This is a genomic window from Pseudomonas sp. T8 (genome assembly GCF_024610635.1).
Lineage (GTDB): Bacteria > Pseudomonadota > Gammaproteobacteria > Pseudomonadales > Pseudomonadaceae > Aquipseudomonas > Aquipseudomonas chlororaphis_I.
In genome coordinates, this window is the sequence record NZ_CP102374.1 from 679,768 (window position 1) to 737,438 (window position 57,671).

General features: G+C 57.5%; 49 protein-coding genes and 1 pseudogene (2 of these 50 only partly in view). 31 read left to right on the forward strand and 19 right to left on the reverse strand.

From position 1 onward, the window contains the following. The 8 genes from NRG23_RS02990 to NRG23_RS03025 all read right to left on the reverse strand — a co-directional run. Positions 1 to 645: the 5' end (the start) of a site-specific integrase gene (locus NRG23_RS02990; protein ID WP_257373712.1), read on the reverse strand. Its footprint begins 762 nt before the window's first position; only the first 645 of its 1,407 coding nucleotides appear in the window; the start codon lies at positions 643 to 645; the stop codon falls past the left edge of the window. Between the two features lie 92 nt (positions 646 to 737). Further along, a complete protein-coding gene (locus NRG23_RS02995) occupies positions 738 to 1,256 on the reverse strand; it encodes a hypothetical protein (RefSeq protein ID WP_257373713.1) in 519 nt (172 codons plus the stop codon). Continuing rightward, positions 1,253 to 3,517, reverse strand: coding sequence for a hypothetical protein (locus tag NRG23_RS03000; RefSeq protein WP_257373714.1), 2,265 nt, complete (start codon positions 3,515 to 3,517; stop codon positions 1,253 to 1,255). Before NRG23_RS03000 ends, NRG23_RS02995 begins: the two co-directional genes overlap by 4 nt. Next, positions 3,510 to 5,792: a hypothetical protein gene (locus NRG23_RS03005; RefSeq protein WP_257373715.1), complete on the reverse strand. Its 2,283-nt coding sequence runs from the start codon at positions 5,790 to 5,792 to the stop codon at positions 3,510 to 3,512. Before NRG23_RS03005 ends, NRG23_RS03000 begins: the two co-directional genes overlap by 8 nt. A 371-nt stretch (positions 5,793 to 6,163) precedes the next feature. Then, positions 6,164 to 7,198, reverse strand: coding sequence for a histidine kinase dimerization/phospho-acceptor domain-containing protein (locus tag NRG23_RS03010; RefSeq protein ID WP_373922246.1), 1,035 nt, complete (start codon positions 7,196 to 7,198; stop codon positions 6,164 to 6,166). A 68-nt stretch (positions 7,199 to 7,266) separates the two neighbouring features. Then, positions 7,267 to 7,869 (reverse strand): transporter substrate-binding domain-containing protein, encoded by a 603-nt coding sequence (locus NRG23_RS03015; protein WP_257373716.1) that lies wholly within the window; start codon positions 7,867 to 7,869, stop codon positions 7,267 to 7,269. A 42-nt stretch (positions 7,870 to 7,911) separates the two neighbouring features. Further along, positions 7,912 to 8,541 (reverse strand): transporter substrate-binding domain-containing protein, encoded by a 630-nt coding sequence (locus tag NRG23_RS03020; protein WP_257373717.1) that lies wholly within the window; start codon positions 8,539 to 8,541, stop codon positions 7,912 to 7,914. A 231-nt stretch (positions 8,542 to 8,772) separates the two neighbouring features. Further along, a complete protein-coding gene (locus NRG23_RS03025) occupies positions 8,773 to 9,966 on the reverse strand; it encodes an EAL domain-containing protein (RefSeq protein ID WP_257373718.1) in 1,194 nt (397 codons plus the stop codon). Between the two features lie 233 nt (positions 9,967 to 10,199). On the opposite strand from NRG23_RS03025, the gene NRG23_RS03030 reads away from it, so the two are divergent. Next, the gene (locus NRG23_RS03030) at positions 10,200 to 13,460 is read left to right on the forward strand and encodes a hybrid sensor histidine kinase/response regulator (RefSeq protein WP_257373719.1); all 3,261 of its coding nucleotides are present in this window, start codon (positions 10,200 to 10,202) and stop codon (positions 13,458 to 13,460) included. A gap of 969 nt (positions 13,461 to 14,429) precedes the next feature. Then, positions 14,430 to 15,467 (forward strand): annotated as a pseudogene (locus NRG23_RS03035) (linear amide C-N hydrolase). On the opposite strand, the gene NRG23_RS03040 reads toward NRG23_RS03035, so the two are convergent. Next, positions 15,445 to 15,813, reverse strand: coding sequence for a hypothetical protein (locus NRG23_RS03040; protein ID WP_124315285.1), 369 nt, complete (start codon positions 15,811 to 15,813; stop codon positions 15,445 to 15,447). The pseudogene NRG23_RS03035 and the gene NRG23_RS03040 overlap by 23 nt on opposite strands. Positions 15,814 to 16,406: 593 nt before the next feature. Here NRG23_RS03040 and NRG23_RS32755 point away from each other — a divergent pair. From NRG23_RS32755 to NRG23_RS03060, 4 genes are all read left to right on the forward strand, one after another. Continuing rightward, positions 16,407 to 16,592, forward strand: coding sequence for a hypothetical protein (locus tag NRG23_RS32755; protein ID WP_371923056.1), 186 nt, complete (start codon positions 16,407 to 16,409; stop codon positions 16,590 to 16,592). Between the two features lie 273 nt (positions 16,593 to 16,865). Beyond that, positions 16,866 to 22,388 (forward strand): Ig-like domain-containing protein, encoded by a 5,523-nt coding sequence (locus tag NRG23_RS03050; protein ID WP_257373720.1) that lies wholly within the window; start codon positions 16,866 to 16,868, stop codon positions 22,386 to 22,388. A gap of 294 nt (positions 22,389 to 22,682) precedes the next feature. Beyond that, a complete protein-coding gene (locus NRG23_RS03055) occupies positions 22,683 to 22,985 on the forward strand; it encodes a hypothetical protein (RefSeq protein WP_124315283.1) in 303 nt (100 codons plus the stop codon). 164 nt (positions 22,986 to 23,149) lie between these two features. Continuing rightward, on the forward strand, positions 23,150 to 23,323 hold the full coding sequence (locus NRG23_RS03060) for a hypothetical protein (protein ID WP_155296127.1): 174 nt from the start codon (positions 23,150 to 23,152) through the stop codon (positions 23,321 to 23,323). A 1,339-nt stretch (positions 23,324 to 24,662) separates the two neighbouring features. On the opposite strand, the gene NRG23_RS03065 is transcribed toward NRG23_RS03060, so the two are convergent. The 7 genes from NRG23_RS03065 to NRG23_RS03095 all read right to left on the reverse strand — a co-directional run bounded on the left by NRG23_RS03065 (position 24,663) and on the right by NRG23_RS03095 (position 31,991). Next, positions 24,663 to 25,139: a MarR family winged helix-turn-helix transcriptional regulator gene (locus tag NRG23_RS03065; RefSeq protein ID WP_023965213.1), complete on the reverse strand. Its 477-nt coding sequence runs from the start codon at positions 25,137 to 25,139 to the stop codon at positions 24,663 to 24,665. A gap of 222 nt (positions 25,140 to 25,361) precedes the next feature. Then, complete coding sequence (locus tag NRG23_RS03070) at positions 25,362 to 26,126, reverse strand: class II aldolase/adducin family protein (RefSeq protein ID WP_110176523.1); 765 nt, start codon at positions 26,124 to 26,126, stop codon at positions 25,362 to 25,364. 11 nt (positions 26,127 to 26,137) lie between these two features. Continuing rightward, positions 26,138 to 27,067, reverse strand: a complete 930-nt coding sequence (locus NRG23_RS03075; RefSeq protein ID WP_321576115.1) for a 2-dehydropantoate 2-reductase — start codon at positions 27,065 to 27,067, stop codon at positions 26,138 to 26,140. 70 nt (positions 27,068 to 27,137) lie between these two features. Beyond that, complete coding sequence (locus tag NRG23_RS03080) at positions 27,138 to 27,902, reverse strand: ABC transporter ATP-binding protein (RefSeq protein WP_081361005.1); 765 nt, start codon at positions 27,900 to 27,902, stop codon at positions 27,138 to 27,140. A gap of 5 nt (positions 27,903 to 27,907) precedes the next feature. Further along, on the reverse strand, positions 27,908 to 29,710 hold the full coding sequence (locus NRG23_RS03085; RefSeq protein ID WP_081361007.1) for an ATP-binding cassette domain-containing protein: 1,803 nt from the start codon (positions 29,708 to 29,710) through the stop codon (positions 27,908 to 27,910). Continuing rightward, positions 29,707 to 30,744 carry a branched-chain amino acid ABC transporter permease gene (locus NRG23_RS03090; protein ID WP_081361008.1) on the reverse strand — a complete coding sequence of 346 codons (1,038 nt, stop codon included), beginning with the start codon at positions 30,742 to 30,744 and terminating at the stop codon, positions 29,707 to 29,709. The genes NRG23_RS03085 and NRG23_RS03090 overlap by 4 nt, the downstream gene beginning before the upstream one ends. A gap of 86 nt (positions 30,745 to 30,830) precedes the next feature. Beyond that, on the reverse strand, positions 30,831 to 31,991 hold the full coding sequence (locus NRG23_RS03095) for an ABC transporter substrate-binding protein (protein ID WP_081361010.1): 1,161 nt from the start codon (positions 31,989 to 31,991) through the stop codon (positions 30,831 to 30,833). A 576-nt stretch (positions 31,992 to 32,567) separates the two neighbouring features. Here NRG23_RS03095 and NRG23_RS03100 point away from each other — a divergent pair. The 13 genes from NRG23_RS03100 to NRG23_RS03160 all read left to right on the forward strand — a co-directional run bounded on the left by NRG23_RS03100 (position 32,568) and on the right by NRG23_RS03160 (position 43,642). After that, positions 32,568 to 33,689 (forward strand): amidase, encoded by a 1,122-nt coding sequence (locus NRG23_RS03100; RefSeq protein WP_257373721.1) that lies wholly within the window; start codon positions 32,568 to 32,570, stop codon positions 33,687 to 33,689. Positions 33,690 to 33,703: 14 nt separating this feature from the next. Beyond that, the gene (gene iacA / locus NRG23_RS03105) at positions 33,704 to 34,876 is read left to right on the forward strand and encodes an indole-3-acetate monooxygenase (protein WP_257373722.1); all 1,173 of its coding nucleotides are present in this window, start codon (positions 33,704 to 33,706) and stop codon (positions 34,874 to 34,876) included. Positions 34,877 to 34,894: 18 nt separating this feature from the next. Beyond that, positions 34,895 to 35,254, forward strand: coding sequence for an IacB protein (locus NRG23_RS03110; RefSeq protein WP_081361015.1), 360 nt, complete (start codon positions 34,895 to 34,897; stop codon positions 35,252 to 35,254). Positions 35,255 to 35,265: 11 nt separating this feature from the next. Beyond that, the gene (locus tag NRG23_RS03115) at positions 35,266 to 35,796 is read left to right on the forward strand and encodes a nuclear transport factor 2 family protein (RefSeq protein ID WP_257373723.1); all 531 of its coding nucleotides are present in this window, start codon (positions 35,266 to 35,268) and stop codon (positions 35,794 to 35,796) included. A gap of 37 nt (positions 35,797 to 35,833) precedes the next feature. Continuing rightward, positions 35,834 to 37,120, forward strand: a complete 1,287-nt coding sequence (locus NRG23_RS03120) for a Rieske 2Fe-2S domain-containing protein (protein WP_081361018.1) — start codon at positions 35,834 to 35,836, stop codon at positions 37,118 to 37,120. 17 nt (positions 37,121 to 37,137) lie between these two features. Beyond that, the gene (locus NRG23_RS03125) at positions 37,138 to 37,614 is read left to right on the forward strand and encodes an aromatic-ring-hydroxylating dioxygenase subunit beta (protein WP_081361019.1); all 477 of its coding nucleotides are present in this window, start codon (positions 37,138 to 37,140) and stop codon (positions 37,612 to 37,614) included. A gap of 11 nt (positions 37,615 to 37,625) precedes the next feature. Then, positions 37,626 to 38,366 carry an SDR family NAD(P)-dependent oxidoreductase gene (locus NRG23_RS03130; RefSeq protein ID WP_081361021.1) on the forward strand — a complete coding sequence of 247 codons (741 nt, stop codon included), beginning with the start codon at positions 37,626 to 37,628 and terminating at the stop codon, positions 38,364 to 38,366. A 68-nt stretch (positions 38,367 to 38,434) separates the two neighbouring features. After that, positions 38,435 to 39,394, forward strand: a complete 960-nt coding sequence (locus tag NRG23_RS03135) for a PDR/VanB family oxidoreductase (RefSeq protein WP_210472081.1) — start codon at positions 38,435 to 38,437, stop codon at positions 39,392 to 39,394. Positions 39,395 to 39,405: 11 nt separating this feature from the next. Next, positions 39,406 to 39,906 (forward strand): flavin reductase, encoded by a 501-nt coding sequence (locus NRG23_RS03140; RefSeq protein WP_081361024.1) that lies wholly within the window; start codon positions 39,406 to 39,408, stop codon positions 39,904 to 39,906. Positions 39,907 to 40,086: 180 nt separating this feature from the next. Further along, positions 40,087 to 41,337, forward strand: a complete 1,251-nt coding sequence (locus NRG23_RS03145) for an OprD family porin (RefSeq protein WP_257373724.1) — start codon at positions 40,087 to 40,089, stop codon at positions 41,335 to 41,337. A 149-nt stretch (positions 41,338 to 41,486) separates the two neighbouring features. Beyond that, on the forward strand, positions 41,487 to 42,683 hold the full coding sequence (locus NRG23_RS03150; RefSeq protein WP_257373725.1) for an alpha-hydroxy acid oxidase: 1,197 nt from the start codon (positions 41,487 to 41,489) through the stop codon (positions 42,681 to 42,683). A gap of 4 nt (positions 42,684 to 42,687) precedes the next feature. Further along, positions 42,688 to 43,311 (forward strand): NIPSNAP family protein, encoded by a 624-nt coding sequence (locus tag NRG23_RS03155; RefSeq protein ID WP_257373726.1) that lies wholly within the window; start codon positions 42,688 to 42,690, stop codon positions 43,309 to 43,311. 61 nt (positions 43,312 to 43,372) lie between these two features. Further along, positions 43,373 to 43,642 (forward strand): LysR family transcriptional regulator, encoded by a 270-nt coding sequence (locus NRG23_RS03160; protein WP_257373727.1) that lies wholly within the window; start codon positions 43,373 to 43,375, stop codon positions 43,640 to 43,642. 186 nt (positions 43,643 to 43,828) lie between these two features. Here NRG23_RS03160 and NRG23_RS03165 read toward each other — a convergent pair whose 3' ends face one another. The 3 genes from NRG23_RS03165 to NRG23_RS03175 all read right to left on the reverse strand — a co-directional run bounded on the left by NRG23_RS03165 (position 43,829) and on the right by NRG23_RS03175 (position 47,987). After that, complete coding sequence (locus NRG23_RS03165; protein ID WP_257373728.1) at positions 43,829 to 45,160, reverse strand: OprD family porin; 1,332 nt, start codon at positions 45,158 to 45,160, stop codon at positions 43,829 to 43,831. 64 nt (positions 45,161 to 45,224) lie between these two features. Next, entirely contained in the window at positions 45,225 to 46,769 is a 1,545-nt protein-coding gene (locus NRG23_RS03170) for an MFS transporter (RefSeq protein WP_257373729.1), read from the reverse strand. Positions 46,770 to 46,778: 9 nt separating this feature from the next. Further along, complete coding sequence (locus tag NRG23_RS03175; RefSeq protein ID WP_257373730.1) at positions 46,779 to 47,987, reverse strand: aspartate transaminase; 1,209 nt, start codon at positions 47,985 to 47,987, stop codon at positions 46,779 to 46,781. Between the two features lie 310 nt (positions 47,988 to 48,297). Here NRG23_RS03175 and nac point away from each other — a divergent pair, with 310 nt between their 5' ends. The 12 genes from nac to NRG23_RS03235 form a co-directional block, all read left to right on the forward strand. Then, positions 48,298 to 49,203 carry a nitrogen assimilation transcriptional regulator NAC gene (gene nac, locus NRG23_RS03180; RefSeq protein WP_257373731.1) on the forward strand — a complete coding sequence of 302 codons (906 nt, stop codon included), beginning with the start codon at positions 48,298 to 48,300 and terminating at the stop codon, positions 49,201 to 49,203. Between the two features lie 114 nt (positions 49,204 to 49,317). Beyond that, entirely contained in the window at positions 49,318 to 49,755 is a 438-nt protein-coding gene (locus tag NRG23_RS03185) for an acetyl-CoA carboxylase biotin carboxyl carrier protein subunit (RefSeq protein ID WP_257373732.1), read from the forward strand. Positions 49,756 to 49,787: 32 nt separating this feature from the next. Then, a complete protein-coding gene (gene accC, locus NRG23_RS03190) occupies positions 49,788 to 51,140 on the forward strand; it encodes an acetyl-CoA carboxylase biotin carboxylase subunit (RefSeq protein ID WP_257373733.1) in 1,353 nt (450 codons plus the stop codon). After that, positions 51,137 to 51,802 carry a 5-oxoprolinase subunit PxpB gene (gene pxpB / locus NRG23_RS03195; protein ID WP_257373734.1) on the forward strand — a complete coding sequence of 222 codons (666 nt, stop codon included), beginning with the start codon at positions 51,137 to 51,139 and terminating at the stop codon, positions 51,800 to 51,802. The genes accC and pxpB overlap by 4 nt, the downstream gene beginning before the upstream one ends. Then, entirely contained in the window at positions 51,799 to 52,770 is a 972-nt protein-coding gene (locus NRG23_RS03200) for a biotin-dependent carboxyltransferase family protein (RefSeq protein WP_257373735.1), read from the forward strand. Before pxpB ends, NRG23_RS03200 begins: the two co-directional genes overlap by 4 nt. A gap of 12 nt (positions 52,771 to 52,782) precedes the next feature. After that, positions 52,783 to 53,187 (forward strand): biotin/lipoyl-containing protein, encoded by a 405-nt coding sequence (locus tag NRG23_RS03205; protein ID WP_257373736.1) that lies wholly within the window; start codon positions 52,783 to 52,785, stop codon positions 53,185 to 53,187. Positions 53,188 to 53,206: 19 nt separating this feature from the next. Continuing rightward, on the forward strand, positions 53,207 to 53,974 hold the full coding sequence (locus tag NRG23_RS03210; protein WP_257373737.1) for a LamB/YcsF family protein: 768 nt from the start codon (positions 53,207 to 53,209) through the stop codon (positions 53,972 to 53,974). Positions 53,975 to 54,134: 160 nt separating this feature from the next. Then, positions 54,135 to 54,887: an SDR family oxidoreductase gene (locus tag NRG23_RS03215; RefSeq protein WP_257373738.1), complete on the forward strand. Its 753-nt coding sequence runs from the start codon at positions 54,135 to 54,137 to the stop codon at positions 54,885 to 54,887. Between the two features lie 119 nt (positions 54,888 to 55,006). After that, positions 55,007 to 55,708, forward strand: a complete 702-nt coding sequence (locus tag NRG23_RS03220; protein WP_041988132.1) for an amino acid ABC transporter permease — start codon at positions 55,007 to 55,009, stop codon at positions 55,706 to 55,708. A 6-nt stretch (positions 55,709 to 55,714) separates the two neighbouring features. Beyond that, positions 55,715 to 56,458 carry an amino acid ABC transporter permease gene (locus tag NRG23_RS03225; protein WP_257373739.1) on the forward strand — a complete coding sequence of 248 codons (744 nt, stop codon included), beginning with the start codon at positions 55,715 to 55,717 and terminating at the stop codon, positions 56,456 to 56,458. A 23-nt stretch (positions 56,459 to 56,481) separates the two neighbouring features. Next, on the forward strand, positions 56,482 to 57,210 hold the full coding sequence (locus NRG23_RS03230; protein WP_257375124.1) for an amino acid ABC transporter ATP-binding protein: 729 nt from the start codon (positions 56,482 to 56,484) through the stop codon (positions 57,208 to 57,210). A gap of 59 nt (positions 57,211 to 57,269) precedes the next feature. Beyond that, positions 57,270 to 57,671, forward strand: the 5' portion of a protein-coding gene (locus tag NRG23_RS03235; protein ID WP_257373740.1) for an ABC transporter substrate-binding protein. 432 nt of this gene lie beyond the right edge of the window; 402 of the gene's 834 nt are visible here — the first part of the coding sequence; its start codon is at positions 57,270 to 57,272; the stop codon falls past the right edge of the window.

The window sequence follows — 57,671 nt, forward strand, 5'->3', positions numbered from 1 at the left end:
AAATGGGCATAACTTCGATGCTGCTTGAAATTTTAATGCATCGAGTGCATCGTCTCCGATAGGTTCGCCTCGTCCCTCTCTACCATCATCAATAGGAATGTGCAAATGAGTCCAACCCACTATCGTTGTTGGAGGTGCATTTGGATTTTTGTTTGGTCCCCTGACTTCTTTGATTACTTTAGTTCCCCTAAGCAAGCCATTTGGACTAACGTATAAATCATTGCCTATACTCACGCCTATAAAGCTCAAAAAATCTAAGGTTCGAGTCATAATTTTTATTACTTGTCTTGTGCCAGTTTTTCGTACTCCGTTTTTTTTCTTCGCTTCCAACCAATTTCGAAACTGCTTGAATCTTAAATCGCTTATTTCAAAAAGTGAAATTTTGTTATCGAAGGCAAACCGTATAATGTGGCTAATTTCGTAAGCATATTCGGAAACAGTACCTCCATCATTGATGAGTGAGAAATTCTCATTGTAGAGTCTAAGCACATACATATTCGCGAATGGACAACTGCGACCGTCTGGATAACTAATGAACGGTAGCTCTGGAGCCGCCCGCAATGTCAGTCTGCCGGCAAGGGTGACTGTGTCGGGAAGTCTCATGCTAGGCGAAAGTATGGTGACGACTTTGGGAGGCTTTTCCATTATGTCAGCCGCTTTGTGAGTATTGTGTACTATTAATTAATAATCTGATCGCCATTGATCCATTCAAACTCATTCGATCGTCCATCTTCTGATTAGTCCAGAATGTTCAGATCCAAGCCTGCTAGCGTTGCGTAGATTTCGCCAATATCCTGCTCATATCGAGCCCTTACTGACTCAGGCTTGATTGATGCGATGCTTAGGTATTTATTGCGTAATTCACATATCACATAGGTCAATTGCATCTGGCTCTCTTGTGCCATGAGCAATTGTTCCTCAAGATATTTAATTTTAAGGAGCAGCGACGCTCGGGTGTCAGACCGTTCTCTAGATTTTTTAGGAACCACCTTGCTCCGACGGAGCACCTCTTTTCGCAATGAATCCACAGTGTAAAAACCACCGTGAATTAAGATGTTCGATGCGCGTATGAATGCATTGAGGGTTAGCCTCGTTAGGCCTAAGTCTTCAGATCGGAAAGCTGCAAAATCTCCCTGCGACTCTAAAGATCCCAATACAGCAGGATTAATCGAGTTCAAATCGTCGCTTTTTTGCAATGCCTTCAATAGTGCATATTTAGACTCAATTGACGCCACTGTCCGTTCATGAATTTTCATTCGATATCCTTAACCATAAGCACAAGGTGTATCTTGCAGGCATGGTTGCCATTGATGTCGATGAAGTCCATGAACTCGGGTTCTAAAGTGATCCTGCCCTTGTCGAGAAAGTCTATGATATCGCCCTCGAATGAGTTAGATTTCATGTATTCTTCAAACGGGACGTTAGTCGTTACGAGGTTCATATCATTCAGCGGCTGGACGCTGCTAAAAACCTCGTCGTAAGTCTTCAAATGAACTTGTTTGGCATTGTAGGTTTCTCGAAGCATATCCTTGAGGAGATAGAGCCCTTCAATGTCATTAGCCCCTTTGTCGAGGCTGCCTTGAATCCTATTGGCCTTGGCCTCCCTAAGCACGCGACCACTCACCGACTCTGTTACATACCGGTAGAATTGCCGAGCGTCTGTGTGCCCTAACATATAACTCAATGTCTCAAGGTCGTGGTTGTCAGTACCCCAGAAAAATGCCAGTGCAAAAAAACGTCTGAGCTGGTGTTGGCGAATGTAGTAGCGCCTTACGCCTTTGTTTTTGATCGTGGTCGTCGCTAACTCGAAATAGTCGCATGCGATGTTAAAGTTGTTATAGTGCGATGTCCGCGACAGCGAGTTTACGGAGCCATCCAGTCTGCTGACGTTTTGAAATAATGTGCATCCAGACTTCAGAACGCCAATGCTGATCAGGCGCTCATTGAATGCACTGAGTTTTCTCAGGAAAATTGCTGCTTTTAACGGAATCGGGCGCTTCAAGATTTCACGTTCTCCCGCGGCCCCAGTTTTATTGCCAAAAAATACAAGATAGTAAGGAACTTTGGAGTTGACGGGTAAAGATGGATCACTCTGTGGGAAGATACATGTGGCACTATCTAAATCGACCATTTCGTCGCGACGCCTCGCCATTACCGCGCCGACGAAGATCTGAATGGAGCCTGTGAGTACTTGAAACATCTCCGCCAGCCCGTTGTTATTTCTTACCTTTTTATAAAACTCAGGATCCTGCCTCGATATTGACCAATGAGTAACGCCTAACTCGGCAGCTCTAGATGAAATGATGCCAGTTGTAAGTCCATTAGCATTGAAAATTGATCTTATTGTTTCTCCACCTTTCGACCTCATTTCTAAGGTGTTGAAAACTTCTTCAAGAATAATATCGCCGTACTTGATGGTAAATTCGATACTGCCTCTCAACGCATCGAGCACCACTTCTATGGGGGCTGTACGATAGCGTCCCTCAGGAGCAAGAATTCGTCCAGTCAACACTCTTCCTTTAGTCAAGCCTAGAATGGCTTTACGATCAATATCGCAATCGATCTCCGAAATGGCCGGTAAACGCTTCCATATTGCTATATATATGTTGAGTATGCGATAAGAAACGCCTTCACCTTTAGAAGATCGAATTTCAACTTGAGGATATTCTGTTTTGTCAAAAGCCTCTCCTACGTTCAATTCCTCGAATTGGAGTGGCTTTATCTTGCTGCCGTTTAGAGTGTTTTCATACAGGATCGCTATTATCGGGCTTGAACGAAGCACGTACGCGTTGCGCTCGTAATAATAAAAATTATGTTTGAAAAACCAAACTCTAGCTTTAATCAATTCGTCTTCGCTAAGAGACAGTTGCATGTCTTCTTTAGGTGGCAGATAATTAATTTCAGGATGTTTGCTGGTTTCTCGCTCAATGTCTTTATCTGTAATTTCGTTAATTTTTCCTTTTATCCAATCAGACATTTTTCCTGAATATTGGTAGATTGACTCACTCGTAGGCTTATCTAAGACGTCCCCAAGGAAAGTTATTAGGTTGTTCTCGTTTATCATTGCAAGCCCCCGCTCGCAAATTTCCAACCGTTCTCCATTGATGATTATCCAATCAATAGTCTGAAGAACCTTTGTTAACGTCGCGTGGGCATAGTCGGGGTCGTAGATTTTCCCACCTGTGAATCTAGGATGTACTTGGTAGGCGATCCAGTAACGAAATGTATCCAGTAATTGTTTGTTTTGTGAATCCGTCAACATGCTACCGTTATAGAGCTGGATTTCGAAATCTATCGTTCGAGTAATTACCCTACCAACGTCCGTTACGATATATTCTTTCCAGATTTTGCCATCAAACGTCGTATCGTAAGAAAACCAATATGGGCGAGTGATAGCGCAACCCGCAGGCATTGTAGAGAAAACGAAATTCCGCAGAGCTGTCGCATCAGCAAAAGAGTTTTCTTCACTGATGGTAAAGGAAGAAAGAGTTTCGGCGTTAAGTAGAGCTTCATTCATAAACCAGACTTTCCATTTTTTTGGCCAGGACGATATCGGGAGCAGTGTGTTTCAGAAGCTCTCTGACACTATGAGAACAAATATCTGTTAGGTTCCCTTCCTTTTGCAGATTAGCTGCTTGAGTAAGCAGTTGAGCGATGGGGTACCACCTCATTGCTCCAGACGTTATCTTGGATTTGGAGTTCATCGCTTCAGATATCACTAGGTAGAGGGATAGCAGCACAATAAGCTTCTGCTTATTGAGAGCAATGTAGGCACGGTCATACGTACCGGGAATCTCTCCATCCTTGTCACTCAGGTAGCTATCAGAGAAACATTTCTCGACTTCAGGCCTAATTCGATAGTGTGGTTTGTGGTTCAATAGGAATTCGTCGAGTTCTTCCTGAGTGTTGAAGTCCAGCGACTCAAGTAGATAAGGGCTGTCTTTCATTGCTTCATATATGATTGCGTTCTGGAATAACCTTATCCATCGTTCCATTACGAATTCGCGTACAGCAGCCGGCAGATAATCATTCATTAAAGCTCTACTGTGCTCGCTATGCCTTAACTCGCGTACAACAGCATCTTGACTAAGTGTCTCCAGATAGATCTGTATGACTCGGCTAGCGCGCATGGCTCGAAGAGACAAACTACCGCAGAGGCTTTCTCGTTTTTCTTCCGCGATGTAGTCATTCGATCTAAGATTTATGTAAAGTGGAATTGTTTTAATCGTACGAGTAGTATATTTAGTCAGGTTTGTAATTCTGCTCGGCGTAGTGAATCCTAACCCACCACTCAATAGCAGATATCGCCAATTGGGATCGCCGATCGATCTCAGATAAGCACGGGCCTCACTTGTTAAAGCGATGATGTCCTTCATAAGTTGCGCGGATATATCGTTACATATAACTGACTGACGTGCTTTAGGCTTGCTTCTAGGTTTAAAACTTGTCGCTATATATTTATCACCCGACTGCGTGAAGCCAGTCATTTGGCCTTTTTTGTTGTAAAGCTCAAAGTCCGTAAACCACGTCGGAGTGATGAAAGCGTGTTGTTCTACCATAAGTATCAGGTATGGGAAAAGAGTGAATGCACCTAAGGGCTTGATTATATCGATCAGTTCATTAGGTGGAATGCATTTAAAAATTCCAGTTTCATTTATTCTATAGGTATATTCATTCCAAGTTGCAAGCACGTCATTCGTTGAGAAGTGAACATCCAGCTCTTTATTTTTGAAATCATGAATTACATGACCCTTTTCCCCCATCAATGCGCGGCGGGTTAATTTCTCCATTTCTTGTTGGCAAGTTTTTACGCAGCAATCTGAGACTATTGATATATCACCATCTATCGCTCGCCTAAACTGAACAAAAGCTGCTTCATCTGAAATGGTCAAAGGAACATACGTGAGTGCTTTCTCGTACAAGCTTTCTTGAACGTTTGTATCTCTAGCAACTTCATAAGTTGGGCAGAATAGGGGGTAGAGTGGCTCTGCCATAATGGCAGTCCCTAAAATAGTGTTTTTCAAAATGGAAACGGTCGTAGTCCATTCAATATAGAAAAACTTTAACTTGTTTCCGTTAAGAATGCAGTTCGCTTTTCTCTCGGCAAATAGCAATTCAGCAAACTCATTGACTTTGATGCTTGATAGCAGTGATGTCAGGTTACGCTTGTTGTTGTATAGCTTGCAGATAAGGTTGGTTGTTGGTCTCATAAGTTTGATTTGTTGTTTTACGGATGTTGCTGAGTATTTGCTGCAATGATTGTTGATTTGCTCAAGATAATAGTTGGTTAGTTTTTCCCCGTACTGATTATGAAATCTGGAAAGATCAATGAAAACTTTTTGTTCGTCACGGGAGATACCAAACCAGCCTTCATAGTATCTTAGTCTGGTCGTAGACTTTTGCATCTTACTAAAGTGTTTGTTGCTATGATCTTGGCGAACTTTCCAAGCTGACTTATCTCCGGTTCGAACGTTATCTTTTTCAAATCCAAATGCTTCACGTAGCATGCGACGGAGCATATTGTACAACGAGCCTATTGTGCGCTCAGGATAATCAGTGTGGCTGTTTAAAAACCCCTCAAAACCATAGAGGAGTTCATCGATATCTTCGGGTTTGCGGATGCTTCTGCGGCTCAAACTTTGATTTGTTATGTCAAGAAAAGCATTCAGCATAGACACGGTACGTAAGGCGCGATTGTCTTTTTCCGTATCACATATAGCAGTTAAGTTGCGCGCGATGTCATCGTCGATTGCAACAACTGGATATTGATTCAAGTATGGAGTCGCTATCATGATTCGTACCGGGCGGGTGTTAATATTTATAAAGCAGCATGTTTTGCTTCTCGTCAATACCCTCTTGGCTATTTTTATTTTCTGATGAAAACTATCTAACTTACATGTATTGGATTAATATTTGCATGGCATTTTAGTTGTTGCTTTATTATATATAGATACTTGAGGTGTTTTGATCGCGGAGTTTTAAAAGTTTTCTTGCGTGATGTGTGCTAAAGCATTGTTTTTTAAAGGTGGGACGAAATCAATTTGTTGTATGTTATTTTGCTTATTATATTTTTTGTAATTCTGATAATAATAATCAGATAATGGAGGGGAAATGATAATTGTCATTCTTGGAGGGGGGCTATTTTGGGCGCTATACCTTTGATTCACCTCGTGTTATGTAAAGAATGATAGTTGGCGTAAATAGCAAAATGGCACATATCGAGGATGTCCCCATTCAGCTCCAGCAGGCTATTCGCAGCCTTATGGGCAATTTCGATACCTGCACGATCGAGTACGCCTTGGTCCGCGCGCTTCAACGCTAACTCGAGGGTTCCTATGACGGCACTTATCGGGGTACGGATCTCATGACTCATCGTGGCCAGGAAGCTGGTTTTGGCGCGAGAGGCATCATCGGCCTGAGCTTTTGCGGCTTGCAGTTCTTCAATTAACGAGTGCTGTTCTGTCGTGTCAAGCCAGCCACAGATAACGCCCTTGATTGTGCCGCCAGAATCGCGGAATGGCTGGATCCAGTGGTCGATCCAGAGGGTTCTGTCACCCAGAATAATCTCGCGGCGTTGCTGGATCGGATCTCCGCTTTCGATGGCGAGCAGGTAGTTGCGATGGAAGTCCGAGATAGTTCCGAAGCAGTCGAAGGGCATTTCCAGGGCGGTTTTTCCTAGTATGTCGTTCAAGGAAAGGCCCAGGGCTTGCTCATAGCTGCGCGTGCAGGAAAGCATACGTCCCTCCCGATCACGCACGTAAATCGGTTGCGGCATGGCGTCGCTGAGTGTTTGCAGAAACTGCAATTGATCATTCAGTGCCTGTTCGGTCTCTATACGTTTTTTGATCTCCCGACGCAGGAGCAAAACCTTGAACAGAATGATCGCTACCACCGTCATCGCCACTGCGATGATTTCAATCACCTGACGGTAGTCTCGCCAGGTCTGGCCACTCATTGCGGTATTGGCGCGCCAGCGGTTGGTGATCGAGTTCATGTCATCGGGCGAGATACTCAGAATTGCCTTGTTCAGGATCGACTGCAATTCAGTATCGCTACGGCGCATGGCAAAGTTGTGGGTGGCCTCGTTACCGCTCGTGATCCCTGCGATCTGCAGGGTATTGTCGTAGAGTCGACTGGTGTAATAGCGCGCGGAGGAGAGGGGCATCATGACCGCATCTGCCTTGCCTTCGGCCACCATACCGAATGAGTCCAGTATGGTTGCCGGCGTGACAAGGTGGATGCCGGGATGCTCGCTGCGGATCTGTGCTATGACGGACTGCCCTTGGCGATGGCCAGGCGCTTGCCTTGCAGGCTCTGAAGTCCGTTGAATGTCTTGTTCGCCCTGGCGTTGACCACGGCAAATGAACTGGTCGCAAAGGAGGGGGTGAAGCGCAGAAAGGTTTCCCTTTCCGGCGTGGGAATCAACATCGCCAGGCCGGCCTCTCCAGCGTTCAGGGCCTGTTGAAGATTGTTGAAACTGCCCGTGCGCTGAACCTCGAACTGCAATCCGGTACGTAACGAAATGATGTCGAACAAATCAGCGACAATGCCGTTGAAGTTGCCGTTGGCGTCAAAAAAGGCGGCGGGTGCCAGGTCATCGTTGACGATCATGCGGACCACCGGATGCTGCGCTATCCATTGCTGTTCCTGGGCGCTCAAGGTCACTTTGTCCCCGGACAAGACAAAGCCACTGCCTGCCCAGCGTTTGATGATATAGGAGCGTTTTACCTGGCCCAGCGCATCGATGCCGTTATTCAGGATCTGCAGCAGACGTGTACTGTCCTGCTTCACGGCGAAGCTGAAACCATTGGAGTTCATTTCCACTGGTCGATCGAACTTCACATAATTGAAAAAGCTCTGGTTGATCATGTAAAAGGCCGAAATTGAATCTCCCAGATAAACATCGACCTGCTAAAAGGCCAGCGCAGCCATGGCCTCGGTCTGTGACTTGAATTGCACAAGCTGTGCTTGCGGAAACAGGTTCTGCACGTCCTTGGGTGACCGATAATCTTCGGCCATGGCGATCGTCGCTCCGCTCAGGTTTTTGGGAAGCGAGCGAATGTCCCCCTGGCGACGGAAAATAGCCGGAGAGTCTTCCGCGTACGGGCGACTCAACCTTACGGGATGGGTGTCAAGTTCAAAGTTGTTGGCGCCACTGAGCAGGTCGATTTTTCCGGATTGGAGCGCCTCGAGCGCCTCGGCCCGATCCGTCAGATTGAGAACACTGATTTCGATGCCCAATTGCTGGCTGAGCAAGGCAACCATGTTGGCGCTGATGCCTTCATAATTACCGTCGCCATATACGATATCCAGCGGCGGGAAACTTGGCAGAGAGACGCCAAGCGTTAGCTTGCGCTTGTGCCTCAGCCAGGCCCAGTCCTGCTCGGAAAGTTGTATGTCCCGATGTTCTGATGAGAGCTGGCTCAACAATTGGAGGTGCTCAGATGTCTTGGTCGCGCCCCAGGCAGAAATGATTGGCAGCATCAGGAACAGGGCGCCCAGCATTGCGCAAGGGCGGATCAATGAGCGGGGTTTGAACATGGAAGTTACCAGATAAGGTCAAGAGCTCGTCACCATCCTTGAGGGCTTGCTGTCATGAGGATCTTCACAGCGTGTTGGCACGACGCTGTCCATGGATAAAAAACGTGGTCTCAAGGTAACGAGCACACCGTTGCAAATGGCTGATTAAAGGCCGAGTGAGCCTGGCCTGATGGGTTTCAGGTGAGATACGCGGCGGGCGATTTCAGGGAGAGGTGTTCAGGCCCTAAACCGCTAATCGCGCTTGCTGCGTTTAGCGTCCAGGCAATACTGGAAAAAATGCGTCCCTGACATCGGTCCTGCCAAGCCATAACCTTGACCAATGGAACAGCCCATCCTGCGCAATTGCTCTTGTTGTTCCGACGTCTCCACGCCTTCCACCACAAGTGAAAGACCCAGGGAGTCGGCCAGCCTGACCGCGCTTTCGATGACGGCGCGGTGATCAGGGCGTGACTCAAGTTCGCGCACAAAGGAACCGTCCAATTTGAGTTGACTGAAAGGAAGGTCACATAGTCGTTGCAATGATGAATAACCACTGCCGAAGTCGTCCATCGCCAGGCCACATCCCATCAATCGCAGGCGTATCAGGTTTTCCAGACTATTGGCCGTAGAATTGACCAAACCTGTTTCGGTGATCTCGAAGAGTAATCCGTGGGCAGGTAGCCTGAGTTCACTCAAGGCTTTTTCAACCTGATCGACAAAGGTTGTAGAGCCCAGTTGCGTGGCGTGCACATTGAACGCTAACTCAACGGGCGGGAGGAATAGCGACAAGGTTTTCTGTAGCATCAGCCCCTTTTCCAGCAGCCGAACGAGCAGTTTGTCAATGAGGTGATGGGCTTCGAGGGTCGGCAGAAAGTAGCCGGGTGACAGGATCCCCAACCTCGGATGGTTCCAGCGCGCCAGGACTTCCGCGCCTTTAAGCTCGCCGCCATTGAGCATGATTTTGGGTTGATAGTAGGGCTCGAATTCATCGTCATCGAATGCCCGCTGAATATCCGCAATGGAAGGCGGAGCATTCAACTCAGGTGTCACGGGCTTGTCGCTGCCAGCACGAAAAGCATCGAGAGCAATCTTTATCTGCTCGACATCGCTGGTTTGCCCCAGGTCCCCGAGCACTTGCATGTCAAGGCAAGTGATCATGGCTTGGGCCGCGCTGCACAATGAGGCGTCCATTTGACCAGTGGTCAAAATGGCTCGGGCCAGGTGGGCTTTGCTGACCTCGCGCAGGAAGGTCAAGCCATCCCTGCCGGCCGCGCGTAGATTACAGATCGCGATATCGACCCCGCCACAGCGATGAAGTCCTTCGAGTGCTTCTTGGCCTGTCGAGGCTTGATGTACTGGCCCCGGTTCGAGCGGTTGTAGAAGCGCGACGATACGCTGCCTTTCGCAGTGCTGTGCGTCGAGTATAAGAAAGCTGATGGGCTGCATGACGGGTCAACCGGAAGTAAGCGATGGACCTACCTTGAAGGAAACGCGCCTTAGTGACGATCAGCGCTTTCTATGAAGGTACTAGGATTTATCCTACTGGGCACTTAGGATTTATTGCAGAATCCGTTAATCTTCTTACACAGCACGCGGCTTGGCGGCAGGCAGCCGCGCGGCGCGGGCCCGGTTACTCAGTCGTCGACAGGGTGTAGCTGATAATTTGAATTAGGCTGTCCATGAAATCCATTCGTTCCAATCTGCGCAAACTGTCCAGGTCTTCGCTGCGCTTTAACTTTATTTTGCTGTCTTCATTTCTTCTGACGATTTTCTTTTTTGGTGCCAGTTATTGGGCCATCTACAAGGTGCTGTCAACGCAACGAATCAAGGCTAACTACAGTTATTTCAGATTGATCGGCGCGATCCACGAGCACGAGCTTTTTCTGCTGCAAGTCATCCGATCGACCCCCGCGCCTTACCAGTCGGATGTCGAGACGATGACGTCAACTATCACTAAAGAAGAGTCCAGTCATCTGACGCTTTATGACGTGGCCGGGGGAGCGCGCGCGTCAGCGTTTTCTTTGGTGCTGCCCAATGCCGTGCCTGAAAATGCCGATCACCTGGCCACGTCTCGGAAGTTGGCATTGGGCATGATGTTGTCGAACTTTCACCATGGGTTCTGGAGCGACTCAATTTATCCCGCGCCACAGATGTTCTTGCTGGACCTTGACAGTAAGCTTGGAATGGCTATCCCTGCCATCGAGCGCCGGGCCGGACGCGGCGAAACGGCCCGTAACAGCCTGCTAAGTGTTATTGAAAGGGTCAGTCATGCCGTGCATGAAAATCCACCGGATCCCAACGCCCATCGAGTGTATTGGCGTCCGGGTGAAGCGTTTCTGGGAAGTCATAGTCAGGAAGTGCTCGCTTACGTTTCGGATAAGGAGCCCGATCAATCCTGGGGTATGAACCGCGGGTCTCCCCGAATTGTTGCCGCCACGCTTTTTGAATTGAACAGCATCTATGATCACACCCCATCACGGCAGGCACCGGTTTTCGATTCGCTGGATCTGATCTCTCCAAATGGAGTGGTCTTGCTGGGTTCTGGCAGCTCGAACTCTGACTATGAAGACGGTATCTATCTAACTTGGAAGGGGGTGCTGATCAAGCGCAGTTCCGGAACCGAGAACAGCTGGCATGTCATTTATCACATTGGCTATCAGCGACTTTTCCAGGATGCCAAATGGCAGCTATTCAATGTGGCGCTATTGCTCATCATCTGTCTGGGATTAGGCTGGTTGTTGTTGTGGTGGCAACGGAGAAACATCTCCAGCCCTACCGATCAATATTACGGTTCTCTGCTCAGTCGTGATGAGTTCAGTCAGGGCATCATCCAGGCAACACCTGTAGCACTGTGCGTGATCAAGGAAAGTGGTCGGCAGCTGGTCATGCAAAACTCTTTAGCTTTGCAATGGCTCGGCGAGCAGGACGATCTGGTGCAGCTGACGCACGACTGGCACATGTTCGAGGAGGGTAATCCGGTTAATGGCGAAGCCTGCGCCGTTATCGGTTCGCTCTGTTTACATGCGCGGTTTGCACCAACGACCTATCAAGGAGAACCCGCATCGCTGTGTGCGTTCATTGATATAACAGCCCATAAAGAGGCTGAATCCGAGCTGCTGGTTTCCCGAAGCAGAGCGAATGCTGAAAATGAAAAAAAAAGCCGCTTTCTGGCCATCATGAGCCATGAAATCAGAACGCCTTTGTACGGTGTCGTCGGGACCCTGGAGTTGCTGGGGCTGACGCACCTTAGTCAGCAACAGCATGGCTACCTACGAACGATCAAGGGGGCCTCCAACATTCTGCTGCAACTGACCAGCGACATCCTTGATATCTCGAAGATCGAAGCCGGAGAAATGTCGCTGGATACTGGGCACTTTGCTCCGCTGGATGTGGTGGAGGAAGCGGTGCGCAACTATTCGGCTATCGCCGATGGCAAGGGACTGCTCTTGTACAGCTGCGTCGATACGGACCTGCCAGAGGGGGTTCTGGGCGACGGCATACGGGTTCGCCAGATCATCAACAACCTACTGAGCAACGCCATCAAGTTCACCAAGGCTGGCAGGGTAACGCTTTACTTGAACGTGCTTGGGCGCGAAGAAGGGCGCGTACGGCTGCAGTGGCAGATCGTCGATACGGGCGTGGGCATTTCGAGCGAGCAGCAAGTCAATCTGTTCGAACCGTTCTATCAGGCCAATAACCAACAGCATACCTCGAGCGGTGCCGGATTGGGCTTGTCCATTTGTTCCCAACTCAGCCAGATGATGCACGGGACCCTGGAAGTGGTCAGTGCGCCGGGTTTGGGTAGCAGTTTCAGTTTTGAAGTGGAACTGCAGGAAGTGGAAAGCAGTGTTCGGCTTCCAGAGATCATCCAGGTCGGGAGCGCAAAAATCCATGTCCGTTCTCCGGTAGCCGAACTCACCAACGATATTTGCCAGTGGCTTGAGATGTCGATGGGCAACGTCGTCCCGTGGGACAAACAGACACAAGAGCCGCCAGACCGGACAGCGTTGCTGCTGGAGTTATTGCCAGAGTCATTGCCTGAGGTGGATTGGCAGGGCCCCCGGATCGTGGCCGGGCATGATGCCAGTGTTCAACCACTGCTGAGCGAGCACCGATGGCGGGTCAATGTGCATAGCCGCCTGGGTGTGATCTATGCCGTGATGCTGGCGCTGGGTTGGCCGGTGGCATTGACCACCGCCTCGGATTCGGAGCGCCCCGAGGGGGCTCTCGGTTTGAGGGTATTGCTGGCGGAAGATCATCCGGTCAATCAGGCACTGCTCACCGAACAGCTGGAACAGCTTGGCTGTTCGGTTACGCTGGTCGGTAACGGGCTGGAGGCTCTGGAATGCCTGGAACATGCCGAGTTCGATGTGGTGTTGACGGATGTGAACATGCCGGTAATGGACGGCTACGAATTCGCCGAGCGATTAAGGCTGAACAATGGTGCGCTGCCGATTGTCGCTGTGTCCGCAAATGCGTTACGGGAAGAGGGTGATCGCTGCATCGCGGCGGGAATGAACGCCTGGCTGACGAAGCCCATCACTCTGCATGCTCTTTATACCTGCCTGAGGAAAGTGACAGACGAAAAAACTGTCAGGATGATCAGGGTAGAGTCTCGGAACAAACCCTGTCCACAAGGCGATGGGGAAGACCTTCTGGCGTTACCGGAGCGGATCCGTACACTGTTTGTCAGTTCCATGGCAGAAGATCTCGATGCCATTCACGCGGCCATGGAGCGTAAAGATATCGGCGAAATCATACGTCTGCTGCATCGCATTCGCGGAGTTCTGTCTGTTGCCAGAATACCCAGCCTGATAGCAGCCAGTCGTGAGGTAGAGATTGCTTTGGCGCAAGGGGGGGGCGTTTCATCGGTGTCTGGTTTGAAGCCTTTACTTGGGCGCTTCCAAATACTGCTGAACCAGCTTGTGGATACCCATTGACCTTGACGCACAGGTCTGGTGATCGAAGTAGAACGCTCTGATGCGTGATTTGAGCAGGCCACCACATAAATGGCAACCGGTCTAACCGAGCAAGACGGGATGCCCGGGCGTATACCCACCGATTACGTTTCGTCACAAAGACGGATAACTATTTTCGGTTGAAATATAAGCGCATGAGATCATTTTGCGATACTAGGGAGATTTAAACGCTAGAAATTCTTAACATGGATAATGTAAAGAATGATGCTGAAGCCTGTAAGAGAACAGATTTTCAGATGTGTATTAGCCGCCACATTCCTGTGGAATTTCTTGCCGATGGCCCATGTAAGCCGGTCGATACTGGCTCTGATTGAATGGTAGTGGCTAGCCCCTTTGTCTGGGCTCCGTCAATGAAAGGCCAGGCCTCGCTAGCGGGAGTGGATACAAAAGTCGATGTGCCGTTCTCAGAGGTTTTTAATAACCTGAACTCTGTCTTCATGGGCAATCTGGAAGCCACCAATCGCACCCTCGGCTTCTATATCGATGGCGTCTATCTAAATACGAGCTAGTCTGAGAGAGTACTTGGTCAGAGAGTAGGACTGTCCATCACCCAGAGCACCATTGCCGCTGGCATGTATTACCGTGTTTATGAGCAGGCGCTGGGAGGTACTACGATTTTCGGTGAGCCTTGTAGCTAGCGCGTCAAACCCACGGTTGGTGCGCGCTGGACAAAGCTTTCGACAAAGCTGGATGTCAACTCCGTTGGCTTCAGTACCAAGAAAGAAACAAACTGGACTGATCCATTCATTGGCTTACGGATGCAATCCGACCTGACGGACCGTTGGACTCTCTCCGGCGAAGCGGACGTCGGTGGATTTGATACGGCCTCTAAGGAAACGTTCAATGCTCAAGGTTGTCTGGGCTATCGGATATACCTCTTTGAACACCCGACTATTTTACGTGCCGGTTACCGGGTGTTGTCCCAAAACTATCGCACCACCGATTTCACTGGTAATAAGTTTAAATACGACTGTCGTGCACGCCTGCACTCGGTTAGTCTACCTGGGTGACAATCAAGATGTTATTACTGCTCGATCAATGGATTGGAAGACCGATGTGGCGACAAACTTGTGGGTTTTCCCTAATGGTATGCGGCGCAGCGGAGAAGTAGGGCAAAATTCGATCAAGTGGGTATCGAAGTATGGCAGTGTCGTAGCCTCGGGCTATGACATTGCAACGACTGACGGTGTCAATGAAGCAGGGTTGGCTGCCAACCTGCTGTGGTTGGCTGAATCAGAATATCCAGCCCCCAATAGCGCTAAGCCTGGCTTGACTATTGCCGCGTGGGCTCAATACGCTCTGGATAATTACGGTACCGTGGCTGAAGCTGTTGATGCTCTGAAGAATGAGCCGTTTACCCTGGTCACTTCTATGGTGCCTGGGGACAGTCGTTTGGCGACCCTCCACCTGTCTATATCCGATGCATCAGGGGACAGCGCCATTATCGAATACATTAAAGGCAAACAAGTCATTCACCATGATAGAACTTTCCAGGTGATGACCAACTCTCCGACATTCAACGAACAACTGGCGCTAAACTCATACTGGAAAGCTATTGGTGGGACGGTCATGTTACCTGGGTCTAATCGCGCGGCTGACCGCTTTGCAAGAGCATCGTTTTACGTCAATGCAATTCCCAAGTCCGAAAACCCACAAGTGGCGCTGGCCAGCGTATTCAGTGTTATCAGAAATGTTTCCGTACCTTATGGCATCTCGACGCCAGGCGAGCCCAATATCTCATCCACCCATTAGCGTTCAGTCGTTGACCACAAGCGGAAACTGTACTTTTTTGAGTCTGCGCTAACACCTAATACGTTCTGGGTTGATTTGAAGAAAATAGATTTTTCCAGTAGTACCGGTAGCACAAAAAAGTTAGACCTGGGAGTGGATCAATCCAATACGTTTTCTGGAGAGGTATCGAGTGAATTCAAGGTGATGCCCGCCTTCAAGTTCGAAGGACTCCATTAAGCCGTCTTCCGTATCCTGCCTGAGCTCCCATGCTCTGGATCGCACCGACGAAGGCTTCAGAGTCGTAACCTTTGTCGGTCAGGAGGGCCTTGGATGTGAAGCCCTCAAACGGTGCTGTGGCTTGTTCATATTCCGAAGCCTGCCCCGCGTTAACAGCGCAGCGGGTTATCCAGGGCATCCACTGTTGCGTGAATCCTGATGCAAAAACCGCCTCGGGACTTGTCTGTGGCCTCGAAAGCCTGTGCTGTTTTTTTGCAGCGCCATGCTGGTGAATGCGGACAATGCTGCCATTCACCATCAGATGCTCTAAGTCAGCATCCCTGGCAAGTGAGGTCATCAGTTTCAACCAGTCCTCCCCCCTTGCGCGACCATCGGTCATAGTGGGCGTAGACGCGATGTCAGTGGCCATGGATACCCAGGCTTTCCAGGCCCTCTGAACTTTTGGTTACGTGGTAGTAGGCATCCGAGCTGGCGACTCCGACTTGGGGGCAGAGTGCCCTTGGCCTGGACGCCTGGAATATCACTGGGCAACTGAAGGCTGTGTTCCAGTTCCTGTCCCTGAGCGGCTGCTCCGCTTTTAAGATCCTCCAGAGGCTGGCGAAGCTCGTGGTCTCGAGTACACGACTGGTTCCGTAGCTCGATCTGCTCGTAACGGCCTTCGACCACTAAAATTGTTCTTTTGCAGCACACTGCACGCTCACGTTTTTTGGGTGCTGCCGAGAATTGCTCTCGGTTTTAATTCATGGGAGTTGGCCACGCTGGCCTGTAGGAAGTATGTCTATGGGTTGTAGGATTTATCTGATGCATTGATGGGAAAGTCCTGATTTTTCGAGCTGGTGATGTAGGGTTTAATCTCTTCCGTGGAATGCAAGGGTTCACGCTAAAATATTCTGCTTCTTTATTGAAGGTAGCAATGCACGGATATATAGAGATAAATAAATGAAAACCAGCCAGCTGATTGAAATGGGCTTTATGTTTACCGTGGCAGCTCTGGCGAGCGGTTCCGCGGTAGCAAGGCTTGATAGTCTTCTATCGACTGCGCATGTGGTAACCGCTCAAGTACGTGGCGTAACTACGTATACACTGCGTGACAACAAAGTTGTTCTTGCTACTCGCAGCGTTTAATACGACTCGGGATGGCGTCTGGTACAGAAAATGCGGATTTCCGTATCTACCCATCAGTGTTCCGCTTTATGTTTTAACCTCAAGCGGGGACGCTTTTGTCGTGCGTATGCCGGCTTGCAATAGATACGGCTTTTTGATTGTCGACTCTGTCACCCGGCACGCTGCCAGCACAATCAATCCTTGGCTGCGAACTCGCGTAAGGCCGAGCAAAATTTAACTGATATAGCCTTCGATTAACTTCCGTATGGGAGGGGAGGCTCTGTGAGCGCTAATATGATTCCAAGCAAGAGAACAACGCAAACACCCTGCGATCCCTCCGCTTCTGATACCTCCAACTTCTTTCAGCACGGCGAGTCTTCCTTTCGGCGTACGGCGTTACTTTGCCTCAGCTTGCAGTTGTTTGGTGTGGGCAGCGCGGTAGCGGCGCCGCTGTTGAATTCGGAGGGTGCAAGCGTTGGGGCTTTTTCCGGGACGCAGCTCTACACCTTAAAAGCGGGCGAGTCGGTGTCGTCGATTGCCAAAAAATACGGCTTGACGCTGACTGAACTGAAAAAGCTCAACGCACTCCCTACCTTTAATAAGCCGTTCTCTGAGTTAACGGTTGGCGATGAGCTAGTGGTGCCAGCGGGTCCAGCGCAGGTCGCGGTTAAATCAAGGCCCGACCCTGAAAAGGCTGAGGGAGCCTATGTCGGCGTCGTCAAGCAGTTGGGCGGGATTGTCGCCTCGGACAACGCGGGCCGTGACGCAGCATCGATGGCCAAAGGGGCCGCGGTGGGCGCGATGAATCAGGAGGCGCAGGCCTGGTTAAACCAGTTTGGTACCGCTCGTGCGCAAATCAATGTGGATGACAAGGGCAATCTGTACGGCAGTGCCGTGGATATCCTGGTGCCCCTTGCGGATACCAAGCAGACGCTGTTGTTCTCCCAAGTGGGCGGGCGCAACCAGGACAGCCGCAATACGCTGAACTTTGGCGCGGGTGTGCGTCATCACATGACGGAGAAGTGGCTGCTGGGCCTGAACGCTTTTTACGATGTGGATGTGACGAACCATAATCGTCGATTGGGCGTCGGTGCAGAAGCCTTTCATGACAACCTGAAACTGGCCGCCAACTCTTACATGCGCCTGTCCAATTGGCGTCAATCGCGAGACTTTGCCGATTACGATGAGCGTCCGGCCAATGGCTTTGATATTCGCGCCCAGGCTTATCTGCCGTCTTACCCTCAGTTGGGGGGCAAGTTGATGTACGAGAAGTACTACGGTAAAGACGTGGGGCTATTTGGCAAAAATAATCGCCAGAGCGACCCTCAGGCAGTGACTGTCGGTTTAGAACATACGCCGTTCCCTCTGATGACCTGGGGTATTGATCATAAGTCTGGGTCCGGCGGGCAGAGTGATACCCAGGTTAAACTGGGATTTACTTATCGTTTCGGCGAGCCACTGTCCAAACAGGTTGACCCATCAGCCGTGGCGGCAATGCGCTCGGTGGCGGGCAGTCGCCTGGATTTGGTGGAACGTAATAACAACATCGTTCTGGATTACAAAAAACAAGTGCTGTTGAACATGAGCTTGCCGACCAAAACCGGTGTCGGGAGCAGTGCCGATACGCTGGTCGCCAGTTTGACCAGTAAGTACCCATTGGCCGCCATCGAGTGGGATACCTCGGCCCTGGTAGCCGCTGGCGGTTCGGCGACGCCTGATCCGACCAACAAGCTGGCCCTGAATTTTACTTACCCACCTGCGGTCAACACCTATCTGGTCAGCGCGATCGCCAGGGATGTGAATGGCAATAGCACGGCCCGTATCAGCACCTCGATCGTCACCAGCGTCAGTGGTGTGAGCGTGTCGCACGTGGTGGACAATAATGGTGCTGCGGCCAATGGCACTGAGACCAATCAAGTCACCATCACGATGCAGGATGGTAGCGGTGCGCCGCTGCAAGGCGAGGCCGTAACCTTCAGTGCATCGGCAGGAGCGATGCTGACCTCCGTCAGTTCGCGAGCCAATGCGCGTAAAAACGCGCCCGCACGCAGTGCGGGCGACGTCACACTCAACGAAACAACCAACGCGCAGGGCAAAGTCTCGGTCCAGGTGACGAATGTCCAGGCGGGGGACATGGCCCTGCACGTCAGCTACGGCAGTGGCGCGGCGGCGAGTAGCTTTGATGTACCTATGAGCTTTTCGGCGTACCAGTTCATTGCCGCACTGAGCGTAGCAAACAATAATGCACCGGCAGATGGCACCACACCGATTACGGTGCAAGCCACTGTGACTGACGCCCTCAACAATCCGGTGTCCGGTCAGGAAGTGACATTTACAGTTGAGGCGGGCAGCGCGACGGTAGGCAGCAAATCAGTGCTCACTGATGCCTTGGGTGTGGCCAGTACAACGCTGAGCAGTACCGTGCCGGGTAGTAATACAGTGAAAGCCAGCATCAACGGCAGCGAGCGCACTGTGGACACCACGTTTGTGGCGGATGCCGGTACGGCTGAAATCGCCGCGGGCAGCCTGATTGTTCTGGCTGACGGTGCCAATGCCAACAACACTGACACCAACAGCGTGCAAGTGACGGTGACCGATGCCAATGGCAACCCGGTGCCTAATACCGAGGTGAAGTTCACCGCGACCAATGGTGCGACGATCCCAGGTACTGCCACGACAGGTGCAGACGGCAAAGTGTCGATGACCTTGACCAGCACCACCGCCGGCATCAGCGTGGTCACCGCCACCGTGGGTAGCAGCACTCAAAGCGTCAACAGCACCTTTATCGCCCATGCCGGCTCAGCCGAAATTGGCAGCGGTGCGTTGGTCATGACCACCGATAACCAGCTGGCCGACGGCATGGCGCAGAACGTGGTGCAAGCCACGATCACCGACGCCAACGGCAACCTGGTACCCAATCAGGTCGTCACCTTCAGCGTGGAGTCTGGTAAAGCAGCACTGACCAGCAGCACCGCGACCACCAACGCTTCGGGCGTGGCTAGCATGACGCTGACCAGCACCCAAGCGGGCAGCAGCACCTTGAAAGCCAGCATCAACGGCAGCGAGCGCACTGTGGACACCACGTTTGTGGCGGATGCCGGTACGGCTGAAATCGCCGCGGGCAGCCTGATTGTTCTGGCTGACGGTGCCAATGCCAACAACACTGACACCAACAGCGTGCAAGTGACGGTGACCGATGCCAATGGCAACCCGGTGCCTAATACCGAGGTGAAGTTCACCGCGACCAATGGTGCGACGATCCCAGGTACTGCCACGACAGGTGCAGACGGCAAAGTGTCGATGACCTTGACCAGCACCACCGCCGGCATCAGCGTGGTCACCGCCACCGTGGGTAGCAGCACTCAAAGCGTCAACAGCACCTTTATCGCCCATGCCGGCTCAGCCGAAATTGGCAGCGGTGCGTTGGTCATGACCACCGATAACCAGCTGGCCGACGGCATGGCGCAGAACGTGGTGCAAGCCACGATCACCGACGCCAACGGCAACCTGGTACCCAATCAGGTCGTCACCTTCAGCGTGGAGTCTGGTAAAGCAGCACTGACCAGCAGCACCGCGACCACCAACGCTTCGGGCGTGGCTAGCATGACGCTGACCAGCACCCAAGCGGGCAGCAGCACCTTGAAAGCCAGCATCAACGGCAGCGAGCGCACTGTGGACACCACGTTTGTGGCGGATGCCGGTACGGCTGAAATCGCCGCGGGCAGCCTGATTGTTCTGGCTGACGGTGCCAATGCCAACAACACTGACACCAACAGCGTGCAAGTGACGGTGACCGATGCCAATGGCAACCCGGTGCCTAATACCGAGGTGAAGTTCACCGCGACCAATGGTGCGACGATCCCAGGTACTGCCACGACAGGTGCAGACGGCAAAGTGTCGATGACCTTGACCAGCACCACCGCCGGCATCAGCGTGGTCACCGCCACCGTGGGTAGCAGCACTCAAAGCGTCAACAGCACCTTTATCGCCCATGCCGGCTCAGCCGAAATTGGCAGCGGTGCGTTGGTCATGACCACCGATAACCAGCTGGCCGACGGCATGGCGCAGAACGTGGTGCAAGCCACGATCACCGACGCCAACGGCAACCTGGTACCCAATCAGGTCGTCACCTTCAGCGTGGAGTCTGGTAAAGCAGCACTGACCAGCAGCACCGCGACCACCAACGCTTCGGGCGTGGCTAGCATGACGCTGACCAGCACCCAAGCGGGCAGCAGCACCTTGAAAGCCAGCATCAACGGCAGCGAGCGCACTGTGGACACCACGTTTGTGGCGGATGCCGGTACGGCTGAAATCGCCGCGGGCAGCCTGATTGTTCTGGCTGACGGTGCCAATGCCAACAACACTGACACCAACAGCGTGCAAGTGACGGTGACCGATGCCAATGGCAACCCGGTGCCTAATACCGAGGTGAAGTTCACCGCGACCAATGGTGCGACGATCCCAGGTACTGCCACGACAGGTGCAGACGGCAAAGTGTCGATGACCTTGACCAGCACCACCGCCGGCATCAGCGTGGTCACCGCCACCGTGGGTAGCAGCACTCAAAGCGTCAACAGCACCTTTATCGCCCATGCCGGCTCAGCCGAAATTGGCAGCGGTGCGTTGGTCATGACCACCGATAACCAGCTGGCCGACGGCATGGCGCAGAACGTGGTGCAAGCCACGATCACCGACGCCAACGGCAACCTGGTACCCAATCAGGTCGTCACCTTCAGCGTGGAGTCTGGTAAAGCAGCACTGACCAGCAGCACCGCGACCACCAACGCTTCGGGCGTGGCTAGCATGACGCTGACCAGCACCCAAGCGGGCAGCAGCACCTTGAAAGCCAGCATCAACGGCAGCGAGCGCACTGTGGACACCACGTTTGTGGCGGATGCCGGTACGGCTGAAATCGCCGCGGGCAGCCTGATTGTTCTGGCTGACGGTGCCAATGCCAACAACACTGACACCAACAGCGTGCAAGTCACGGTCACCGACGCCAACGGCAACCTGGTACCGGCTCAGGCCGTCACCTTCAGCGTGGAATCCGGCGGGGCCAAACTGACCGCCACCACCGCGACCACCAACGCTTCGGGCGTGGCCAGCATGACGCTGACCAGCACCCAGGCAGGCAGCAGCACCTTGAAAGCCAGCATCAATGGCAGCGAGCGCACTGTGGACACCACCTTTGTGGCGGATGTCGGTACGGCTGAAATTGCCAGCGGTGCGTTGGTGATGACCACCGACAAGCAGCCGGCCAACGGCAGGGCGCAGAACGTGGTGCAAGTCACGGTCACCGACGCCAACGGCAACCTGGTACCGGCTCAGGCCGTCACCTTCAGCGTGGAATCCGGCGGGGCCAAACTGACCGCCACCACCGCGACCACCAACGCTTCGGGCGTGGCCAGCATGACGCTGACCAGTACCGTGCCGGGCAGCAATACAGTGAAAGCCAGCATCAATGGCAGCGAGCGCACTGTGGACACCACCTTTGCGATAAATGGGTGGATACAACTGACTCCTGACCTGATGACTTGGGATGAGGCTGATGCCCATTGCAAGGCGAATGGTGCTCGCCTGCCTACGAAGAATGAACTCAAAGCTCTTTGGGGGCAGGCTACGGTAGGTCGTCCATCTAATAGCGAAATGTGTTCGGTGTATGGCTGGCCGCTCCCCGGCCAGTGCGGGGGCCGTAGCACCTACTACTGGTCCAGTACGCAGTACAGCAAGAGCATGCACTACTACGGCCACATGGACACTGGCAACGAGAACGCCTACGACGACGACTATCCCAACCAGGTGGCGTGTGTGCGTTGAGGGTTTTAGTTTTTAGTTTTTATATATGCTTTTACTTTTGCTTCTTTTGAGTGACGGAATCGATATGGAAATTGGCGAACGTTTACAGTTGAGTGAGTCCGTCACATGGGTGGCCTGTTTTCGAGAGGGTATGTTCGTGCGCTTTTATGATGCGCATTTGGGTTGGTTTGCCAGCAGGGCAAACCTTTGAAAGTATTGTGTCGGGAGGTTAAGAAGCTTCAGGGGTGAGCTGTTTTGTATGGCGGGTTACCGGATACGGCCTTTCAGGCGTGGCTGGCTGCGCAAGTGCCTCCCTTGAATGTGCAGGAACAGCCGTGGGGGCTGCAACTGCACATCCCCGGCGGTTTGGATAAGGTGGCCTTGCGCGGATGGTGCGTGGCGCAGCAGGCCCTGGCGACGCAGTCGTCGACGCCTGCTACGTCGGGCAGGGAGGGGACGACCGAGGGCACGTTGGTGATGGTGCAACAACAAATATTGAAGGAGTTGAATCAGTTGGCACTGGCAACCTGTACGCCGATGCAGGCCATGCAGTGGCTGGCGCGTTGGCAAGGGTTGGCTGTATCAAGTCCGCAGGCCGAGTCAGGCGGTGAAGGTTAATGCTCGCTGGCGCAAGCCGGCGTCCAAAGGACCGGGCCGTTACGGTGGCCCGGTAGGGCCTGGGAGCGTAACCGGCCTGCCCCACGTGGCGTACCCGCAGGGGCATCACGTTGCATAGGGGCTTACGTCGCAAGGCGAACAGCCGGGTTCAGAGGGCAGGCAGTATGGTCGGTCGGGATGGCGAGTGTTGTGTGCTCAACGGCCAGTGCGGGGGCAGTAACAACAACTACTGGTCCAGTACGCCGAACGGCATGGGCAACCACTACAACGTCAACCTGAACAATGGCAACGCGAACAACAACGACAACAATACCAACCAGGTGGCGTGTGTGCGTTGAGGTTTACGCCGCCGCCTGACTCGTCCTGCGGATTTACAAAGATAAAGAGCGGTTTGCACTCGCCTATGGTGGCCAATGCTGTCCCGGCTCTTGCCAGACTTGCTTTATTTTCAGATGACTGTATTGCGAGTCGCCGGGTATGAAGTAGCGTTTTAAGGCCCCCAAGTGTTGATGGTAGAACTGCTGGCGCAAGCGCAGGTGGTTGCCTTGGGCGAGTAGGCCATAGTAGCTGTTGAGCGTCGCGAGCACACTGCGTAACACGCTGGCATCGATGGACTCGGGCCATTCGTCGGGGTGAGACCATTTACCGCGTTGCGGCGCTAGGGCATGAGGCTGTTTATCAGGCGTAAGCTTGTGGTTGAACCATGCCAAGCGTGCTTTGAACGTCTGGCAAGTTCGGGGTAACAACCAGCGATGGTGCGGGAACACCCGATAGCCCAGATATAAGGCATTCAACCATCTACCGCCGCATCTGCTGGCCAACCCAGCTCATGAGGTGGTAGCAGGTCACGCCCTGTTAAGGGCTCCTGGCGGTGTAATGTTCGAACAGGATGCGGAGTGCCTGAGCATGCTCTAGGGCGACTCCACAGAAAGCCATTGAAGCCTCAAAGCGCTCGCCGGGATGTGTGGGGATGTCTTCGAGCAGTAGCAGGATCTCGTTCTGTAGATCTGCCGAGCGGGTGAGCATTTCCTCAAGTGTCATATCGTCAGACTTCCCTTCAGTACATCGATGACCCCGATTCGTCCGTTCGATGCCCCGTGCTGCGCCGGTAATCAGCGCGATTTGTCGTACAAGTGGCTTCATCAGGTATCTGCGATACTCTCTAGGTGTGGCTGAGGGGAGAGTAGGGGAGCAACGAGCTCTTTGTATCGACTTCCCCAACAATCCAGACTCCCGGAGCTCTTTGACGTGAATCGCCCCGGGTTACGCAAGCACGGTCAACAGGACTGGGGTCAAGGCGCGTCTAGCTGCTGCTCGCTGCTCCATATCCCAGGCACTCCAGAAAGCGAGTAACAAGTTCAGCCTTGCACGGGAGTTTAGGTGCTTGGCGGCAGCATCAATTTAACGGGGTAATGGTGTCCGATTTGCTAGGGGCCAGTCCAGCATGCTCAAACGGCCACTAATGTGTTACCACGCTCTCTGTCTGGGGCACTTTTGCTCTCCTTCAACTCGGCTATAGCACGGTGCTGTCGAACTCATCCACAGTACGTTATTCCATTTAACATGGGCTTTGTTCCAACCATTGCCGTGACCTATGCGAACTAGCCAAGGACGCGGCAATGGTGAATAGTCAAACAATACAGCGACACCTACCGAACAGGGGACTCTTGACCGTAATCAATAGTCCTCGAGGTTGTTGAAGACTGTCTCCAGCAGGCGGTTCAGGCGTTGGATCTGTGCATCGGTCAACCCGGAGAAGCTGCGCTTGAAAAGATCCCGGGTGCCATCCTGAATTCGCTCTATGGCCGTACGTCCAGCTTGCGTGATACGAACCTGGGTGACACGGCCATCTTCGACGCAGGGAGCGGTGTCTACAAGACCGTCGTCCTTCATGCGGTAAACGATTTTGGTTATGGTCGACAGCTTGGCAATGGCGTGAGTGGATATCTCCGAAATGCTCGACTCCCCATTTTCCTTGAGAATGAACAAGACCCGCCAGCGCGGAATGTCGAGGTCGATTTTCTTCAGGGCCTTTTCCATACATTGGCTGTACCGACCGTGAACCATCGCCAGCCAATAGAAGGGAAATTCCTCTTTGCTGAATTCCTCGCTGGCGGGGTCGTAGCGGCTGCGAAGTTTTTTCGGGTTGCTCATCATGCGCTCTGATTGTGAAACGATGCGCAATCATAGACTTTTCCCGTAATTCCGGCATCCACCTTGGCCCTCACACCTGAGGGCAGAGCATTCAGCCATCTCTGCTCCGTCAGAAAGGAGCAGAGATGGAGCGAGCAAGCGAATTTATGTTGGCAGGGCTTCTGGCGCGGAACTCAGCATTCGCAGCCGATCCTGTTGATACAGAGTCGCAAGCGTCAAGCCTTACCAGATCAGGCCGCGTTCAGCACTCATTTTGCGGACCATTGCCTTGAAGAACTTGTCGGCAAAACCACTCTCACGGATGAGCATGGCGGTGAGGTCGGCACATTTGACACTGATGTCCTCCGGCAGTGGATTGTCTTCGCCCCCCAAGGCTCCTGCCGCACACTGGTTTTCCGCGGCCCGTTGCACGGTCCAGAGTAGAAACAGTGCTTTCTCGATGCTGCTCTCGCCCACGGCTATGCCATGATTGCGCAGTACCAAAATGTGCTTGTCACCTAGGCTCTGGATCATACGTTGCTTTTCATCATCGAATAGGGTGATGCCTTCGAAAGTGTGATATCCGACGCGCCCATGCAACTGCGCGCCATAGAAGTCGTGATGACCGAAACCAGCCTTCTTCTGCACGATCGCCGAGATGGGCGTGGTGTGGGTGTGGATCAAGCACTGGATGTCATCGCGAGCGCCGTGCACCGCGCTGTGCAGTGCGAAGCCGGCGGGGTTGCCATCATATTCAGAAGGCTCTAGCTTCTTGCCGTGCAGGTCGACCTTGAGCAGGTTCTGCGGTGTGACTTCGGTGTAGTTCAGGCCGAATGGGTTCACTAGATAATGGTGGGCGGGGCCAGGCAGGCGTGCGGAGATGTGATTGAAGATTGCTTCTGTCCAGCCGAACCAATCCACAAGGTGATAGCACTGGGCGAGCCTGACCCGCAGGCTCCATTCTTCGTCGCTGCAATGGCTTGGCTGAGTGAATTCGGTGTTGTTCATGCAGGCCTCGATCAAGAAAGGGGAGACTGGGCGCGAAACCGCGCGAGATTGATGATGTCTTGGGTGACGGGCATGCTCAGGCCCTGCAGCGTGGCCAGCTCGATCACGGCGTCGCCAATGGCGAGCAGTTCCAGCGGGCGGCCCTGGCCGTAGTCTTGAAGCATGGACGTGCGTACCGCCCCCTTGCCGGCACCCATTTCCATGAGCGATTGCGGGTCATAGTCGACTCTGGCTCCATAGGCGGCTGCGGTAAGCAGAGCTTCGTCGAGAATCTTGCGCACGGTCTGCCGCAGGTCCGGGTGACTGTAGATCTGCTCCAGGGTCGCGCCGGTGACTACCGAGAGTGGGTTCGAAGTCAGATTGGCGATGATCTTGGTCCATAACGAATCACGAATACGGTCAGTGGAGCGCGTGTTGATACCGGCTTGTTCGAGCAGCGCGCGGACCTTTTCCAGGCGCTCGCTCAAGCTGTTGTCGGGTTCGCCGAGGATCATCAGATGCGGGTTGCCGCAACGGACTACCCCGGGTAATTCGCTCTCGGCGGTAATGAACACCACACAACCCAGGATGCGTCGTAGGTCCAGAGCGTCATGCAGCACACCATCTGGATCTACCGCATTGACTCGTCGTCCGGCGAAGCGTCCGGTCTCGCCATGGAAATACCACCAGGGCACCCCATTGACGACAGGTACCACCACTGTTTCGGGTCCTAACAGCGGCCCAAGGATCGGTAGCAGACTGTTCAGAGCTTGAGCCTTGGTACACAGAAAGATCACGTCCTGCTCGCCCAACTGGCTACAGTCGCTGTCAGTCTTTACCTGGACATGATGTTCGCCATCCAGATCATGCAGGACGATGCCGCCGTCGCGGATGGCCTCCAGGGTCTTGCCACGGGCCAGGACACTGACTGTCTGGCCGCTGGCAGCGATGCGGGCGGCCAAGGTACAACCGATGGCGCCGGCCCCGACGATGCACACTCTAAGAGCTGCAGTTATATGCATTGAGGCCCCCTTAGCTGGCTAGCATTTCCTGGTGTTTACTGGCCGCTCCCAGATAGGCCTCGACCACCCGTGGGTCGTCGGCCAACTCGGCTGCCGGACCTTGCATGGCTATCTGTCCGGTCTCAAGTACATAGGCGTAGTCTGCTACCCGCAGAGCCGCTCGGGCGTTCTGTTCGACCAGCAGGATTGATACGCCCTGACGACGCAAGTCGGTAATGATGCGGAAGATCTCTCGGGTGATCAGTGGTGCGAGACCCAGGCTTGGCTCGTCGAGCATCAGCAGTTTTGGTTTGGCCATCAGCGCGCGGCCGACGGCAAGCATCTGCCGTTCGCCTCCCGACAGCGTTGCGGCTGCCTGCTTGCGACGCTCCAGCAATCGGGGGAATAGGCTGTAGATTTCCATCAGGCTTGAGTCCTGATAACGGTCACCTTTGCGATAGCGCATGAAACCGCCCAGCTTGAGGTTGTCTTCAACACTCATGGTGGAGAACAGTTCGCGTTTTTCCGGGACCAATCCCAGGCCGCGTCCAACCAGAATCTCGACTTCCGGCACGCTTTCCAGGGTGCCGTCGAAACACACCTGGCCCTTGGAACCAAGTACCCCCATGATCGCTGAGAGCAGGGTGGTCTTGCCGGCCCCGTTGGGGCCGATCACCGTGACGATCTGGCCCTCGCCGACCGTCAGGTTCGCCTGGGTCAGCGCCTCGACCTTGCCATAGGCCACGCAGAGATCCTTGACCTCCAGTAGCGGTTTGTTCACTGAGTTGTTGTGCATAAGGTTCACTCCGCTCCGCCGAGGTAGGCTTGCAGTACCGCCGGATTGCTCTGGATGGCTTCAGGCAGACCTTCGGCAATCTTTTGGCCAAACTCCATGACCGTAATGCGATCGACCAGCCCCATGACGAAGTCCATGTCGTGCTCGACCAACAGGATCGCCATGCCTTCGTTACGCAGCTTGCGCAGCAGCTCCGCGAGGGCTTGTTTTTCCTTCAGGCGCAGACCAGCAGCAGGTTCGTCGAGCAGTAACAGTACGGGGTCGGCGCACAAGGCGCGGGCGATCTCGAGGATGCGTTGCTGCCCCAGGGCCAGACTGCCTGCTTCTTCGTACAGGTAGTCTCCCAGACCGACACGCTCCAGTTGTCGGTGGGCTTCGGCCAGAAGACGAGACTCTTCAGTGCGCTCGGTATGCAGGGAGCTGGCCAGGATACCGCTGTGACCACGCAGGTGTGCGCCGATGGCGACGTTCTCCAGTGCGCTCATGCCGGGCAGCAGCTTGACATGCTGGAAGGTCCGGCTCATGCCCATACGGGCAACTTGTCGGGAGGGCACACCATTGATGCGTTCGCCCATGAACACCACATCGCCAGAGGTGGGTATGTCGACCCCGGATAGCTGGTTGAACAGTGTGCTCTTGCCGGCGCCGTTGGGGCCAATCAGAGCCAGGATCTCTCCCGCTCGCAATGTCAGGTTCATGTTCTGGTTAGCCACCAGGCCGCCAAATGAGCGGGTCACTTGTCGGGCTTCGAGGATCAGGTCGCCTTTTTTGGGGGGCGTTCGCCGGGACAGGGGCGGAACCTCGACTTCGGCTTTGAGCAACGCCCGTGAGGGCTTGCTGGACAGCGGCAGTCGCTTGGTTAACAGTGGCCACAGCCCACCTGGTACTCGTTGCATCAACAGTACAATCAACAAGCCGAAGACGATGGTTTCATAGTTGCCTTCACTACCGACCAGCGCTGGTAACCAGTCCTGTAGCCATTGTTTGAGCAGGGTCAGAACGCCCGCGCCGAGCAGGGCGCCCCAGACGCTGCCGACCCCGCCGATCAGAGCCATGAACAGGTAGTCGATACCCATGTTCAAGCCAAACGGTGTCGGATTGACGAAGCGCTGAGTATGGGCGTAGAGCCAACCGGAAATGGCGGCGAATACCGCGGAGATCAGGAAGATCACCAGCTTGGCGCGAAAGGTGTCGACGCCCATCGACTCGGCCATCACCTGACCGCCCTTGAGCGCACGAATGGCCCGGCCTTCACGGGAGTTCAGCAGGTTGTGAGTGATCAGCATCGCCACCAGCAAGATGGCCCAGATCAGATAGAAAACCTTCTCGCCCTTGTCCAGGCTCAGGCCCAGCAAGGTGATCGGTGGCAGGTCGGTGATGCCGCTTTGGCCCCCTAAGCCCTCAAGGTTACCGAACAGATAGTACAGGGAAATACCCCAGGCGATAGTGCCTAGTGGCAGGTAGTGACCGGACAGTTTGAGGGTCAGTGCACCGAGTATTAACGCCACCAGTCCGGTGAAAACAATACCGATTACCAATGTTAGCCATGGTGAGGTACCAGCCCATGCCAGCCACGCCGGCAGTTGTGCGCTTGTGGTCAGGTAGGCGCTGGTGTAGGCCCCGAGTCCAACGAAGGCGGCCTGGCCGAAGCTGGTCATGCCACCCACCCCGGTTAGCAGAACCAAGCCGAGTACTACCAGCGCATACAGTCCGATGTAGTTGAGCAAAGTAACCTGAAAGGTCGGCAGAATTAGCGGTGCCAACATCAAGGCACCTATAAACAGCATAATCAGGTAGCGCGACTTCATGTCTCTTCCTCCACATGGTGGCTTTTGAGTGAGCGCCAAAGCAGGAAGGGGATGATCAGCGTGAAGACGATGACCTCCTTATAGTTGCTGGCCCAAAACATTGAAAATGCCTCGACCAGCCCGACGACCAGCGCGCCGAGAGCCGCCAGCGGATAACTGACCAGCCCGCCAATGATGGCGCCGACGAAGCCCTTGAGGCTGATGAGGAAGCCCGAATCGAAGTACAGCGTGGTGATCGGGGCGATGAGAATCCCTGAGAGGCAGCCGATAAAGGTCGCCAGCGCGAACGTTGTCTTGCCGGCCATGTCCGGCGAGATCCCCATCAGGCGAGCGCCGGTGCGGTTGACCGCAGTGGCTTGCAAGGCTTTGCCATACAGGCTGCGACCGAAGAACAGGAACAGGGCGAAGATCAGCGTCACCGACATGATCAGCACCCACAAGGTCTGGCTGTTCAGGGTCACCGGACCGATTTCGAAGCCTGCCTGGGAAAACGGCGTGGTGCGTGCGCCTTCCGGGCCGAACACCAGCAACCCGATCCCGACCATCGCCACATGCACGGCAATCGAGACGATCAGCAGCACCAGTGCGGAGGCTCCGGCGATCGGCTGGAAGAACAATCGATACAGGCGCGGCCCCAATGGAACCACCAGGCACAAGGTCAACAGCGCCTGGAACGCTACGGGCAAAGTGGCCAGGGGCAGGTTGCGCATGGCAATGATCAGCGCGATGGCGTAGCTACATTTCACGATCATCTGTCGATCGATGCGCAAGCCTTTTCCCGCACGCCAGCGGGCAACCAGGTCCAGGGCGCATTCGATCAGAGTGAGGACCAGCAGTAACCAGGCCAGAGGCGTCGGATGACCGGCCTGAATGGCAGCCATGGTCAGAGCACCATAGGTGACGAACTCACCCTGGGGGATCAAAAGGATTCTGGTGACGGTAAACACCAGCAGGATCGACAGCGCCAACAGGGCATAGATGGCACCGTTGGTGACGCCGTCCTGGCCCAGCAGCATGGCTATCTGGAAATTCATGAGCACTCTCTTCTGTAGGCTGAGCGGGTGTGTTGACGCGACAAGTGCTACGGATGAGCAGCACCTGCCCTGTCCGCCGTCTCTGGTTACTTGAGCAAGGTCCAGCGACCGTCCTTGACTGTGATCAGCTCGCGGCCGCGCTCATCGAAGCCGCTGTGATCCTCGGGTGTCATGTTGTAAACGCCTTGGGTACCCGACATCTCGTGAGTGTTTTCCAGCGCCAGGCGCAGGGCGGCGCGAAACTCGGGTGTACCGGGTTGGGCTTTCTGTTCTGCAACGGGAATGGCTTTTTCCAGCAGCAGGCCGGCGTCATAGACGTTGGCACCGAAAGTCGCCGGCGCAGAGCCATAGGCCTTGGTGTAGGCGTCGATGTATCGCCGGGCAACGGGTTTGGAGGGGTGGTTGTCAGGCATTTCCGGGAGCACCAGCATCAGGCTCGCGGCGAGAATGGTGCCTTCGACTTTCTTGCCGCCCAATTGCAGGAAGGCATCCAACGCCGCTCCGTGAGTCTGATACATCTGTCCTTTGTAACCCTGGTCGAACAGCGTGGTTTGTGGCATCACCGATGAGCTGCCGGGGGCGGCGACGAGCACTGCATCGGGTTTGGCCATCAGCAGTTTCAGGCTTTGCCCCGTCACGGACGTGTCCTGGCGCTGGAAACGCTCACTGGCAACAATCTTGATGCCATGCTTCTCGCATTGCACCGCCATCACCTTTGCCCAGTTTTCCCCATAGGGGTCTGCGGTTCCGATGAAGCCCAGGGTCTTGATCCCGCGCTTGACCATGTTCTCCACCAGCGCCTGGGCGATCAGGTCGTCGTTCTGGGTGGTCTTGAATACCCATTTTTTCTGTTCGGTCATGGGCAGCACTACGGCGGCGGTGCCCACCGGGGCGAGCATGGGTGTGCCCGATTCGGTGGCGAACTGGATGACTCCCATGGCGTTGGGCGAGCCGCTCGGACCGATGATCGCGTCCACGTGCTCTTCGTCTATCAGCTTTTTGAAGGCCTTGACCGATGCGGTCGGGTCGCTGCCATCGTCCAGCGGAATGTAGCGCACGGTCTGATTACCGATCTTCGTCGGCATCAGGGACACGCTGTTTTTCTGTGGGATGCCGACCAGCGCGATAGGGCCGGTCGCGGAGGTGATCACGCCAATCTTGACTTCGGCGAAGGCCGCTTGGGGCACAACGCAGGTGGCGCAAAGAGCACCGAACATCACAGCAGGCAGAGCTTTCTTGAAGAGCATGTCGATCGATCTCCGGGGCAAGGCTGATTCGGTAAGCCGGCCGCTCTCTGGCGGGCTGGCAAAGGGCGGATTTGCAGATTGCATGCCAGAGAATTTGCCTGCACCAGCTCGGAGCTCGCTGGAAAAAGGCCTTTGACCGGTTATTTCACAGCGTTGTAACCGGCCGTTTTGAAAGGCGATGCCGCCAGCAAATTCAACGCCTTACAGTGAAAAAATGCATGTGTTTTTTTGATAAAAAATCGTTTAAAAAATCTCAAAAAAGGCGTCTAAAAAATAATTTTATCAACCTTGATAACTCCGCGTTTAAATCGCGACCTGACGGCTTGATTGGATCCATCTTTATTTTAGCCAAACAAAATTATCCTTATAAAACAATTAGTTATCAGATGAATTTGCCTCAATCTAGATTTTTTTGAAATGCTCGACTTCGGTGCATTTACTGGAAATTTGCACCAATTTCGACAGCAAAAAATATCGCCTAATTCAATTGACAATTCACGTAATAATTCGTCATCTTGGATTTACCCAATGGCGCCACCCGGCGTCTTCCAGGCTCTCGTTACAGGTGAATCCGATATGACGATCGTGGTCGAGCAAGTTTCCCTTGATGGCAATGGCCCCACAGTGATGGTGAAGGACACCATCGACGTAGCGGGTGTGCCGACCCGTGCTTCCAGTCGCGCCCTTCAAGATGCCGAACCTGCTCTGCACCACGCCGCGGTGGTTGAAGCATTGCTCGTTAACGGCTGCCGCCTCATTGGCAAGACCAGCCTCCATGAGCTGGCCTACGGCACCACGGGCATCAATCACTGGACCGGCACCGCAGCCAACCCACGCTTTCCCGGGCGTATTCCCGGTGGGTCTTCCAGCGGTTCGGCCGCGGCGGTCGCGGCAGGTTTGGCTGATTTCTCCCTGGGCACCGACACTGGTGGTTCGGTGCGTATTCCTGCGTGCTGCTGCGGTGTGTTCGGCTTCAAGCCGACGTTTGGCAGAGTCAGCCGCAAAGGCGTAATGCCCGAGAAATCGAGCCTCGACTGTGTCGGGCCGTTCGCCAACAGCCTGCCGATGCTGGTGACCGCAATGCGGGCCATCGATCCGACTTTCTCCCGCTTGCCGACCCTCGTCGATGCCCGTATCGGTGTGGTACCGGTGCAGGCCAATGAGGCTGTACAGCGAGCGGTCACCGATGCGCTGACTAACAGTGGGTTGTCTCTGTATGAAGCGCCGTTGACAAACATGGTCAGCGCTTATGACGCCGGTATGGTGGTGATCAACCGCGAAACATTCGTCGCGTGTGGGCACTTGCTGGACACAGGGCGGGTCGGTGCCGACATTGCCGACCGGTTGGCTGCGGCCGGTGAAACCACTGATCAGGCACTGGCCGAAGCGGAGCAGGTGAGGGCGCGTTTTACCGCCGAAGTCGATGAAGCGCTGAAGCATTTCGACGTGCTGGCGCTGCCTACCATGCCGGACTTCCCCTTGGCCATCGCCGACGCTTCCAATACCCGCGCCGTGCTGGGCATGACCGCCCTGGTGCGTCCTTTCAACCTCTCCGGACACCCCGCGCTGACCATTCCTCTGGGCAGTGCACAAGGGTTGCCGGCCGGCTTGCAATTGGTGGCCGCCAAAGGCGCCGATGAGCATTTGCTCGCCGTCGCCGGGTTGTTGTTGCAACGCCTGTATTCGAATCGCACTTGATCATGGAGCCAGTCATGAATCCGCTTAAGGCGACGGCCCTGGACGCTATCGCACCCCAAACCAACGATGAACGTTTCGAGGCGATGCTCAACGACGTGCGCACACGCGCCCGTCAAGGCGAGTTTGATCGCCAACGGCACATTTCCCAGGATGTGATCGACGCGTTCAAGTCCCACGGCATCTATCGCTCCCTGGTCCCGAAACGGTTCGGCGGCGATGAAGCTTCACCGGGTGATTTCTGTCGCTTGATTGAGCGCATTTCCCAGGCCGATGGCTCCGCCGGTTGGGTCGCCAGCTTTGGTATGAGCCCGGTTTATCTCGCGGCACTGCCGTTGTCGACCATCGCCCAGGTGTATGCCGATGGCCCGGATGTGGTGTTCGCTGGCGGGATCTTTCCGCCACAGCCAGCCGAACGGGTAGAGGGTGGCTTCAAGGTCAACGGTCGCTGGAAGTATTCCAGTGGTTCCATGGGCGCCACGTTGCTGGGGGTCGGTATCGCGCCGAAGAACGGCGACAAGCTCGATCTGCCGCGTCTGGCCGTGATGCCGCGCAGCGAGGCACGTATCGAAGAAACCTGGGACACCGTTGGCCTGTTGGGCACCGGCAGTCATGACCTGGTGGTCGAGGATGTGGTCGTGCCCGAGGACTGGACCTTTGTACGTGGCGGCGCTCCGACCCTGGATGAAGCGTTCTTCCGCTATCCATCGCTCTCGTTCGCTACGCAGGTTTTGTCAGTGGTCGGCCTCGGTGTGGCACGCGCCGCACTGGATGAGTTGAGCGGCATGGCCAGCGGACGAATTTCCGTGACCGGCGCTCCAGCATTGGCCGACAGGCCTCTGGCCCAAGTCGAGATCGCCAAGGCCGAGGCCGCCTTGCGCGCTGCCCGCGCTTTTTTCTACGAATCCATCGAGCAGGCCTGGGGTCATGTGCTGGCAGGCGACGCCGTGCCGGCACAGGTCACCAATCTGCTGCGGCTGTCATCGACCCACGCTACACGGGTCGCCGCCGACGTGGCGCGCACCGCGCAAATGTTGTCGGGCATGAGCGGCGTCTACAACGACAGCCCTCTGTCTCGATGCGTCAACGACGCCCAAGTGGTGACTCAGCATGCCTTCATGGGTGACGTCACTTACCAGAGCGCGGGCGCCATGTTCTTTGGCAAGCCGCCATTGCCTGGTTACCTGTAACCCTTCGAGGAGCGAAACATGAGCGAGAAAAAAACACTGCGCGTGCTGTTCTGCATGGGCATCAACCAGAACTTTTTCGACGCGCCGCGCGACGAACAACTGCAGGTCTGGGCTGCATTCAGCGAGATGTGGAACGGCATTCATGACCTGTCGGGCGTCAAGGTGTTCGGCAACATGGATGACGACCAGAGCATGGTCGGCCCTTCCACTGGCTTTCCCTGGACCACCTACTTGTTGGCGGATGTCCCCGACATCGAAACCGTGCACGCGGCCTGCAACCTGTTCCGCAGTACGCCGGTGGGCGACGGTACTTACAAGCTGTGGAAGTACGCCAAGGTCGAGGCCCGTACCGGTCGCGAACTGATCATTCAGCGTTGAGGTCTGCCAGCATGCCCAGCCCCGTCTCATTAACCGAATTACATCAGCGACTACATCGCTTCGAAATCGAACACGCCGTGCGTGCCTGCATGAGTCGCTACATGGCGCTGTGTGATGTTCTCGATGTCAACACGCCGCTGGAGGAACTGGCCGGCCTGTTCACTCGCGAAGCGGTATGGGAGGGCAAGGGGGCCAAATACGCTGACAGTTTCGGTGGCTACCGAGGCCGCGAAGCGATCGGCGCCATGTTTGCCACGTACATGAAACCGCCCGCGCATTTCGTTCTCAATGTGCACTTTCTCACTAGCGAGTTGATCGAGGTGGATGGGCAGGGTGCGTCGGGAAGCTGGGTGATGCTGCAGACCTCGACCTTCGCCAGTGGCGCTTCGCACCTCAACGCCGCGCGCCTGACAGTGCGTTTCGCTGAGGAAGAGGGGCAGTGGCGCATGGCACATTTTCAGACCGAAAACCTGTTCGGTCGCCCCGTGCAGGCATGGAACAGCGACGCCCGTTTGCCGGTACCCAACACACCCGAGCAATGACTGTTGAAGTCGGCCAAGAAGTCGACGAGGAGACACCGTGAGCAATCTGATTGAAACCGTGAACCTGGACGTCAGTCCCGAAGAACTGGTCCAGGCCGACCGCGTCCATACCTCGCTGTACACCGACGCCAAGCTGTTCGATGTAGAGCTGGAAAAGATTTTCTACAGCACCTGGGTCTGGGTGGCGCACACCAGTGAGATTCCGGACGCCGGTAGTTACAAAAGTACCTACATCGGCAAGCAGCCGGTGATCGTGGTGCGTGATCGCAAGAAACAGGTGCATGTGTTGCTCAACCGTTGCCGCCATCGTGGCGCTACTGTTTGTGAGCACAAGAAAGGCAAGACCAACAGTTTCGTTTGCCCGTATCACGGCTGGAGTTACGCACTCGATGGTTCGTTGCGCGGCGTACCGCACCCAGAGAGCTACGGCGATTGCCTGGACAAGGCCGAGTTCCCGCTGGTGAGCCTGCGTGTCGAGGAATACGCCGGCATGCTGTTCGCCACCTTCAAGGACGATATCGAGCCGTTGGTGGACTTTCTCGGCCCGGCGAAAAAGTGGATGGACCTGTTCATGAAGCAGGGGGCCGGCTACCCGATCAAAGTTCCGGGCGAGCATCGTTTCCGCTTCCCGGGCAACTGGAAAATCCAGTTGGAAAACACCACCGATGCCTACCACTTCCCGCTGGTGCACAAGTCCTTCCTGTCGTCCGTGGATGAAGAAACCCTGGCCTTGTTCGACTTCGTCGAAGGCCCCGGTTATGTCGAAGACCTGGGCAACGGTCATAGCGTGATGGTGATGATCCCTGACCTGGTGGACCTGGAGGCCGACCTGGACAAACCGATTCCTGAACGCTTCGAGAACCTGGCTGTCGAGTTGCGCGCCGAAGGTGTCGATGAGCAACAGGTGCGGCGCATCGTCCGGGCCGTGGGTGGCTCGGGCTTCAATCTCAATCTGTTCCCCAACGTCGCGTGCTCGATGGCGTTCTTCCGTGTGTTGCAGCCAATCTCGGTGACCGAAACCGAAATCCATCACTCGGTGATCACCATGGACGGCGGCCCGGCGGTGGCGAACCGTTATCGCCTGCGCCTGCACGAGCATTTCCAGGGGCCGATGGGTTTTGGCACGCCGGACGATTCCGAGGCCTGGGAGCGGGTGCAGAAGGGCGCGAGCGCCGGTGAGAACCTGTGGATCATGCTCAACCGTGGGCTGCCTGGAGAGACGCCTACCGAAGACGGACTGCTCAGCGACGTGAGCGCCGAGACCGGCATGCGCGCGGCGTACCAGCAGTGGAAAAAAATGATGTCGGCCCCGAATAAAGCCTGAGGCGTGGAGAAGACCGTATGAACCTGCAATCGCTGCAAGAAGTGACCGCCTTCATCTGGCAGGAAGGCGACATGCTTGACCATTCCGAATATGACGCCTGGCTGGCTCTGTGGGCCGAAAAAGGGACGTACATCATCCCGATTGACCCGAAGGAGCAGGACTTCGAGAACTCACTCAATTACGCCTACGACGACCACCACATGCGCGAGTTACGAGTTCAGCGCCTGACCGGCGGCGAGTCGATTTCCACCAGCCCGCTGCCGCGCACGGTGCGGACGTTGTCGCGCTTTCGGGTGTTGTTCGACGACGGGGCTCACATCACGGTGCGTTGTGCGCAGAACCTGCGGGAGTTCCGAAAGGACGCACTCAAGCACTACAGCGCAGACCTCGTTTATGAACTTGAGCGCTGCGACGAGAGTTTCAAGATCCAGCGCAAGCTGATCCGGCTGATCAACTCCGACGATACCTTGGCTGGTATCGGCTACATCCTGTGAGAGGACGTCTCATGAACCATATCGCACTGGTCACCGGTGCCGCCCAAGGGTTGGGTTACACCTTGTGCGCCCGACTGCTGGAAGCGGGCTACAAGGTGGTGGTCACCGACCGCTCTCTGGAAGCGGCCACCGCGGCAGCCGGGCAATTGGACGACACGGGCGAGAGCACTGTCGCCATCAAGCTCGATGTCACATGCAAAGCCGACTTTGCAGCGGCCCTCGCGCAGGTGCTCGAACAGTGGGGGGCGCTGCACGTGTTGGTCAACAATGCGGCGATCACCATGACGACACCAGTGATGCAGATCAGCCCCGAGGAGTTCGATGCTGTCGTTGGCTTGAACTTGCGCAGCGTGTTTGTCGGCTGCCAGGTAATCGGTGCGTACATGGCCGAAGCCGGTTATGGCCGGATCATCAATATGGCCTCGCTGGCTGGACAGAACGGCGGTACCGCGACTGGTGCACATTACGCCGCTTCCAAAGGCGGGATCATCACCCTGACAAAGATCTTTGCCAAAGAATTCGCGGGCCAGGGCGTGACAGTCAATGCCATCGCTCCAGGGCCGATCGATTCGCCGGCCGTTCGGGCGGCGGTACCCGTTGAGCGTATGGAAAGCCTCATCGGCAACATTCCCGTCCGGCGCTTGGGCGATGCTGGATTCCTCGGCGATCTGGTCGTCCAGTTGGCGCGTCCCGAAGCCTATTTCACCACCGGTGCCACATGGGATGTGAACGGTGGTTTGTTCATGCGTTAAACACATGCCTTTCCCTTGGGTGAGGGCAGACGTCGGGGCCCTACTCGATCTACCACGGTACACCGCTCATGAATGAAGAATTGTTGAAAGTCATCGTAAGCAAGCGCGAAATTCAGGGCGACGGCGTTGTCGTGCTCGACCTGATTAGTCCCGACGGCGGCCTGCTACCCGGGTTCGAGGCCGGCGCGCATGTCGATATCCATGTCGCCCCAGGCCTGGTGCGTCAATATTCCTTGTGCGGCGATCCAGCCAATGCCGGGGTATATCGCCTGGGTGTGCTCAAGGACCCGGCATCTCGCGGTGGTTCAATCGGGGTGCATGAGGAGCTCCTAGAAGGCACTGAAGTCACCATCAGCACGCCGCGCAATCATTTTCCGCTGGCCACCCAGGTCACTCGGTCGATCCTGATCGGTGGCGGCATCGGCATTACCCCGATGATTGCTATGGCGTATGCGTTGCAGGCCGACGGGCAGGACTTCGAACTGCACTATTGCGCCCGTTCGCGCAACAGTACGGCCTTCCTCGACGAATTGCAGAACGCCGATTTCGCGGCGCGGGTAAGCGTCCATTTCGACGATGAGAACGCTGCACAAAAACTCGACCTGATTAGCGTACTCGGCTCGCCTGAAGCCGGGGTACATGTTTATACCTGCGGCCCCTCCGGGTTCATGGATTGGGTCATCGCCACGGCTTTGGAAGTCGGTTACGCCGACACACATATACATCGCGAGTATTTCCAGGTTGAGGTTGATATCAGTGGTGAAAGCTTCGAAGTCGTGGCTGCTCGCAGCGGCAAGACTGTTGAGGTCGCCGCCGGCCAGACAATCCTCGAGGCACTGGCGAGTGTGGGCATCAAGATCGAGATTTCTTGCGAGCAAGGTGTGTGCGGTACTTGCGTATGCGACGTACTCGAGGGCGAACCGGATCATCGTGATGTCTACCTGACGGACGACGAGAAGGCTGACAACGACCAGATCCTGGTCTGCTGTTCGCGCGCCAAATCGAAAAAACTGGTTCTGGACATCTAGGAGTAACGGCAATGGTCGACATCAATGGATTTCGTAACGCCATGGCCCTGCTCGGCGGGGCCGTATCAGTCATCACCACCGATGGTCCTGCCGGTCGCTTCGGCTTCACGGCCTCGGCTGTCTGCAGCGTTACCGACTCACCCCCCACACTCTTGGTTTGCATGAATCGCGCCTCGCACTCCAACGCGCATTTCAAGACCAACGGGGCTGTGTGTGTCAACGTCCTGGCTGCCAGCCATCAGGCCTTGTCCGGCGCGTTCGCCAACAAGAACCTGAGCATGGATGAGCGTTTTGCCACAACCGCCTGGTCGATTCTGCAAAGTGGCGCGCCCGCGATGGATGAGGGCCTGGTGAATTTCGATTGCCGGATCGCTCAGGTGCATGAAGTCGGTTCCCATAGCATCTTCTACTGCGAAATCCTGGCGATCAGGCAGGGCGATACACAGGACGGCCTGGTGTATTTCAACCGTGCCTACCACCGCCTTGGCGAGACCTCGAAAAACCTGCGCTAAGTCTTGTTCCACATACCTAGAACCTGGCCTCAAAGTCAGGCGAGCGGGCACGTCGTGTCCGTATTTCGCGGATAGCCGTGCCTCAGAATGCACACCGCGAATTGACTGCCGAGTTACTAACTTTGTTGATCTGCTCATACCAAATCCCCCCGGCCTGGCCGGGATGAATGGGGGCGTCACATGTTGTACTCGTCTTTTGCGCGCAGCTTCAAATATTTGGGCCTGATGGGAGCCGTGGCTTCCCCCGTGGCAGCGTACGCCGACCTGGTCGATGACAGTCATCTGAAGGTCGACATGCGTAACTTCTACCTCGACCGCAACTTCACCAAGAGCGGGGCGAAGGTACCGCAAGTGGGTAACTGGTCCCAGGGTTTCGACCTGCAGTTCACATCGGGCTACACCGATACGCCGGTGGCGTTCGGTCTGGATGTGGATGCGCAGTACGCCCTGCGGCTGGATTCCACCGGCAATGACGGTACGTTGCCCTACAACGCCGCCAAAGGAATGACGAGCAAGGATTACAGCCGGGCCGGAGCGACCTTCAAAATGAAGTACTCCAAGACCGAGCTGAAAATCGGTGACATGCGCCCGGAATTGCCTGTCGCCTGGCATGACCCCAGTCGCCAGTTGGACACCATTTTTCAAGGTGCTGTCGTCGAGTCGAAGGAAATCGACAACCTGACGCTGACGGGTGGCCGCTTCTGGTCTGCCGTCACCCGGGAATCGTCCGATCACGAGAAGTTCTACAAGTTCGGCTCCAAGGACAGCCTGGACAGCGACAAGGGAATGGATTTCGGCGGGGCCGTATGGAACGCTACACCGCGACTTCAGGCCAGTTACTTCTACGGTGTTGTGCACGATATCTATCGTCAACAGTACTACGGCCTTGCACACACCACCGACTTGGGCAACGGCTACGGCTTGCGCGCCGATGTACGCTGGTTCGACAACAAGGAAGATGGCGAGGCACTGAGCGGCGATATCGATAACCGCGCGCTGTCCACCGGACTGACCCTGACCAAGGGACCGCACCGTACCAGCCTGGTCTATCAACGCATGTTCGGCCAGAGCATGTTCCCGACGCTTAACGGCTACATCCCGCAGTTCTACCTGCTGAACTGGGCCAATCAGCCATTCATGCGTCCTCAGGAGCGCTCATGGGGCGTGGGTTATGCCTATGACTTCGCGGCCATGGGGATCCCCGGTCTGACCTTCAGTACCCGTTATATCAAGGGGACCGATATCAAGCGCGGTGACACTCTGGCCGACGAAACCGAGAACGAGCGCGACCTGGCACTGCGTTATGTAGTGCAGAGCGGGGCACTCAAAGGTCTGGGCCTCGAATGGAAGAACTACATGGTCAAGCAGCGTTATGGCAATGACTTCGACGAGAACCGTCTGATCACCAGCTACACCTGGAAAATCTGGTAAGGCTCATCGGGCAAGGCCCCAGTGAAGGTGCCTTGTCCCGTTCCGCGACGACTTCAAGTCGTTGCGGCAGAGCCGGGCAACTGGCTCGTTTGTTTTTCGCTATTCCCTTTTCCCGGTTGCTCGCCGGGTTTTTTCTTCGAGGAGTCTGTATGCGTAGCTTCTTCCGTGGTCGGGACCTGAGTCGCGTTCACAGCATCGCCGAACTGGCGGAACTGGCTCGCCATCGGTTGCCGCACTTTGCCTGGGAATACTTGTCTGGCGGCGCCGAGGACGAGTTGACCCTGGCCCGCAACCGCGCGTCATTTAGCGAAGTACATCTGCATTCGCGCACGCTGGTTCCGTGTCATCCTCCAGTGACCCAGCGTCGCTTGCTGGGTCGTGAACTGGCCGTACCGATGCTGATCGGACCTACCGGCTACAACGGCATGCTGCACCGCGATGCCGACCTTCACCTGGCCCGGGCCGCGACCGCGCGCGGGTTGCCGTTTTGCCTCAGTACCGTGTCCAACGTCTCGATGGAAGCGATCAAGGCGCAAGTGCCGGACGTTAATCTCTGGTTCCAGCTATACGCCATGCGCGACCCTGAAATACAGGCCAGTCTGCTGTCTCGAGCACAGCAGGCTGGCGTCGACACGTTGCTGTTGACCAGTGACGCGATGGTGCTGGGCAATCGTGAGTGGGACCGCCGTAATTTCGTTCGTCCGCGCGAGTTGAGTCTGGGCAACAAACTCGATGTGCTGCGCCATCCTCGCTGGCTGCGTCAGGTCATGTGGCCGAACGGCTTGCCGTCCATGGGGAACCTTGAACCGTTCCTGCCGCCCGCTGAGCGCAATGCCCTGGGTTCGATGAAGTTCATTGGAGAGCAGATGGACACGCTCCTGGACTGGTCCATGCTCGCTCGCCTGCGCGATCAGTGGTCCGGGCGCTTACTGCTCAAGGGCGTGCTGCATCCGGCAGATGCCGAAAAAGCCATGGCGCTGGGGCTCGATGGATTGGTGGTGAGCAACCATGGCGGTCGTCAGCTTGAGGGGGCACTTGGGAGTCTGGATGCGCTGCGGCTGATCGCGCCTGTGGTCAGAGGCAAGATGGCGCTGCTACTCGACAGTGGTATCCGTCGTGGCAGTGACATCGCCAAAGCCTTGGCCCTTGGGGCTGATGCGGTGTTGTTGGGGCGCGCAACCCTCTATGGCGTCGCGGTGGCCGCGGAGCAGGGTGCCGGTCGCGCGTTGGACCTGCTCCACGAAGAGTTTGTCCGTACGCTCAACCTGATGGGCTGCGCCGATATCGCGGACCTAAGCCCCGACTGGCTGGCCGACGTGCACGCCCATTCGATCTACCGGGGATGACGTCATGGAACTGTACGAACTGATCACCTTCACGCTGCGTGTACGCACCCCGGCGCAAGCATTGCCTCGCCTGCAACAAGCCCTGAATGACCCGCCTGATGGTATTCGATTGATGGGCTGCTGGTTGTCGGAAATCGGCCAGCAGAACCGGATTGTAGTCCTTCGTGGATTTGCCGATACCAAAATCCGCCAGCAGGAACGAGAGCGCTGTCTGCTGGCCAACGACGCGTTCGGCATCGGCGAGTTCGTGTTGAGTCAACAGATTGAGGACTATCGGCTTTTCCCGTTCCTTGAACCTTTACCCCCAGGGGCCCATGGGCCGTTCTACGAGCTGCGTGAATACGACCTGGTGCCTTCGGGGCTGGCTCCGACGCTTGCTGGCTGGCGCAAGGCGGTGGGTCCACGCACCGGTGACGCCTATTCATCTGTGTATGCGGCGTTCTACGCCACGAGTGGGAAGCTGCCGCGCTATCTGCATATCTGGCCGTACTCGAGTCTCGAACAACGCTTGCAGGTGCGCACCCAGGCTGTGAGCGATGGTGTGTGGCCACCCGTAAACTCCGCGCCGCAATTGCAAGAGATGCAGTCTTCGGTTTACTTGCCGGCGGCGTTTTCACCCTTGCACTGAGCATCGGCCAAGGATGATTTTCTGTTCCAGGTTGCCTTAAATTTATAAAAGAGGGGCGATGATGAGCGACAAATTGGCTGGTATTTCAACCTTCATGATCGCCGCCGAAGCGGGTAGTTTTTCCGCGGCTGGGGAACAGATTCACTTGACCCGCGCCGCCGTCAGCAACGCCGTGGCAAGGCTGGAGAAACGCCTGGGTGTCAGGCTATTCCAGCGTACTACTCGCAGCTTTGCCTTGACCGAGGATGGCCTGTTGTTCTACGAGCATTGCACTCGCGCGCTGGCCGAGATAGAGAGCGTGGTCGCTTCGTTCGACTCGAGGCGGGATTAGCCGAGCGGACGGCGATCCTGCTGTGCGTGCGACTGTTGGCGTTGTTCATCCGGATTGCCGGTCGCCAGTTGCCTCAGATCGGCAAACCTGGTGAGGGTTATCCGGGTGTAGGTCGCGGCGACAGCGCCGATGTTTTACTAGAGGCACACTGAACGACGATGCGCATTATCCAGTGTGCCACGGGGTTTACAGGATGTTCAGCGGGTAGCTGATGATCACTCGATGCTCGTCACTGTCCCGTTGGGTGGACACTCCGGTACGCAATGAGGCGTGACGCAAGGCAATGCTCAAGTCTTTGAGCGGGCCTTGCTGAATAACATAGCTCACGGTCAGGTTGCGCTCCCACTCACTTTTGTCGCCTGTGGGGGTGCGGATGTTCGAGCCGCTTTCGTACATGCCCAGGAAACTCAAACCGGGAACCCCGACCTTCGCAAAGTCATAGCCATAACGAACCTGCCAGGTGGTTTCCCCGGCACGCTGGAACTTGCCGATCATCGATTCAGTCATGAAATAGGCGGTGGAGCCGTCACCCTGGTTCAACCACACCGCATCGCTGTCGCCACTGACTTGCTGCAGGCCGGCGGCGAGGGTATGGCCGTTCAGCAGGTAGGTGAATTGTGCGCTGTCCAGGCGACTATCGACCTTGCCTTTGGTCACGCCGTTGCCGTAATAACCGAAGGTGAAGAAGTCGGGATCGTGGCCGTTGGCGCCATCGGAACGGTTATCAAAGTGACGCAGATCGGTGCGCAGGGTACCGGGGCCTACCTGCATATCGTATTTGAGGCCCAGGAAGTTCTGTTTGTAAAAGTCCTGCAGGTTGCCGTAGTAGTACTGCAAGGTCAGGTCTTTGGTCGCTTTGTAGTCCACGCCGCCGTAATAGAACTTGTTGACGAACTCACCGGTCTGCGGATTGTTCGCCCCCGGTATCGACATGCCCATCTGGTTGCTTGAACCACGACCTTTGACATGTTCCAACTGCCCGAGGGTGAAGGTGACGTTCTCCAGGTCCTTGGACTGGATCTGCCCGCCATTGAAAGTTTGCTGCAGCATTCGGTCAGTGGACATCACCACCGGCAACATCGGCACCAGCGTGCCGTATTTGAGTTCGGTGTTGGAGAACTTGGCCTTGGCCGTCAGGCCCAGGCTGCCGAACTCATCCACGGCACGACCATCGCTGTCGGTCGGGAAGATATTGCCGTTGAAGGCAGTGCTCTGGGGGTTGTAGTGCCGGCCCTTGCCGGAGTCCAGCCGGATACCGTACATGCCAATCGCGTCGACACCGAACCCGACGGTACCCTGGGTGTAGCCGGACTGAAAGTTGGCGATGAAACCTTGACCCCATTCCTGAGTGTAATTGGGGGCGGTCGCGCCGCTGCGGTTGTCGGCATTACTGAAAAAGTTGCGCGCCAGCACGCTGAGCTTGCTGTCTTCCACCAGGCCGGCGGCGTAACCCTGTTGAGCGATGATCAGGCCGCAGATACCGGCGACTACTTTAGGTGTGCGATTGAAAAGCTCCATCGGAGTCATCCCCATGCTGTTGTCGAGTGTGGTGAGAGGGCAGTCGAAGGCGGCAGTGAAGTGCTTATTGTTTTTTGGCAGCGGCGATGGTCGGCGAGACGTTCAGCCTCACCGGCGGCAAGCGGTACAGGATCAGCAGCGCCAGCACCCCGATGCCCGCGCACAACAGCAGGCCGACCCCCACCGACTGGGCCAGCGCGTCCCGGGCCAGCGCCAGCCATTGCGGCTGTCCGAGCAGGGCCGGGTCATGGCGCAGCAGCACCTGCGGGTCGGCGTAGGCCTTCAGCCCTTCGGCCTGGCCCTGGGCGAGAAACAACCGCTGCAGGTTGGCGCTGTACAGCAGGTTGACCAGCACGCCCATGCCGGCGGTGCCGAGCAGGCCTCCTACTAGACGCAACGATTGGGTCAGCGCGGTGGCGATCCCGAGGAACTGGCGCTCGGCGAGGGTCTGGGTGAAGACCGTGAGGTTGAGCAGGATGAAGCCCAGCCCGAGCCCGGCCAGCAGGATCAGGCCGAGCAGCAGGTTGAACGAGGCACCGCGGCCGACCACGGCCAGGCCCACGCAGGCCAGCAGTAGCGCGGCAAAGCCACACAGTGGCAACAGGTTCGGATTGCGCAGGCGGGTGACAATGCGGCTGTTGACGATGGCCCCCAGGGTGATGCTCAGCGCCAGCGGGGTGATCAGCAGGCCGGCGTCCTGCGGGGAGTAGCCGTAGCTGCCTTGCAGCAACAGGGGCAGGTAGAACAGCAGCGAGAACATGATCGCGCCGGCGGCCATCGACAGTACGAACAACAGCCGCATGCTCACCAGGCCAAACAGCGCCGCCGGCAGCAGGGCGTGCTGGCAGCGTCGCTCCCAGAACCACAGGGCGATACCGGCGGCCAGGCAGCCCAGGCCTAGCGCCGCGCTCAAGGCCAGGCTCGAATGCCCCAGCCATTCGACGAACAGTTGCAGGCTGCCCAGGGCCAGGGCGATCAGCAGCGCGCCGGGCCAGTCCAGGCTGATCTTCAGTTGCTGTTGCGGGCGGTAATAGGGCAGGTAGCGCCAGGCGAAAAACAGCGCCAGGCCACCCAGGGGCAGGTTGAGATAAAACACCGAACGCCAGCCGAACGCCCCGGTCAGGTAACCCCCAAGCCCAGGGCCGATGGCGTTGACCACGCTGAACAGGGCACTGAGCAGCATCTGCCAGCGCAGGCGTTGGCGGGTGTCGGGAAACAGCTCCGGAATGCAGGCGAAGGCGGTGCCGATCAACATGCCGCCGCCCACCCCCTGCAAGGCGCGACCGATCACCAGCAACAGCATGTCGCCGGCCAGGGCGCAGAGCAGCGAGGCCAGGGTGAAAATCAAGGTGGCAGCGATCACGAAGGGTTTGCGCCCGTAGTAATCGCCCAGCCGGCCAAAGATCGGGATGGTGACGATGGAGGCCAGCATGTAGCCGGTGGCGACCCAGGCGTAGAGCTCGAAGCCCTGCAGCTCGGCGACGATGCTCGGCAGGGCGTTACCGATCACCGTCTGGTCGAGCGCCGAGAGCATCAGCACCAGGGAGATGCCGAGCATCGCCAGCAGGGCCTGCCTGAAGCTCAGGGGCGGATGGGGCGCCGTGCTCATCATCGCTCCTCAGTTCAACGCTGCGACGGCCGCGGCGATCCGCGAACAGCCGGTGTCGAGGGTCTGGATATCGGTAGCGATCGACATCCGGAAGAATGGCGCCAGGCCATAGGCGGTGCCCGCCACCACGGCGACGCCCTGGCTTTCCAGCAGGTACATGACCACGTCCGAATCGCTGTCCAGGCGCTTGCCCTGGGCCGTGGTCTTGCCCAGCAGGCCGCCGCAGTTGACGTAGAGATAGAAGGCGCCGTCGGGCTTGCGGCAGCTCAGGCCAGGGATGGCGTTGAGCAGTTCCAGGCAGCGATCGCGGCGTTGCTGGTAGACCGCCACGCTGTCCTTGGCGAAGCTCTGGTCGCCGTTGAGCGCCGCCACGGCGGCGGCCTGGCTGACCGAGCAGGCATTGCTGGTGGATTGCGATTGCAGGGTGGCCATGGCCGCGATCAGATCGCCGGGGCCGGCGGCGTAGCCAATGCGCCAGCCGGTCATGGCGTAGGTCTTGGATACGCCGTTGACCACCAGGGCGCGTTCGCTCAACGCCGGTTCGATGGCGAGGATGTGCGGGTTGTCCAGGCCTTCGTAGCGGATGTGTTCGTAGATGTCGTCGGTCATCAGCAGCACCTGCGGATACTCCAGCAGCACATCGGCCAGGGCACGCAGTTCATCGGCGCTGTAGCTGGCGCCGGTGGGGTTGCTGGGGGAGTTGAGCAGCAGCCAGCGGGTGCGTGGGGTGATGGCGCCGCGCAGTTGCGCCGGGGTCAGCTTGAAGCCGTGTTCTTCCGGGCAGGCGAGGGTCACCGGTGCACCTTCGCAGGCCAGCACCATGTCCGGGTACGACACCCAGTACGGCGCCGGGATCAGCACCTCGTCGCCGGCGCCGAGGGTGGCGGCGAAGGCATTGAAGATCGCGCTCTTCGCGCCGCTGGTGACCAGGATCTGCTGGGCGTCATAACTCAGGCCGTTCTCGCGAGCCAGCTTGGCGACTATGGCCTGGCGCAGCTCTGGGGTGCCGGCGTTTTGCGTGTAGCGGGTTTCGCCCCGTTCGATGGCGGCGCTGGCGGCCTGGCGGATGTGCACCGGGGTATCGAAGTCCGGTTCGCCGACCACCAGGTTGATGATCGACTTGCCTTGCCGGCGCAGTTCGTTGGCCCGATCGGAAGCGGCGCTGCTGGGCGATGGTTTGATGCGTTGCACACGGGCGGCGATGCGGGAGGCGGTCACGTGGCGTTCCTCGTTGATGACGTTGACGAGGCCCTACAGTACGAGGCGCTTGCGCGGCCGCCATAAGACGAGATCGTTCTGGTCTGATAGGCAGTGCTTATGGCTGCAAGCGTGCAGCCCCTGCACCGCGTTGGTGCGCTCAAGCCGGGATGCCTGTCGCGGGCGGTTCTGCGTGCGGCCGCCAGCCAGCCATAGCAAAGCCTTATGGTTAAGCCCTGGCGTTGATCGGGTGAGGGGGCATTCCGGGCTGGCCTGGCTCTTGCTAAAGCCCGTGGGCTGTCTTCTTTTTTCGAGCAAGAGCAACGCCACCGTGAACCTGCGCCGTTTGAAGTACTTCGTGAAACTCGTCGATATCGGCAGCATGACCCAGGCCGCCGATGTGCTGCATATCGCCCAGCCGGCGCTCAGCCAGCAACTGGCCACGCTGGAGGCCGAACTGCAACAACAGCTGTTGATCCGCACCAAGCGCGGCGTGACCCCGACCGAGGCGGGCAAGGTGCTGTATGGCCATGCGCAGATCATCCTGCGCCAGTGCGAACAGGCGCAGAGCGACGTCAATGCCACGGGGCAGGCCCTGTCCGGGCAGGTGTCGGTCGGCCTGGCGCCGGGCACCGCGGCGTCGGCCCTGTCGTTGCCGTTGTTGCGCACCGTGCGCGAGCGCCATCCCGGTATCCTGCTGTACCTCAACGAGAACTTCGGCACCACCTTGAGCGAGCTGATCATGAACGGCCGGATGGACATGGCCGTGCTGTATGGCGGGCGTGAAGTGCATGGCCTGAGCTTCGTCTCGCTGCTGCGCGAGAACCTCTACCTGGTCAGCGCCGACCCGGCCATCGACCAGCGCGAGTCGATCCCGCTGGCCGAGCTGGCGGACCTGGACATGCTCCTGCCGCGGCCCTACAACGTCATGCGCCGGCTGGTGGACGAAGCCTTCCTGCGCATCGGCATGAGCCCGCGGGTGGTGGCCGAGATCGAGTCCTCGATCACCCTGAGCGCGGCGGTCGCCGAGCATTTCGGCTCGACCATCCTGCCCGAGTCCTCGGCGCGGGTGATGGTCGAGGACAAGGCGCTGTACCTGTGTCGCATCGCCGAGCCGGAGATCGAGGCGCCCCTGGCGTTGTGCCTGTCCGGCCACCTGCCGTTGTCGGTGCCGGCCCAGGCGGTCAAGGCGATCCTCCTGGAACTGGTCGCGCAGATGCGCGGCAGCCTGATCTGAGCGGTCATAAGCACGGCTTATCTCGCCAAAGCCAAAGCGTCTTGGCCGCCTTTGGACGGGCTCGCTACATTGGCCCCATCCACTCAAGACCGCTCGACAGGCAGGGGGCCACCCATGGATTCAGAACGCATCAAGGGCTTGATCGATTTGCTCGCCGAGTCCGATCTGCTCGAGCTGAGCCTGACCGAAGGCGACACCACGGTTCGTCTTTTTCGGCAGGCCGGCGCGGTGCAGGTCAGTGCGCCATCGCTCGCTACGCCGCTGGGGCAACCGGCCCCGGTAGCGCCCGAGGTGGCGGCCCGGGCCGATGCCCCGGCGGCGCTGGAGGTCAAGGCCAGCCTGTACGGCGTCCTGCACCTGACGCCCGCCGTGGGCGAGCCGCCCTTCGTCGCGGTCGGTGAGCAGGTCGAGGCCGGGCAGACCCTGGCGATCATCGAGGCGATGAAAATGTTCCACCCGGTCAAGGCCAAGTCCGCCGGCAGGATCGACGCGATCCTGGTCCAGGGCGGCGCCGAAGTCGAAGCCGGCCAGCCGCTGTTCCGTCTCGGCTGACCCCACGCCCATCCGTCTTTCAGGTGAATTTCATGTTTGACAAAGTGCTGATCGCCAACCGTGGCGAAATCGCCCTGCGCATTCAGCGTGCCTGCCATGGCCTGGGGTTGCAGACCGTGGTGGTGCATTCCGAGGCCGATCGCCATGCCCGTTATGTGCAGAACGCCGACCAGGCCCTGTGCATCGGCCCGGCGTCACCCACCCAGAGCTACCTGAACCAGGCGGCGTTGCTGTTCGCCGCCAAGGTCAGCGGCGCCCAGGCGATTCATCCGGGGTATGGCTTTCTTTCGGAAAACGCCGGTTTCGCCGAGCGCATCGAAGCCGCCGGCCTGACCTTTATCGGTCCGAGCGCCGACTGCATCCGCACCATGGGTGACAAGGTCGCCGCCAAGCGCGCCATGCGTGAAGCCGGCGTGCCCTGCGTGCCGGGGCCGGACTCGGTGATGCCGAGCGACGATGAAAGCATCCTCGCCATCGCCCGAGACATCGGCTACCCGGTGATCGTCAAGGCCGCGGGTGGCGGTGGCGGGCGCGGCATGCGGGTGGTCGAGGAGGAGGGCGCGTTGCTCGCCGCCATCGCCTTGACCCGCGAAGAGGCACGCCAGGCCTTCGGTAACCCCGAGCTGTATATCGAGAAGTTTCTCGGCCATCCGCGGCATGTGGAAATCCAGGTGTTGTGCGATGCCCATGGCAACGCGATCTGGCTGGGCTGCCGCGATTGCTCGCTGCAACGCCGGCACCAGAAGGTGCTTGAGGAGGCGCCGGCGCCGGGCATCGTCCCAGCGCTGATCGCCAGGGTCGGCGAGCGTTGCGCGGCGGCCTGCCGGCAGATCGGTTATCGCGGCGTCGGCACCTTCGAGTTTCTGTATGAGGACGGCGAGTTCTTCTTCATCGAGATGAACACCCGGCTGCAGGTCGAGCACCCGGTGACGGAGATGACCACCGGCATCGATATCGTCCAGCAGCAACTGCGCATGGCTCGGGGCGAAGTGCTGCAGCTGCGGCAGCAGGATGTGCAGCTCAACGGCCACTCCCTGGAGTGCCGGATCAACGCCGAAGACCCGCTGACCTTCATGCCCACCCCCGGGCTGATCCAGCGCTGGGAGGTGCCCGGCGGCTTTGGCGTGCGGGTCGATTCCCATGTCACCAGCGGTTATCGGGTGCCGCCTTACTACGACTCGATGGTGGCCAAGGTCATCACCCACGGCGCGACGCGTGACGAGGCCATGGCCCGCATGCGCCTGGCCCTGAGCGAAATGTGCGTGGAGGGCATCAGCACCAATATTCCCCTACACCGCGACATGCTCGACGACCCGGCGTTCTGCGCCGGTGGCGTGGACATTCACCATCTGGAACGCTGGCTGCAACAACGGAGTCCGACATGAGTACTGCTTCAGTATCGCCGCGTATCAGCCAGCTGGGCTCGACGGCCTTGCTGTTCGAAGCCCCTGGTGAGCTGGACCTGGCGCCGCAACAACGGATCTGGAACCTGGCGCTGCAGGCCGGCCAGTGGCCGGGCATCGCTGAAGCGGTACCCGGTATGAACAACCTGATGCTGACGTTCAGCACGCCGCCGCGCGACCTCGACGGCCTGTGCGAACGTTTGCTCGACGCCTGGGAGCGTTGCTCGCCGCTGCCCATCGAAGGGCGCATCGTGGAATTGCCGGTGGTGTATGGCGGTGAGTTCGGCCCGCACATGGCCGATGTCATCGCCCATACCGGGCTGGACATCGAGACCATCGCCCACCTGCATTGCGCGCCGCTGTACCCGGTGTACGCCCTGGGCAGCCATCCCGGCTACTGCTACCTCGGCGGCATGGACCCGCGCCTGGCCACGCCACGGCGCCAGGTACCGGTGCTGGACATCGTCGCCGGCTCGGTATCGATCGGCGGGGTACAGACCGGGGTCTCCGCGTCGGCGGGGCCCAGCGGCTGGAACACCATCGGCCGCACCGAGATGGCGTTTTTCGACCCGACCCGAAACCCTCCGGCCATGCTGCGGCCGGGCGACATGTTGCGCTTGCGCATCGAGAGGATCATTCGATGATCGAGATTCTATCGGCGACCGCCCTGGCCACGGTGCAGGACTTCGGCCGCTTCGGCAGCCTGGGCTACGGCGTCGGCACCTCCGGCGCCATGGACCGGTTGGCGCTGGCCCTGGGCAACCTGTTGCTGGGCAATCCCCAGGACGCGGCGGCCATCGAGATTCCGCTGTTTCCATTCGAGGTTCGCTTCCTTGCGGACTGTGCCTTCGCGGTGACCGGCGCCGCCGGCGAGGCGACCCTGGATGGCCAGCCGCTGCTGCCGTTCTGGGTGGCGCAGGCCCGGGAAGGGCAGGTGCTCAGCCTGGGTTATCCGGTCTCTGGCAGCCGCGCTTATTTGTGCCTCGCCGGTGGGGTGGATGTGCCCCTGGTGCTGGGCTCGCGCAGCACTCAATTGCGCGGTGAGTTCGGCGGCCTGCACGGACGAGCCTTGCAGCAGGGCGATCGGCTTGCGGCGTTGCGGCCTGGGCCGAGCGTGCTGCCGACTGATTTCGGGGTGCGCTCACCGAGCCTGGCGCTGCCTCTGGAGCATGACGGGCTGCCCGCCATGCGGGTGCTGCCGGCGGCGGAGTACCCGTACTTCCAGGAACAATCCCGCGCGGCGTTCTGGGCCGGCGAGTGGAAGATCACCACCCAGAGCAACCGTTACGGCTACCGGCTCGAAGGCATGCCGATCCTGCCTTCGGCGCCTATGGAAGTGCGCTCCCACGGCATCGTCCCGGGGGTGATCCAGGTGCCCCATGGCGGGCAGCCGATCATTCAGATGCGCGATGCCCAACCCAGTGGCGGCTACCCGAAATTCGGCACGGTGATCGAAGCGGACCTCTGGCGCCTGGGCCAGGCGCCGATCGGCAGCAGGGTGCGTTTTATCGAATGCAGCTACGCCGAGGCCGTCGCGGCCCTGGAAGACAATCAGCGCTACCTCGAGGAAGTTCGCCGGCTGGTGGAACTCCACGGGCTGGCCTCGCGTTAAGGAAGCTCAAGCATGACCAATGAGGAAATCCGCCAGTTGGCGGTATGGCTGAAGGAAAACCATCTGGCTGGCGCGGAAGTGCGGAGTCCGGGCCTGCGCCTGCTGCTCAAGCGTGGCGGCGAGACGGCGCCTGCAGCATTGGCCGCGCCGGCAGCGAGTGCTGCCCCGGTGGCGGCGTGCGAGGAACTGAAGACCCCCGGCCTGGGCTGCTTGCTGTTCAAGCACCCGGGGCAGGCCGAGGCCCTGGCCGCGCTCGGCAGCCGGGTGCGGGCCGGGCAACTGGTGGCCTTGCTGCAAGTCGGCGACCTGCTGTTGCCGGTGCGCAGCCAGCAGGCCGGGCAGGTGGCGGCGGTGTTGGTGCCCTGTGGCACCACCGTCGGTTATGGCCAGGCGTTCATGCGCCTGAATGCGGCCTGACAAGGCAAGGGGACAGCAGATGAACATCGATTTGAACGCCGATCTGGGCGAGGGCTTCGGGCCCTGGCGCATGGGCGAGGATGAGGCGCTGATGAGCCTGATTTCCTCGGCGAACGTCGCCTGCGGCTTCCATGCCGGCGATCCGGTGATCATGGACAGCACCGTGCGCCTGGCCAAGGCGGGCGGCATCGACCTGGGGGCCCATGTCGGATTTCCCGACCTGATGGGATTCGGCCGGCGGCAGATGAACATCGAGATCAAGGAACTGGCGACCTACGTGGTCTATCAGCTCGGCGCCCTGGCGGGCATGGCGGCGGTCAACGGCCATCGCATGACCCACATGAGCTTTCACGGAGCCCTGGGCAACAGGGTCGCCGCCGACGCGGCGCTGGCGGAGCCTCTGGTGCGCGCGGTGGCGGCGTTCGACCCGGGGTTGATCATCAGCTCGTCGAGCAGCCGGGCGATAGAAAGCGCCGCCGAGAAAAGCGGCCTGCGGGTGGCCACCACCTTCCTGGCCGACCGCGCCTACGACGATGACTGCCTGCTGGTGCCGCGCCAGGTGCCGGGCTCGGTGATCAAGGAGCCGGCGGCGGTGCTGCAACGGGTTCGCCAGCTGCTGGAGGAGGGCACGCTGACCAGCCTCAGTGGCAAGCGCATCGCCGTGCCGGCGCACTCGATCCTGCTGCACGGCGACACCCCCGGCGCGGTGGAACTGGCGCGCACCATTCGCCGGGAAATCGAGCAGGCCGGCGGCCGTATCACGCCGATTTCGCAGCTGCTGGCGTAGCTCGCGCCCGGTCATAAGCAGGGCTTATTGCCACACAGTCATTCCGTCTTGGCCCACGGCTTCAGGGCTGGATAGAGTCGAGGTCAGGGCGATCGGCTCGAGATCGGCATATTACCGGACGCGGCGCCTGGCGCTGTCGCCCCCGCAAGAGGACAGGTTCATGGCATTTTCTGATTACACAACCGCGCTGGTCACCGGCGCTTCTTCCGGCATCGGTGCCGCGGTGGTCGAGCGGCTCAGCCAGGAGGGGATCCAGGTGCACGCCCTGGCCCGCAGTGCCGACAAGCTGCAGGAACTGGCGGCCAGGACCGGCTGCATCGCCCACGCCATCGACGTCACCGACCTGGCCGGGCTGACACGGCTGTTCGAGACGCAGCGCTTCGACATCCTGGTGAACAACGCCGGGGTCGACCGCCCTGGCTCGATTCTCAAGGCCGACGCCGAAGGCATCGACCTGTTGATCGACGTCAACCTGCGTGCGGTCCTGCACCTGGCGCGCCTGGCATTGCCGGGGATGGTCGCGCGCGATTGCGGGCACATCATCAACATCAGTTCGATCGCCGCGGCCTACAACTTCGGCGGCAATTCTACCTACCATGCGACCAAGGCGGCGGTGAGCATGCTCTCGCGACAACTGCGCATCGATGCCTTCGGCAAGCGGGTGCGGGTCACCGAGATCTGCCCGGGGCGGGTCGCCACCGACATCTTCGCCCATGTCCATGGCGACTCCGAAGAGACCTACAAGCGCTTCGTCGAAGGCTTCGAATTGCCCCAGGCCAAGGACATCGCCGACGCCATTGCCTTTGCCATTGCCGCGCCGATCGCGGTCAACGTCGGGCACATGGAAATCACCCCGACCCTGCAAGTGCCCGGCGGCCTCTCCACCGCCCGCCCCGAGGATTACCAGGGCTGAGTGTTCCCTTGCCCCCGGCATTTCAGAAGAACGGCCCGAGCCGTCATCGCAACACCCGCGCCATGGCCGTGCCTGGCGCCTTGTTCCTGCCCTTAGCCCAATGCCGATAGGGATTGACCATGAAGCATGACTTCGATTTGGCCGCGATTCTGCGAGGCGAATACGCCGAGCTGATCGTCAAGGGTATCGAAATAACGCTGCAACTGGCGTTGTTCGCCTGGCTGCTGGCGATGGCCCTGGCGCTGTTGCTGGTGACCGTGCGCCTGACCGGCAATAAGTTCGCCGACCGCCTGGTGGCCGCTTACGTGTCGTACCACCGCAATGTGCCGACCCTGGTGCAGTTGATGCTCTGGTACTTCGGCGTGCCGACCTTGCTCAGCGAGTCCACGCAACTGTGGCTGGCGAACTACAGCACCGAATACCTGTTCTCGGTGATCGCCCTGGGGTTGTGCCAGGCCGCGTATTTCTGTGAAGACATCCGCAGCGGGCTGCGCGCCATTCCCGCGGGGCAGACCGAAGCCTCCAGGGCCCTGGGCCTGGGGTACGTGCGCTCGATGCGCTACGTGATCCTGCCGCAGGGCGTGCGCAACTGCCTGCCGTCGCTGATCAACCACACCGTGTTGCTGTTCAAGAACACCAGCCTGGCCATGGCCATCGGCGTGGTGGAGCTGACGTACGCCACCCGCGAGGTCGAGAACTACAGCTTTCGCACCTTCGAGTCGTACCTGGTGGCCACAGTGTTTTACCTGATGTTTTCACTGCTGTTGATGGGGCTCGGCGCGCTGCTGGCGCGGCGCTTCAACAAAGCCTTGGCGAGGTAGGGGACGATGTTCGATATCTTCTCGATTCTGCAGCAGAACTGGACCCTGTTCCTCATCGGCCAGTACCCGCACGGCCCCCTGGGCGGCCTGGCGAGCACCTTGATCCTGGCGGCTCTGGCGCTGGCTCTGGCCTTTCCTTTCGGTTTGCTGCTGGCGCTGGCGCGAGTCTCGCCCTGGGCCGGGCTGCGCTGGGTCGCCACGGTCTGGGTCTATGTGCTGCGGGGCATCCCGCTGCTGATGGTGATCTTCTGGACCTACTTCCTGGTGCCGTTGCTGATCGGCCACAACATCACCGGGTTCGTGACCATGCTCTGCACCCTGGTGATCTACCAGAGCGCCTACCTGTGCGAAATCATCCGCGGCGGCATCCAGGCCTTGCCCGCGGGGCAGTACGAGGCGTCCCGGGCGCTGGGCCTGGGCTACCTGCGCACCACGGTCTGGGTGATCCTGCCCCAGGCCCTGTACAACGCGTTGCCGAGCCTGATCAGCCAGTTCATCTCGATCATCAAGGAAACCTCCCTGGGCTACGTGATCAACGTCCAGGAGGTGACCTTCGCCGCCAACCAGGTCAACAACCAACTGCTGACCCAGCCGTTCCAGGTGTTTTTCATCCTGGCGGTCATCTACTACTTGCTGTGTTTCGGCCTGACCCACCTGGCCGGCTGGGTGGAGCGCCGTATCGCCCGCAAACGCCGGGGCAACGGTGCCGCGGCCCAGACCGGCGACCCCTTGCTGGCTATCGATAATTGAAGAGGGTTGCGCCCATGCATCCGATGATCATGTTTTCGAAAATCAATAAATGGTACGGCGACTACCACGCGCTGACCGACATCACCGCCGAGGTCAAGCCCGGTGAAGTGGTGGTGCTGTGCGGGCCCTCGGGCTCCGGCAAGTCGACCCTGATCCGCACGGTCAACCGTCTGGAGGATATTCAGAAAGGCCAGATCCTGTTCGACGGCCAGGATGTCCACGGCACCGACGGCAACCTCAACCGGCTGCGCAGCCGGGTGGGGTTCGTGTTCCAGAGCTTCAACCTGTTCCCGCACCTGTCGGTGCTGGAAAACATCACCCTGGCGCCCACTAGGATCCGCGGCCTGAAAGGCTCGGCCGCCCGGCACAAGGCCATGGAACTGCTCGAGCGGGTCGGCCTGGCGCACAAGGCCGGGGCCTATCCGGCGCAGTTGTCCGGCGGCCAGCAGCAGCGAGTGGCGATTGCCCGGGCGCTGGCGATGGAGCCGCCGGTGATGCTGTTCGATGAACCCACCAGCGCCCTCGACCCGGAAATGGTCGGTGAAGTGCTGAACGTCATGAAGGGCCTGGCCAAGGATGGAATGACCATGATGTGCGTGACCCACGAGATGAATTTCGCCCGTGAAGTCGCCGACACCATCTGGTTCATGGACGCGGGACAGATTCTGGAAAAGAGCACCCCCGAAAGCTTCTTCAACCAGCCCGCGCACCCGCGAGCGCAACGTTTCATCGCCGACCTGCGCGCTCACTGAGGCGCGGCGGTGTTTGCCACCTCTGCCACCAGACGTTCCAATTTCAGGAGTTATATTCCATGAGTATGAAGCAGCTGTTTGTCACGCTGGCGTTAGGTCCCTTAGCTGTTGCGGCAGCCCAAGCCGATCAGTTGAGCGATGTCATGGCCAAGAAGTCCCTGAGTTGCGGGGTGTATGCCGACGTGCCGCCGTTCTCCGCCCCCGATCCGCAGACCCGCGAGCTGGTGGGCATGGACGTCGACCTGTGCAAGGCCCTGGCCAAAACCCTGGGTGTAGCGCTGGAGCTCAAGCCGTTGTCGGTGGAGGCGCGGATTCCGGAAGTGAAAATGGGCCGGGTCGATCTGATCTTCGCCAACCTGGCCTACACCAGGACCCGCGCCGAACAGATCCAGTTCAGCGACCCGTACTACGTCGCCAAGGAAACCCTGGTGGTGCGCGCGGCCAATGCCGACAAGCCGAAG

Bases quoted from the DNA above. Each gene is read 5' to 3' on its own strand.
- NRG23_RS03225 (WP_257373739.1), top strand. From the start codon at position 55,715: ATGTTCGATATCTTCTCGATTCTGCAGCAGAACTGGACCCTGTTCCTC.
- NRG23_RS03005 (WP_257373715.1), bottom strand. From the start codon at position 5,792: ATGATAGCGACTCCATACTTGAATCAATATCCAGTTGTTGCAATCGAC.
- NRG23_RS03080 (WP_081361005.1), bottom strand. From the start codon at position 27,902: ATGCACAACAACTCAGTGAACAAACCGCTACTGGAGGTCAAGGATCTC.
- NRG23_RS03220 (WP_041988132.1), top strand. From the start codon at position 55,007: ATGAAGCATGACTTCGATTTGGCCGCGATTCTGCGAGGCGAATACGCC.
- accC (WP_257373733.1), top strand. From the start codon at position 49,788: ATGTTTGACAAAGTGCTGATCGCCAACCGTGGCGAAATCGCCCTGCGC.
- NRG23_RS03095 (WP_081361010.1), bottom strand. From the start codon at position 31,991: ATGCTCTTCAAGAAAGCTCTGCCTGCTGTGATGTTCGGTGCTCTTTGC.
- NRG23_RS03115 (WP_257373723.1), top strand. From the start codon at position 35,266: ATGCCCAGCCCCGTCTCATTAACCGAATTACATCAGCGACTACATCGC.
- NRG23_RS03070 (WP_110176523.1), bottom strand. From the start codon at position 26,126: ATGAACAACACCGAATTCACTCAGCCAAGCCATTGCAGCGACGAAGAA.
- NRG23_RS03205 (WP_257373736.1), top strand. From the start codon at position 52,783: ATGACCAATGAGGAAATCCGCCAGTTGGCGGTATGGCTGAAGGAAAAC.
- NRG23_RS03085 (WP_081361007.1), bottom strand. From the start codon at position 29,710: ATGAAGTCGCGCTACCTGATTATGCTGTTTATAGGTGCCTTGATGTTG.
- NRG23_RS03170 (WP_257373729.1), bottom strand. From the start codon at position 46,769: ATGAGCACGGCGCCCCATCCGCCCCTGAGCTTCAGGCAGGCCCTGCTG.
- NRG23_RS03025 (WP_257373718.1), bottom strand. From the start codon at position 9,966: ATGCAGCCCATCAGCTTTCTTATACTCGACGCACAGCACTGCGAAAGG.
- NRG23_RS03060 (WP_155296127.1), top strand. From the start codon at position 23,150: ATGGTCGGTCGGGATGGCGAGTGTTGTGTGCTCAACGGCCAGTGCGGG.
- NRG23_RS32755 (WP_371923056.1), top strand. From the start codon at position 16,407: ATGAAAACCAGCCAGCTGATTGAAATGGGCTTTATGTTTACCGTGGCA.
- NRG23_RS02995 (WP_257373713.1), bottom strand. From the start codon at position 1,256: ATGAAAATTCATGAACGGACAGTGGCGTCAATTGAGTCTAAATATGCA.
- NRG23_RS03165 (WP_257373728.1), bottom strand. From the start codon at position 45,160: ATGGAGCTTTTCAATCGCACACCTAAAGTAGTCGCCGGTATCTGCGGC.
- NRG23_RS03185 (WP_257373732.1), top strand. From the start codon at position 49,318: ATGGATTCAGAACGCATCAAGGGCTTGATCGATTTGCTCGCCGAGTCC.
- NRG23_RS03140 (WP_081361024.1), top strand. From the start codon at position 39,406: ATGGTCGACATCAATGGATTTCGTAACGCCATGGCCCTGCTCGGCGGG.
- NRG23_RS03150 (WP_257373725.1), top strand. From the start codon at position 41,487: ATGCGTAGCTTCTTCCGTGGTCGGGACCTGAGTCGCGTTCACAGCATC.
- NRG23_RS03135 (WP_210472081.1), top strand. From the start codon at position 38,435: ATGAATGAAGAATTGTTGAAAGTCATCGTAAGCAAGCGCGAAATTCAG.
- iacA (WP_257373722.1), top strand. From the start codon at position 33,704: ATGAATCCGCTTAAGGCGACGGCCCTGGACGCTATCGCACCCCAAACC.
- NRG23_RS03100 (WP_257373721.1), top strand. From the start codon at position 32,568: ATGACGATCGTGGTCGAGCAAGTTTCCCTTGATGGCAATGGCCCCACA.
- NRG23_RS03015 (WP_257373716.1), bottom strand. From the start codon at position 7,869: ATGATCAACCAGAGCTTTTTCAATTATGTGAAGTTCGATCGACCAGTG.
- NRG23_RS03090 (WP_081361008.1), bottom strand. From the start codon at position 30,744: ATGAATTTCCAGATAGCCATGCTGCTGGGCCAGGACGGCGTCACCAAC.
- NRG23_RS03130 (WP_081361021.1), top strand. From the start codon at position 37,626: ATGAACCATATCGCACTGGTCACCGGTGCCGCCCAAGGGTTGGGTTAC.
- NRG23_RS03010 (WP_373922246.1), bottom strand. From the start codon at position 7,198: ATGGTGGCCGAAGGCAAGGCAGATGCGGTCATGATGCCCCTCTCCTCC.
- NRG23_RS03210 (WP_257373737.1), top strand. From the start codon at position 53,207: ATGAACATCGATTTGAACGCCGATCTGGGCGAGGGCTTCGGGCCCTGG.
- NRG23_RS03020 (WP_257373717.1), bottom strand. From the start codon at position 8,541: ATGTTCAAACCCCGCTCATTGATCCGCCCTTGCGCAATGCTGGGCGCC.
- NRG23_RS03145 (WP_257373724.1), top strand. From the start codon at position 40,087: ATGTTGTACTCGTCTTTTGCGCGCAGCTTCAAATATTTGGGCCTGATG.
- NRG23_RS03160 (WP_257373727.1), top strand. From the start codon at position 43,373: ATGAGCGACAAATTGGCTGGTATTTCAACCTTCATGATCGCCGCCGAA.
- NRG23_RS03000 (WP_257373714.1), bottom strand. From the start codon at position 3,517: ATGAATGAAGCTCTACTTAACGCCGAAACTCTTTCTTCCTTTACCATC.
- NRG23_RS03200 (WP_257373735.1), top strand. From the start codon at position 51,799: ATGATCGAGATTCTATCGGCGACCGCCCTGGCCACGGTGCAGGACTTC.
- NRG23_RS03110 (WP_081361015.1), top strand. From the start codon at position 34,895: ATGAGCGAGAAAAAAACACTGCGCGTGCTGTTCTGCATGGGCATCAAC.
- pxpB (WP_257373734.1), top strand. From the start codon at position 51,137: ATGAGTACTGCTTCAGTATCGCCGCGTATCAGCCAGCTGGGCTCGACG.
- NRG23_RS03230 (WP_257375124.1), top strand. From the start codon at position 56,482: ATGATCATGTTTTCGAAAATCAATAAATGGTACGGCGACTACCACGCG.
- NRG23_RS03050 (WP_257373720.1), top strand. From the start codon at position 16,866: ATGATTCCAAGCAAGAGAACAACGCAAACACCCTGCGATCCCTCCGCT.
- NRG23_RS03030 (WP_257373719.1), top strand. From the start codon at position 10,200: ATGAAATCCATTCGTTCCAATCTGCGCAAACTGTCCAGGTCTTCGCTG.
- NRG23_RS03155 (WP_257373726.1), top strand. From the start codon at position 42,688: ATGGAACTGTACGAACTGATCACCTTCACGCTGCGTGTACGCACCCCG.
- NRG23_RS03215 (WP_257373738.1), top strand. From the start codon at position 54,135: ATGGCATTTTCTGATTACACAACCGCGCTGGTCACCGGCGCTTCTTCC.
- NRG23_RS03065 (WP_023965213.1), bottom strand. From the start codon at position 25,139: ATGAGCAACCCGAAAAAACTTCGCAGCCGCTACGACCCCGCCAGCGAG.
- NRG23_RS03125 (WP_081361019.1), top strand. From the start codon at position 37,138: ATGAACCTGCAATCGCTGCAAGAAGTGACCGCCTTCATCTGGCAGGAA.